The following is a 57283-nucleotide window of genomic DNA, read 5'->3' as shown; positions in this document are numbered from 1 at the left end:
GTTCACCCGGGTGAAGATGAAGATCGGCCGCGACCCGCCGGCCGACGTGCCGCGGGCGAGGGCGGCCCGCGAGGCGATCGGGCCGGCGGTGGAGCTGTTCGTGGACGCGAACGGCGCGTACGGCCGCAAGCTGGCGCTCGCCCAGGCCGAGGCGCTCGCGCCGCTCGGCGTCACCTGGTTCGAGGAGCCGGTCTCGTCCGACGACCTCGAGGGCCTGCGCCTCCTGCGCGACCGCGCCCCGGCGGGCCTGGACGTGGCGGCCGGCGAGTACGGCTACACGCCCTGGTACTTCCGCCGCATGCTGGCGGCCGGCGCGGTGGACGTGCTGCAGGCGGACGCCACCCGCTGCGGCGGCCCGACCGGCTTCCTCCGCGCCGCGGCGCTGTGCGACGCCTTCCAGCTGCCGCTCTCGGCGCACTGCGCGCCGCAGCTCCACGCCCACCTCTGCTGCGCGGCCGCCCGCGCCGTGCACGTCGAGTACTTCCACGACCACGCGCGCATCGAGGCGCTGCTCTTCGACGGCGCGCTCGCGCCCGAGCGCGGCGAGCTGCGGCCCGACCCGGGCCGGCCGGGGCTGGGCGTGGAGCTGAAGCGCTCGGAGCTGGAGCGGTACGAGATCACCTTCTGAAGGAGGAGCGCGCCCGTGAGAGTCCACCGCGAACAGGAGCCCGCCCGCCGCCCGCACGTCCCCGGGATCGGCCCGGCCGCCGAGCCGCTGGCGCGCCTGCGCCACGAGGAGGAGCCGCGCGGCGCGCGGCGCGCCTTCCCGCCGGCCGCGGCGCGCGCGCTCGCCGCCGACCTCCGCCGCCACGTCGAGGCCGAGGTGCGCTTCGACCCGGGCAGCCGGGCGCTCTACGCCACCGACGGCTCCAACTACCGCCAGGTGCCGATCGGCGTGGTGGTGCCGCGCTCGATCGACGAGGTGCCCGAGATCCTGGCCGCCTGCCGGCGGCACGGCGCGCCGGTGCTGGCGCGCGGCGGCGGCACGAGCCTCGCCGGGCAGTGCTGCAACGTGGCGGTGGTGATCGACTTCTCCAAGTACTGCCACCACATCCTGGAGCTCGATCCGGTCGCGCGGACCGCCTGGGTCGAGCCGGGCTTGGTGCTCGACGACCTGCGCCGGGCGGCCGAGCGGCACCACCTGACGTTCGGCCCCGACCCGTCCACGCACAACCACTGCACGCTCGGCGGCATGATCGGCAACAACTCGTGCGGCGTGCACTCGGTCATGGCCGGCCGCACCGCCGACAACGTGCTCGAGCTCGACGTCCTCACCTACGACGGGACGCGGCTCCGGGTGGGCGCCACCAGCGAGGAGGAGCTGGAGGAGATCGTGCGGGCCGGCGGGCGCCGCGGCGAGCTCTACGCCGGCCTGCGCGGCCTGCGCGACCGCTACGGCGAGCTGGTGCGGCGGCGCTTTCCCCACATCCCCCGCCGCGTCTCCGGCTACGCGCTCGACGAGCTGCTCCCCGAGAACGGCTTCCACGTGGCGCGCTCGCTGGTCGGCTCGGAGGGCACCTGCGCGATCGTGCTGCGCGCCAAGGTGCGCCTCGTCCCCAGCCCGCCCAGCCGCACGCTGGTGGTGCTGGGCTACCCGAGCGTCTACGAGGCGGGCGACCACATCCCGGAGATCCTGCGCCACGGCCCCATCGGCCTGGAGGGGCTCGACGACCGCCTGGTCGAGGACATGAAGAAGAAGCGGCTTCACCCCGAGCGGACGCAGATCCTCCCCGACGGCCGCGGCTGGTTGCTGGTGGAGTTCGGCGGCGCCACCCGCGAGGAGGCCGACGCGGCCGGCCGGCGCATGATGGAGGCGCTGCGCGGGCAGCCGGGCGCGCCGTCGATGAAGCTCTTCGACGACCCGGAGGAGGAGCACATCGCCTGGAAGGTGCGCGAGTCCGGCCTGGGCGCGACGGCGCGGGTGCCGGGGCAGAAGGACACCTGGGAGGGCTGGGAGGACTCGGCCGTCCCGGTGGACCAGCTCGGCGCGTACCTGCGGCAGCTCCGGAAGCTGTTCGAGAAGCACGGCTACGGCTGCGCGCTGTACGGCCACTTCGGGCAGGGCTGCGTCCACACCCGCATCGACTTCGACCTGACGAGCGCCGAGGGCGTCCGGAGGTACCGCGCCTTCGTCACCGAGGCCGCCCACCTCGTGGTCGCGCACGGCGGCTCGCTCTCCGGCGAGCACGGCGACGGCCAGTCGCGCGCCGAGCTCCTCCCCATCATGTTCGGCGACGAGCTGGTGGCGGCCTTCGCCCAGCTGAAGCGCCTGTGGGACCCGGCCTGGAAGCTCAACCCGGGCAAGGTGGTCGATCCCTACCGGCTGGACGAGAACCTGCGCCTCGGGCCGGGCTACCAGGAGCTGCGCCCCGCCACCTTCTTCCGCTTCCGGGAGGACGGCGGCAGCTTCGGCCGCGCCGCCGCGCGCTGCGTGGGGGTGGGGGAGTGCCGGCGCGAGCAGGGCGGGGTGATGTGCCCCTCCTACATGGTGACGCGCGAGGAGCGGCACTCCACCCGCGGCCGCGCCCACCTGCTGTTCGAGATGATGCAGGGCGAGCCGCTCCGCGGAGGCTGGCGCGACCCGCACGTGAAGGAGGCGCTCGACCTGTGCCTCGCGTGCAAGGGCTGCAAGTCCGACTGCCCGATGAACGTGGACATGGCGACGTACAAGGCGGAGTTCCTCGCCCACTACTGGCGCGGGCGGCTCCGCCCGCGGCACGCCTACGCCATGGGGCTCATCATGGTCTGGGCGCGCCTGGCCTCGCTCGCGCCGCGGCTCGTGAACCTCGTCACGCACGCGCCCGGCCTCGCCGGCCTGGCCAAGCTCGCCGGCGGCATCGCCGGCGCCCGCGAGGTGCCGCGCTTCGCGCCCTACACCTTCCGCCGGTGGTACGAGGCGACGAGGCGGGCGCGGCCGGCGCCGGCCCCCGGCGCGCGGCGCGCGGTCCTCTTCGTCGACACCTTCAACGACCACTTCCACCCCGAGGCGGCCATCGCCACGCTCGAGGCGCTGGAGGGCGCCGGCTACCAGGTGGAGCTCCCCTCCCGGCGCGTCTGCTGCGGCCGGCCGCTCTACGACTTCGGCATGCTCGACCGCGCCCGGGCGCAGCTCGTCGAGCTGCTCGAGGTGCTCACCCCCGCGGTCGAGCAGGGCCTCCCGGTGGTGGGCATCGAGCCCTCCTGCGTGGCGGTGCTGCGGGACGAGCTCCTGGGCCTCTTCCCGGACGATCCGCGCGCGAAGCGGCTCGCCGAGCACACGCTCATGCTGTCCGAGCTCATCGAGCGCGATCGGGAGCGCTTCCCGCTGCCGCGCCTCGAGGCCCGCGCCGTCTTCCAGGGCCACTGCCACCACCACGCGGTGATGGGCCTCGACGCGGAGCTGGCGGTCCTGAAGCGGATGGGGCTCCAGGTCGAGCGGCCCGACTCCGGCTGCTGCGGCATGGCGGGTTCGTTCGGCTTCGAGCGCGGCGAGCCGCACCGGGTGTCGCTGGCGGCCGGCGAGCGCGGGATCCTGCCCGCCGTGCGCGCGGCGCCGGAGGAGGCGCTCATCCTCGCCGACGGCTTCTCCTGCAAGGAGCAGATCGCGCAGGGCACCCGGCGGCGCGGCCTCCACCTCGCCGAGGTGCTGAAGCTCGCCCGCCAGGGCGGCGCGCCCGGGCCGCTGCCCGAGCGGCGGGTGGTGGGCCGGCTGCCGGCCCTGCCCTGGAGGGCGCGCGCGGCGCGCGGGGCGGTCCTCGCGCTCGTCGCGGTCGCCGTGGCGGGCGCGGCGCTCGCCGGAGCGCGAGGGCCCCGGCGGCGCTGAACCCGCGCGCCGGCGGCGCTACAGCGGCGTCGCGACCTGCTCGGCGGGCCGGATGAGGACCTTGGTGTAGCCCGGCTCGCGCCGGTCGAACTTCTGGTAGGCGTCCGGCGCGTCCGCCAGCGGGATGTGGCGCGAGACGATGAAGCTGGGCTTGGCGCGGCCGGCGATGATGAGGTCGCGCAGGACGAGGCTGTAGTGCTTCACCGGCGTCTGGCCCATGCCGAGCTGGACGCCCTTCTCCCACAGCTTGCCCCAGGGCAGCTGGTACTCCCCGTGCTTCGCCGCCTGGCCCTTGCCGCCCGGATCCTGGGGCAGGAAGACGCCGATGATGCCGAGCGCGCCGGTGGGGTTCACCACCTCGGCCAGCTGCTCGGTGACCGAGGTGTGGTCCTCCTGGCTCGGGTCCGCGAAGTCCTTCGCCTGGTACCCCACCGCGTCGATGCCGCACATGACGCCGGCCATCTTCTCCTCGCCGCGCCGCATCGCCCCGCGCACGAGCGGGTTCTGCAGCCGGAGGTTGCGGATCTGCTCCGCCGGCGGGCCCTTGCGGAAGTCCACCGCGATGGCGCCGATCTGCTCCGCCTTCTTCAGGCGCTCCGGGATGGCGTCCACCACGTACACCTCGGCCGCGCCGCGCAGCATGGCGCTGTAGGCGGCGAGGAGGCCGACCGGCCCCGCCCCGAAGACCGCCACCGTGGAGCCGGGCTGCACGTTCGCCATCTGCGCCGCGTGGTAGCCGGTGGGGAAGATGTCCGAGAGGAGCAGGAAGTCGTCCTCCAGCTCGTCCCCGGGCGTCCCCGGCAGCTTGATGCAGTTCGCCTCCCCCCAGGGGACGCGCAGGAGCTCCGCCTGGCCGCCCTTGTACGGCCCCATGCCGACGTAGCCGTACGCGGCGCCGGCGGCGTCGTCGTTGGCGACCAGGCAGGCGCTGGTGTAGCCGCGCGTGCAGTTGAAGCAGGTCCCGCACGAGACGTTGAAGGGCAGCACCACCCGGTCGCCCTTGCGGAGCTGCTGCACCGCGCTGCCCACCTCCTCGATCACCCCCATGTTCTCGTGCCCCATGACCACGCCCGGCTGGGCGGCGGTCCGGCCCTCGTACATGTGCAGGTCGCTGCCGCAGATCCCGGCGGTGGTGATGCGAACCACCACGTCGGTCGCGCGCTCGACGCGCGGATCTTGCACCTCGTCCACCGAGACCTTGCCCGGTCCCTTCCACACCACGGCTCGCATGTGTCCCTCCCTGGAAAGCCCAAGCCTGGGGATGCCGTGGCGCGCTGCAAAGAGCCGGGCGGACGTGCGTCCGCGGGCCGGCGGCGCGCGAGCCGCCGTCGCCCCGGCGCCCGGGCCCCCGCGCGCCGGCACCGTTTCTGCTAGATCCGCTCCGTCATGGCGCGCCCCCGCATCCTGGTCGTCGAGCCGCACGGCGCGGAGGCGCTGTGCGCCGTGCTCGCCCAGCACGGCTTCGACCCGTGCCAGGCGGCCGATCCGGGCGCGGCGCTGCTGGCGGTCCCCAGCCTGGCCCCGGACGCGCTGCTGGCGGCGGTGACCGGCCCGGCCGACGGGGTGCTGCTCGCGCGCGGCCTCGCCGAGCTGGGCTCGGACGCGGCGCTGGTGGTGATGGCCGACCCGGAGCAGCTGGGCGCCGCGGTGGCCGCGCTCCGCGCCGGGGCCGAGAGCTACCTCGTCCGGCCGGCCGGGGCGGCGCAGGCGGCGGTGCTGCTCTGGAAGGCGCTCGAGAAGCGGCGCCTGCGCGCCGACGCGGCGCGGCTCCGCGCCCAGCTCCGCCGCCGCCACGCCCTCGTCGGCAGCGCGCCCGAGCTCCAGCTCGTGCAGGAGGTGCTGCGGCGCGCGGCGCCCACCCGGGCGACGGTGCTGGTGCTGGGGGAGACCGGCACCGGGCGCGAGCTCGTGGCGCAGGCGCTCCACGACGCCTCGCCCCGCCGCGACCGCCCCTTCGTGCGCGTGAGCTGCGCGGCGCGCTCGCAGGTCCTGCTGGAGAGCGAGCTCTTCGGGCACGAGCCGGGCGCGTTCCCCGGGGCGGCGCTCCGGCGCGAGGGGTGCCTGGAGGCGGCGCACGGCGGGACCGTCTTCCTGCACGAGGTGGCGCACCTGCCGCTCGGGCTCCAGGTGAAGCTCCTGCGCGTGCTGCAGCAGGGGGAGCTGGAGCGCATGGGCAGCCGCGAGACGCTGCGGTGCGACGTGCGGGTGGTGGCGTCCTCCACCCGCGACCTGGCCGAGGCGGTGCGCGAGGGCCGCTTCCGCGACGACCTCTACTACCGGCTCAACGTGGTGGCGGTGACGCTCCCGCCGCTGCGCGAGCGCAAGGGCGACATCCCGGCGCTGGTCGAGGCGTTCCTGGCCCGGTCGGCGGCGGCGCGGGCGCGCGGCGTCACCGCCGTCTCGCCCGGCGCCCTCTCGGCGCTCTTCGCCCACGACTGGCCGGGCAACGTGCGCGAGCTGCAGGCGGTGGTCGAGCGCGGGGTGGCGCGGTGCGGGGGGCGGGAGCTCGCGCTCGAGGACCTCCCGCCGGCGCTGACGGGCGGCGGGGCGGGCGAGGCGAGCGCGCTCGTCCCCGGCGCCACCCTGTTCGAGATCGAGCGCGAGGCGATCCTGCGCACGCTCGACCGGATGGGAGGCTCCACCGTCCGCGCCGCCCAGGCGCTCGGGGTCAGCGTCCGGAAGATCCAGTACCGCCTGCGGGAGTACCGGCTCGGGCAGCACGAGCCGAGGCGGCGGGGCGCCAGCGCGCCGCCGTGGTGACCGCGGGCGCCGGGGCCTCCTGCGCCTCGCGGTCGAGCTGGAAGCAGCCCACCAGCTCGGCCAGCTCGGCCGACTGCGCCGACAGCTCCGCCGCCGCCGAGGAGGACTCCTCCGAGCTGGCGGCGTTCTGCTGGGTCACGTGATCCACCTGGGCGACCGCGCCGTTCACCCGCTCGATCCCGGCCGACTGCTCGCGGGCGCTGGCGGCCAGCTCGGCCACGATGCCGGTGACCTTCGTCACCGCCCCGCCGATCTCGCCGAGCTGGGCCGCGAGCTGCCCCGAGCGCGCCTCGCCCTCGCCGGCCTCCTTCACCGACTGGCGGATGAGGACCTCGGTCCTGGTGGCCGCCTCCTTCGAGCGCAGGGCGAGCGAGCGGACCTCCTCGGCCACCACCGCGAAGCCGCGGCCCGCCTCGCCGGCGCGGGCGGCCTCGACCGCCGCGTTCAGGGCGAGGAGGTTGGTCTGGAAGGCGATCTCGTTGATGTCCTTGATGATCTGCGAGGTGCTCTCCGCGGCCCCCCGGATCCTGCCCATCGCCTCGCTCATCTGGCCGATGGCGCTGGCGCCGGCCGCGGCCGAGGCCTCGGCGCGCTGCGCGAGCTCGCTCGCCCGGAGCGCGCTGCCGGCGGAGCTCTTGGTGGTCGTGGCCATGGCGGCGAGGCTGCTGCTCGCCTCGTTGAGCGAGCTCGCCTGCTCGGAGGCGCCGCGCGCGACCGCCTGGCTCGAGCCGGCGATCTCGGCCGCGGCCGAGGAGACCTGGCTCACCGCGTCCGCCACCTGCCCGATGGTGTCGTGCAGGGCCTGGGCGGTGACGTTCAGGGCCTCCTTGATCTTGGCGTGGTCGCCCCGGTACTCGCCCTGGACGCGGGCCCGCAGGTCGCGCTCCGAGAGGCGCTGCAGCACCGCCGTCGCCTCCTGGATGGGGGCGAGGACGGCGTCCAGCGCCGCGTTCACGCCCTGCACGATCCGCCGGAAGTCGCCCTGGTGCCGCGACACCTCGACCCGGCGCTCGAGGTCCCCGGCCACCGCCGCCTCGCCCAGCGCGCCCGCGTCGGCGACGAGCCGCCGGATCGCCAGCACCATGTCCTGCAAGGCGAGGCCGAGGCCGTCCTGCTCGGAGCGGGGCGCGACGTCCGAGGACATGTCGCCCTTCCCGACCGCGGTGGCCACCTGCGCCATCTGCCGCTCCGACTCCAGCACGGCGCCGAAGGCGGCGGTCAGCTTCCCGAGCTCGTCCTGGCTCGTCACCTCGATGGTGTGGCCCAGGTCGCCGACCCGCAGCGCCTCGGCCGCGGCCAGCAGGCGGCGCATCGGCTCGACCATCGAGCGGGCGATCACGATCGCCAGGGACCCCGTGAGCGCGATCGCGAGCAGCGACACGAGCACGAACAGCACCATCGTCCGGCGCGAGGCGCGCGCGACGTCCTGGGAGTGATCGCGCGCGGCGGTCGCCTCGCTCTCGAGGAGGGAGTCCAGGAGCTGCGAGATCTCCTGGTAGGAGCGCTCGGCGAGCGTCATGTACGTGTTCGCCATCCCCAGGTCGGTGGTGGCGATGTCGGCCACCCCGGCGCACTGCTTGCGGTACTCCGCCAGGAGCGGGAGCGCCTTCCGCGCGAGCGGCACCTGCGCGTGCTCGGCCTCCCGCGCGCCGGCCCACGCGGTCAGCTCCGAGGCGAGCGCGTCGATGTCCGTCAGCTGCTTCGCCGCCAGCGCCTCGGTGCCGCGGCTGTCGGTGCTGGAGCTCGCCAGGCTCGTCACCTTGTAGACGTTCGCGTGGATCCGGCCGAGCCGGGCCGAGAAGCGCGACGCGTCCTGCACCGCGTTGAAGTCCGCGAGCATCGAGCGCTGCGAGGCGACGCTCGAGAAGGCGAGGGCCGCGAGCACGACGAAGGCGACGACGCTGCCGGCGGGCGCCAGGAGCAGCTTCCGCTCCACGCCGAGATCTCGGATCCGCCGCATGGGTCCGCTCCTCGCGTTCCAGAGGCCGGAGTGGCCGGCGGGCGACGCCGCGCGCCGGCCGGCCGACCGATCACTTCGAGTAGGCGCCGCAGCCGATCCACAGCTCGTCGTCGATCTTCAGGACGTACGCGCTCTTCTGGTGGATCTTCTTCGTCTCGGGGTGGGACCACTTGTAGTCGACCCAGCCCGAGCCCTTGCCGGCGGCGGCCATGAGCTCGCGGATGACGTACTTCCCGTCGGTGTCCTGCATGTCGTAGAGGCTCTTCCCGACGAGCTTCTTGTTGGCGCCGTGCGCGACGACCTTCCCGGTGAAGTCGTAGGCGAAGATGTAGAGGTCGCGATCGAGGAGCGTGCCCTGCTTGTCCGCGGCGGCCGTGATCTCGGCCAGGCCGGCCGGCTTCCCGCTCTTCTTGATGAAGGCCGCGGCCTTCTCCACCAGCGCCTTGGCCTCCGGCTTCGTGCCGGGCTGCTCGGCGCGCGCGCTCCCGGCCACGAGGAGGAGGGAGGCGGCGAAGGTGAGCGCGAGGCGGGTGGCGGATCGTCCAGGCATGGGCGGGCTCCTCGAGGCGAACGGCCGCGCGAGGTGCGCGGCGGTGCGATGCCCTGCGACAGCGGGTCGCATTGACCAAGCGTTCATTTCAAGCAACGGGCCAGCCGCCCGCCCGCCATCCGGGCTGGCGTCCTCGCGCTGGCACAGCTCGTTTGCCCTCCGGGCGGCCGAGGGCTGGCGGGGGTCTTTGCCGACTCGGGTGGTCGCAGCTCCGCCCGGGCGTCCGGCGCGTGCCGCCCGCGCGGGCGCTCCCTACCTTTGGAGCATGGCCGATCGCGATCTGGCGTTCGAGAACGTCCTCTCCGGTGGCAGGGCCGAGAAGCGAACGGCCCTGATCGTGTTCCCCGCCGTCGTCATCCTGGCGCTCCTCATCGGGTTCGCCGCCGTCTCCATCTCCCGCACCTCGGCCCTGACCACCGAGGTGCAGAACGCGAAGAACCAGCTCGCGGAGGCGAACAAGGTGGTCGAGGAGCGCGACGCGCAGCTCCGCGACGCGCGCGCCGACATCGCGGTCCTGTCGACGCCCGGCCAAGGGGCGGCCGTCCTCGCCGCGGTGAAGAAGGAGAACGGCGCGAGCGGCGTGGCGCGCATTCACCCCGAGCGCCACGCGCTCGCCGTCTACGCCTACAACCTCGCGGCCGCGCCCGAGGGTCAGGAGTACCGCGTCATCGTCTCCGATCCCGAGCGGCGCGAGACCTTGCTCGGCGCGCTCACCCCCGACGACCGCGGCGCGGCGGCGCTGCTCGTGCGGGACGTGCCGGAGGGCGCGTCCGCGGTCGAGGTGGCCCTCGTGCCGAAGGCCGCGGCGGGGCAGGGGCAGGGGCAGGGGCCTGGCGCGAAGGGCGGCGCGGGCGGGCCGACCGCCGGCGCGGCGGCTCCCGCGGCGGCGCCCGCGCAGCGGCAGCCGATCCTGGCCGGCACCCTGCCGAAGCCGGGCGAGGCGGGGGTGGTCGCCGCGAGCGCCGAGGCGGGGCCCAGGGTGCAGGCGCGATCGGCGGGCGGCAGCGCGCGCCGGGGGCGCTGAGCCGCGCGCCGGAGCTCCGGCCGGCCCCTGCTCGCGTGCCTGGATTTCGTGCGACGGCTGCCCGGAGTTCGGGCACGCGGCGGCGCGCCGCCCGCTATTGACGGTGCGCGCCGCCGTGGTGGAAACTGACCCTTCCATGTCGGAAGGTGAGCAGCGCTCCCGGGCCTGGCCGGCCGGGTGTCCCTGCGCCCCGCGCAGCGGGGCGACGCAGGTCGAAGGTCCTTCTCAGCGAGCCAGCGAGATGGAGCGGGCGAGGTTCGCCCACGGCTCTCTCGTGCCGGCGCGCGCCGGGAAGGCCTAGAGCTTTTTCTCCACGCAGCCGAGGAAGGTGCGATGAGCGAGCACGGCTATCCCGAGCGCCAGGGCCTGTACGATCCGCAGCAGGAGCACGACGCCTGCGGCTTCGGCTTCGTCTGCGACATCCAGGGCCGAAAGTCGCACGACATCGTCCAGAAGGCGCTGACCGTGCTCGTGAACCTCGAGCACCGCGGCGCGGCGGGCTCGGAGAAGAACTCGGGCGACGGCGCCGGGCTCCTCTGCCAGCTGCCGCACCGGTTCCTCGAGGGCGCCGCCGCCGCCGCCGGCGTGAAGCTGCCGGCGCCCGGGCGGTACGCGGTGGGCATGGTCTACCTGCCGCAGCAGGAGGCGAGCCGCCGCGCCTGCGAGAAGCTGGTGGAGCAGGTGGTCGCGGAGGAGGGCCAGACGGTCCTGGGGTGGCGCGACGTCCCCACCGACAACGGCAGCCTCGGGCCGACCGCGCGCGCGAGCCAGCCCGCCATCCGGCAGCTCTTCGTGGGGCGCGGCGACGGCTGCCGCGACGAGGCCGCCTTCGAGCGCAAGCTGTACGTCATCCGCCGGCTGGTGGAGAAGGGCGTCTCGCGCTCGGCGCTCCCGCAGCGCGGGCAATTCTACCTGCCGTCGCTCTCCTGCCGGACCGTCGTCTACAAGGGGATGCTGAACGCCGGGCAGCTCGTCTCGTTCTACCCGGACCTCGCCGACCCGGCCTTCGAGTCGGCCATCGCGATGGTCCACTCGCGCTTCTCGACCAACACCTTCCCCAGCTGGTCGCGCGCCCACCCGTACCGCTACATCTCGCACAACGGCGAGATCAACACGCTCCGCGGCAACATCAACTGGATGCACGCGCGGCAGTCGATGATGCAGTCGTCGCTCTTCGGCGACGACCTCAAGAAGATCCTGACCATCATCGACCTGGAGGGCTCCGACTCGGCGATGTTCGACAACGTGCTCGAGCTGCTCCACCTCTCGGGCCGCTCGCTGCCGCACGCCATGATGATGATGGTGCCGGAGCCCTACAGCCGGCACGAGTCGATGTCGCCGGAGAAGAAGGCCTTCTACGAGTTCCACTCCTGCCTCATGGAGCCGTGGGACGGGCCGGCGTCCATCGCCTTCACCGACGGGACGCTGGTGGGCGCCACCCTCGACCGCAACGGCCTCCGGCCGGCGCGCTACTACGTGACCAAGGACGACCTGGTCGTCATGGCGAGCGAGGTGGGCGTGCTCGACCTCCCGCCCGAGCGCGTCCTCAAGAAGGGCCGGCTCCAGCCGGGCCGCATGTTCCTCGTCGACACGGCCGAGAAGCGGATCGTCTCGGACGAGGAGCTGAAGCAGCGCATCGCGCGCGAGCAGCCCTACGCGAAGTGGCTCGAGCAGCACCTGGTGAAGCTCGACGACCTGCCCGCCCCCACGAACGTCATCGAGCCGGATCACGAGACGGTGCTCCGGCGGCAGGAGGCGTTCGGCTACACGGCCGAGGACGTGCGCCTGCTCGTGAACCCGATGGCGGAGAGCGGCACCGAGCCCATCGGCTCCATGGGCAACGACGCGCCGCTGGCGGTGCTGTCGCAGAAGCCGCAGGTCCTCTCCAGCTACTTCAAGCAGCTCTTCGCGCAGGTGACGAACCCGCCGGTCGACGCCATCCGCGAGGAGATCATCATGGCGGTGGAGACCAGCATCGGCCCGGAGGGCAACCTCCTCGAGCCGACGCCGGCCTCGTGCCACCAGCTCTCGCTCCCCACCCCCGTCCTGCGCAACGCGGAGCTGGAGAAGATCCGCGCCCTCGACGGCAAGGCGGGCGCGCACGGCTTCAACAGCATCACCCTGCCCATGCTGTTCAAGGTGAAGGACGGCGGCGCCGGGCTGCGCAAGTCCATCGAGGACCTGCGCTGGTCCACCTCGGAGGCGATCGCCGAGGGGCGCAACCTCATCATCCTCTCCGATCGCGGCCACGACGAGGACCACGCCCCCATCCCGGCGCTCCTGGCGGTGGCGGCGGTGCAGCACCACCTCCTGCGCGAGGGGACCCGCACCCGCGTCAGCCTGGTGCTCGAGACCGGCGAGCCGCGCGAGGTGCACCACTTCGCGCTGCTCATCGGCTACGGCGCCAGCGCGGTGAACCCCTACCTGGCGTTCGAGACCATCCACGACCAGGTGAAGCTGGGGATGATCAAGGGCCCCCCCGAGGCGGCCGAGAAGAAGTACGTGAAGGCCGTCAACAAGGGCATCGTCAAGGTCATCTCGAAGATGGGCATCTCGACCATCCAGAGCTACCACGGCGCCCAGGTCTTCGAGGCCATCGGCCTGAACCAGGACTTCATCGACGAGTACTTCACCTGGACGCCGACCCGCATCGGCGGGGTGGGCATCGACGTGGTGGCGCGCGAGGTGAAGATGCGCCACGACCGCGCCTTCCCGCCCAAGCGGCCCATCGTCCACAAGCAGCTCGGCACCGGCGGCCAGTACCAGTACCGACAGGACGGCGAGCAGCACCTTTTCAACCCGCTCACCATCCACAAGCTCCAGTACGCCTGCCGCACCGGCAACTACAACCTGTTCAAGGAGTACACGAAGCTCGTCGACGACACGGCGCGCGACCTCTGCACCCTGCGCGGCCTGATGGAGCTCGTGCCGCCGGCGCGGTCGGTCCCGCTCGAGGAGGTGGAGCCGGTCGAGGCCATCGTGAAGCGCTTCAAGACCGGCGCCATGAGCTACGGCTCGATCTCGAAGGAGGCGCACGAGGCGCTCGCCGTCGCCATGAACCGGCTGGGCGGCAAGTCGAACACCGGCGAGGGCGGCGAGGACCCGGAGCGCTACCAGCCGCTCCCGAACGGCGACTCCAGGAACTCGGCCATCAAGCAGGTGGCGAGCGGGCGCTTCGGGGTGACGAGCCACTACCTCACCCAGGCGCGCGAGCTGCAGATCAAGATGGCGCAGGGCGCCAAGCCCGGCGAGGGCGGGCAGCTCCCCGGCACCAAGGTGTACCCGTGGATCGCGAAGACGCGCCACGCCACCCCGGGCGTGGGGCTCATCTCGCCGCCGCCGCACCACGACATCTACTCGATCGAGGACCTGGCGCAGCTCATCCACGACCTCAAGAACTCGAACCACGGCGCGCGCGTCAGCGTGAAGCTGGTGGCCGAGGTGGGGGTCGGGACCATCGCCGCCGGCGTCGCCAAGGCGCACGCGGACGTGGTGCTCATCGCCGGCCACGACGGCGGCACCGGCGCCTCGCCGCTCACCTCCATCAAGCACGCCGGCATCCCCTGGGAGCTCGGGCTGGCCGAGACCCACCAGGTGCTGGTCATGAACAACCTCCGCTCGCGCATCGCGGTGGAGGTGGACGGCCAGCTCAAGACCGGCCGCGACGTGGTCATCGGCGCGCTGCTCGGCGCCGAGGAGTTCGGCTTCGCCACCGCGCCGCTCGTCGTGCTGGGCTGCGTGATGATGCGCGCCTGCCACCTCAACACCTGCCCGGTGGGCGTCGCCACCCAGGACCCCGAGCTGCGCAAGCGCTTCACCGGGGATCCGGCGCACGTGGTGAGCTTCATGCGGTTCATCGCCCAGGAGGTGCGCGAGTACATGGCGCTCCTCGGCTACCGCACCCTCGACGAGATGGTCGGGCGCTCGGAGCGGCTCGAGATGCGCCGCGCGGTGGAGCACTGGAAGGCGCGCAACCTCGACTTCAGCCGCATCCTCTTCAAGCCCACCGTCCCCAAGCACTTCGGCCGGACCTGCCAGATCCCGCAGGACCACGGGCTCGACGAGGCGCTCGACGCGACCACGCTCCTCGAGCTGGCGCGGCCGGCGCTGGAGGGGAAGAAGCCGGTCAAGGCGACGCTCCCCATCCGCAACACGAACCGGGTGGTCGGCACGATGCTCGGCTCCGAGGTGACGCGGCGCTTCGGCCCGGAGGGCCTGCCCGAGGACACCATCCAGCTCCAGTTCCAGGGCTCGGCGGGCCAGAGCTTCGGCGCCTTCATCCCGCGCGGCCTCACGCTGACCCTGGAGGGCGACGCGAACGACTACCTCGGCAAGGGCCTCTCCGGCGGCAAGCTGGTGGTGTACCCGCCGCGCGCCGCCACCTTCGTGCCCGAGGAGAACGTGCTGGTGGGCAACGTGGCCCTCTACGGCGCCACCGGGGGCGAGGCGTACATCCGCGGCGTGGCCGGCGAGCGCTTCTGCGTGCGCAACTCGGGCGCGCAGGCGGTGGTCGAGGGCGTGGGCGACCACGGCTGCGAGTACATGACGGGTGGCCGGGTGGTGGTGCTCGGCCCGACCGGCCGGAACTTCGCGGCCGGCATGTCGGGCGGCGTCGCCTACGTGCTCGATCAGGGCGGCGCCTTCGCCAAGGTGTGCAACCGCGAGCTGGTCTCGCTGGCGCCGCTCGAGGACGAGGAGGAGATCGCGCTCGTGCGCCGGCTGGTCGAGCGGCACGTGCAGTACACCGAGAGCGGCCTCGGCATGCGGGTGCTCGACGCCTGGAAGGAGAGCGTCGGGCGCTTCGTGAAGGTCATGCCGAACGACTACCGGCGCGTGCTGGAGGCGCAGGCGCGCATGCTGAAGCGCGGGCTCTCGCCCGACGAGGCGGCGATGGCGGCCTTCGAAGAGAACGCGCGCGACGCGATGCGGGTGGGTGGGAACTAGCCATGGGCAAGCCGACCGGATTCCTGGAGTACGACCGCGAGCCGTCGCACGTGCGCCCGCCGCTCGAGCGCGCCAAGGACTGGAGCGAGGAGCACCCGCCCTACGCCGAGGAGACGATGCGGCAGCAGGGTGCGCGCTGCATGGACTGCGGCGTGCCCTTCTGCCACACCGGCCAGCTCATCGCCGGCATGGCGGCGGGCTGCCCGGTGAACAACCTCATCCCGGAGTGGAACGACCTCGTCTACCGGGGCCAGTGGCAGGAGGCGATCATCCGCCTCCACAAGACCAACAACTTCCCCGAGTTCACCGGGCGCGTCTGCCCGGCGCCCTGCGAGGGCTCCTGCACGCTCGGCATCAACGCGCCGCCGGTCACCATCAAGAACATCGAGCGCGAGATCGTCGACCGCGCCTTCGCGCAGGGCTGGGTGAAGGCCCAGCCGCCGCTGGCGCGCACCGGCAAGCGGGTGGCGGTGGTGGGCTCGGGCCCGGCCGGCCTGGCCGCGGCCGCCCAGCTCAACAAGGCGGGCCACGCGGTGACCGTCTACGAGCGCGCCGACCGGGTGGGCGGGCTGCTCATGTACGGCATCCCCAACATGAAGCTCGACAAGGGCGTGGTCGAGCGGCGCGTGCGCCTCATGGCGGAGGAGGGCGTGAAGTTCGTCACCGGCGTCGAGGTGGGCAAGGACCTCGCCCCCGGGCGCCTCCTCACCGACTTCGACGCGGTGGTGCTCACCACCGGCGCCACCCAGGCGCGCGACCTGAAGCTCGAGGGCCGGCAGCTCGGGGGCATCCACCTGGCGATGGACTTCCTGCACCAGAACACGAAGTCCCTGCTCGACTCCGGCCACCGCGACGGGAAGTACCTCTCGGCCAAGGACAAGCACGTGGTCGTCATCGGCGGCGGGGACACCGGCACCGACTGCGTCGGCACCGCGCTGCGCCACGGGGCGCGGAGCGTCACGCAGCTCGAGATCATGCCGCGCCCGCCCGACCAGCGCGCCGCCGACAACCCGTGGCCGCAGTGGCCCAAGGTCTACAAGCTCGACTACGGGCAGGAGGAGGCGAAGGCGCTCTGGGGCGAGGATCCCCGCCAGTACGCCGTCTCCAGCAAGCGCTTCCTCGGCGACGAGGCGGGCCGGGTGACCGGCATCGAGCTCGTCAGCGTGGACTGGCTGCACGGCCAGGACGGGCGCCCGGTGGGCCCGCGCGAGGTGGAGGGCTCGAAGCGGGTCATCCCCGCCGACCTGGTGCTGCTCGCGCTCGGCTTCCTCGGCCCGGAGAAGGGCCTGGTCGGCGAGCTCGGCCTCAAGCTCGAGGAGCGCGGCGCCACCTGGACCGTCGCGACCGACGCCGAGAAGATGACGAGCGTCCCCGGCGTCTTCGCCGCCGGCGACTGCTCCCGCGGCCAGTCCCTGGTTGTGTGGGCGATCCACGAGGGCCGCAAGGCGGCGCGGGGCGTGGACAAGTACCTGATGTACGGGGAGACGGTGCTGCCGTAGCCCGCCCGGCCTCGCGCGCCGCAGCGCCGCAGCGTAGACGGGGCGGCCCCAGCCGGGCGCGTGCGCGCCGGGTCCGATCTCCGGACGATGGGCCGCATGATCGCGGCGCGGGAGGAGGGCCGGGACGGGCTGTGCGGGATCTGCCCGGCCGGGTGCCCGATCCGCGCCGTGGTGGCGGGCGATCGGCTCGTGCGCGTCGAGCCGGCCCCGGACGCGCCGGCCGGCCTGTTCTGCACCATCGGGAGCCGCTCGCCCGACGTCGTCCACGACCCGGACCGCGTCGCGACGCCGCTGCGGCGCCGCGGCCCCAAGGGCACCCTCGCCTTCGAGCCCGTCGGGTGGGACGAGGCGATGGACGGGCTGGCCCGGCGCCTGCTGCGCCTGCGCGAGGAGCACGGCCCGGAGGCGGTCGCGATCTACACCGGACGCGGCAGCTTCGACCAGGCGCTGTGCGACATCTACCAGCCGGCCGGCGTGACGGTGTCGTCCGCCTCGAGCGTGCTGTTCCCGTTCGGCTCGCCGAACACGCTGGGCGTCGGCGCGCTCTGCTACGTCGCGTTCGCGATGATCGCGCCCCACGTCACGCTCGGCGAGATGCTGGTGGGGATGGAGAGCGACCTCGAGCGCGCCGAGCTCGTCGTGCTGTGGGGCGCGAACCCCGCCACCGACTCGCCCCCGCGGGCGCACCACCAGGTGCTCCAGGCGCGCCGGAATGGCGCCGAGGTGATCGCCATCGATCCCCGCCGCGGCGAGACGGCCGTGGCGGCGGGCGCGGAGTGGATCCCGATCCGCCCCGGCACGGACGGCGCGCTGGCGCTGGGGCTCATCGAGGTGCTCCTCTCCGAGGAGCTCCACGACGACCGCTTCGCGCGCGACTTCACGGTCGGATTCGACGACCTGCGCCGGCTGGTGCAGCACTTCCGGCCCGAGGTGGTGGAGGGGATCACCGGCGTGCCGGCGGCGACGGTCCGCCGGCTGGCGCGCCGGATCGCCGCCGCCCGCGGCGCGGCGCCGGTCACGTACACCGGCCTCGAGTACTCCGGGAACGGCGTGCAGGCGCTCCGGGCGCAGCTCGTGCTCTGGGCCCTGGCCGGTCAGCTCGACGTGCCGGGCGGGCTCCTCCTGCGCATGAAGCAGGGGCTGTTCCCGCAGAACCGGACCCGGCTCCAGCCGAACCCGGACGTCGGCAAGGCGCTCGGGCGGGACCGGTTCCCGCTGTACACGCATTACCGGGGCGAGTCGCACGCGATCGCGCTGCCGCCCGCCGTCCTCGACGGCGACCCGTACCGGATCCGGGCGCTGCTGGTCCTGGGCGGCTCCCTCGTCACCGCCTGGCCCGATCCCGCGCTCTGGCGGCGGACGCTGGGCGGGCTCGAGCTCCTCGTCTGCATCGACCGCTACCTGACCGCTGACGCTGCCTGGGCGGACCTGGTCCTGCCCGCGACGACCGGGTACGAGAACCTCTCGTACCTGCGGAGCGGCCCGGCGTTCCGCCTCCGCGAGCGCCTGGTCCCGCCGGTCGGCGAGGCGCGCAGCGACGCCGTGATCCTGGGGGAGCTGGCGCGCCGGCTCGGGTACGGCCACCTCTACCCGCAGACCGAGGAGGAGGTGGTCCGGCACGCCCTCGAGGGGAGCGGCTTCACCCTGGAGGACGTGCGCCGGGCCGGCGGCACGGTGCGCGTCCCAGCGCCGGGCATGGAGTACCGCAAGTGGGAGAAGGGGCTCCTCCGCCCGGACGGGCGCCCCGGCTTCGACACGCCGAGCGGCAAGCTCGAGATCGCTTCCTCGATCCTGGCCGAGCACGGTTACGATCCGCTCCCGAGCTACGGGGAGCCGCCGGAGAGCCCGCAGAGCCGCCCCGACCTGGCGCGCCGCTTCCCGCTCGTGCTCGGCTCCGGCACGCGCACGCGCTTCGACTTCCGCAGCCAGCACCATGGCGTGCGGGGCCTGGCCGAGCGGCAGCCGGAGCCGCTGGTGACGATGCACCCGGCCGATGCGGCCGCGCGCGGGATCGCCGACGGCGACCCCGCTGTCATCGAGACCGCGCGCGGCGCGGCCGCATTCCGGGCGCGGCTCGACGACGGGATCGCCGCCGGCTGCGTGGACGCGTGCATGGGCGGGGGCGGTCCGCTCGGGCCCGCGGCGTGGCGCGCCTGCAACGTCAACGTCCTCACCGATCCCGGGCAGGTGGACCCGATCTCGGGCTTCCCCGTGTACAAGGCGCTGCTGTGCCAGGTGCGCCGCGCCGAGGGGTCTCGCCGCAGCGCGCCCGCCCCCGGCGGCCCGCCCGCCCTCGAGCCCGCCCTCGAGCCGGCGCCCGCACCCCGCCCGCTCTACCTCGATCACAACGCGACCACCCCGCTCGACCCCGAGGTGCTGGAGGCGATGCTCCCCTTCCTGCGCGACGAGCACGGGAACCCGTCGAGCCTTCACGGCCCCGGGGCCCGCGCCCGGGCCGCGCTCGACGCCGCGCGGCGCACGGTGGCGAGCGCGCTCGGGTGCACGGCGCGGCGCGTCGTCTTCACCGGGTCGGGCACCGAGGCGGACAACCTCGCCGTGCGCGGCGCCGCCTGGGCGCTCCGGGCGCGCGGCCGGCACGTCGTGACGACGGCCATCGAGCACCCGGCGGTGCTCGAGGCGTGCGCGGCGCTGGAGGAGCTCGGGTTCGAGGTCGCGCGCCTGGCGGTCGACGGCGAAGGCCGCGTGGAGCCCGCGAGGCTGGCCGCCGCGCTCCGCCCGGACACGGTGCTCGTGAGCGTCATGATGGCGAACAACGAGTTCGGGACGGTCGAGCCCATCGCGGCGCTGGCGTCCGTCGCGCACCGCGCGGGCGCGCTGGTGCACGTCGACGCGGTGCAGGCGCTCGGCAAGCTCGCCATCGACGTGGGCCCGCTCGGCGTCGACCTCCTCTCCGTCTCGGCGCACAAGATCCACGGGCCGAAGGGTGTGGGCGCGCTGTACGTCCGGGAAGGCGTCCCGCTCGCGCCGCTCGTCCGCGGGGGCGGGCAGGAGCGCGGCCTGCGCTCCGGGACCGAGAACGTGGCGGGCATCGTCGGGTTCGCGAAGGCCTGCGAGCTGGCCGTCCGCCGGCTGCGCGCCGGGGAGCCGGCGCGGTTGAGCGCGCTGGTCGAACGGCTGGAGGTGGGGCTGCGCGCGCTGGTGCCCGGGCTGCGGCGGGTGGGGAGCGCCGACGGCCTGCCCGGGACGCTCTGCGTCGTCCTGCCCGGCGTGCGGGGCGAGTCGCTCGTCCTCGACCTGGCCCGGCGCGGCGTGGCGCTCTCGTCCGGCTCGGCGTGCAAGTCGGGGCACCCCGATCCCTCGCACGCGCTCCTGGCCCTCGGGCTCAGCGCCGCCGAGGCGCACGGCGCCGTCCGGTTCTCGCTGGGCGCCGGGAACGACGCCGCGGACGTCGACGAGGCGCTCTCCCGGATCGCCGCCGCGCTCCGCGAGGCGCGCGAGGCGGTGCGCTTCGTCCCCTGCCGTTGACTGTTGCTCGGACCACGTGCAGTCGCCTCGCCGAGGCGCCGAGCCCTCGAGCGCAGGTCGATGAAACCGCTTGCGCGCGATCGACGATCGTGGTCTTCGTGCGCCCGTTCATGCCGGACCATTCCAAGACGACCCCTCCTGACGACGCTGACGACGCCGGCAGCTCCGGTGAGCAGGCCGAGGCGAGGCCCGGGACCATCTGGCGTCGCCCCGCTCCACGGACCGAGGTGGACGTCACGCTGGAGCTCACGTTGAGCAAAAGCGCGGGAGAGACCACCTCGCGCGACCTCCGGCCCCCGGCAAAGTGGCCGCCGGGGGCGTCCCCGTCCGAGAAGAAGTAGACGCCGCCGCGCGTGGCGGATCGGCTTAGACTGCGCCGGAAGCGCCGAAGCCGGCGCCCGCGCGCATGCGACTCGACCGCTCCAGCTGGCAGGACCCGCGCACGCGCCGCCGCCTGGTCGTGGCGGCCATCCTCGTCGCCGGCTGGACCCTTGCGGCCGCGCTGTACGTGACCACGCCTCCGGTCGTCGAGGACCCGGAGATCTACGAGATGGAGCACTCGAAGAAGGCGCTGCGCGACCTCGAGCGCATCGGGGGGAAGGCGGCGGTCTTCACGAGCGAGCTCAACGCCTGGGTGGCGAGCCGCTGGGAGGGCAAGGCGCGCGCCTACACCGTCGCGTGGCTCACGGTGCTGGTGGCGGGCGGGTACGCCCTCCTGCAGCGCGCGGGGAGCGGCGGGAGCCGCGACGCGCGAGGGCGCGCCGGGTAAGGGCTTCGGGAGCGCTCTGTGCCTCGCGGTGGCGCTCACCGGGCCGGCGCCGGGGCGATGAGCTGCTGGCGCTGCGCGGGCGGCGAGGGCCGCTCGCGGTACATCTTCTTCAGGGCTGCGGCGGTGTCGCGAAGCCGATCCCCGGCGGCCAGCCAGCCGCCGCGCGCGACGATGGCCACGCCGAACCCCAGGACGGCGGCGAGCAGGAGCGCGAGGAGGAACTGCGTCCGCGTCACAGCGGCCTCCTGCTTTCATCGTCCACATGGCGTGTGCTTCGCGCCAGGGGAGGGGCCCCTCCGGCGCCCGGGCGCATCTCACGCGCGGCCGGGCAGGCGGGCGCGCGCCGTGCCCCGGGGCCCCCGCCCACCGCCCGTGAGGCGGTGCTCCCTTGGGAGCACTCCACGTCGCGCCTGGACGAGCCGCCTGGCCGGCATCTACGGTGAAGCCTCACGGACGGCGAGGACGCGATGGCGCGCGCGGCGGCGATCGTGGTCGGCGGAGCGGTCGCGAAGGGGGCCTTCGCCGCCGGCGCGCTGGCGGAGCTCACGCGGAGGCTCCAGCGCGAGCGCACCCCGATCCGCGCGCTGGTGGGGACGAGCTCGGGTGCGCTCAACGCGACGATGGTCGCGGCCGGCGTCCGCGCCGGAGATCCCGCCGGCGCGGCGGACCGGCTCGCCGTGCTGTGGGAGCAGAAGGTGGACGTCTGGCACGTGTTCGAGCCGGAGCCCGGGAGCTGGTGGCACGGTCGCGGCCTCTCGGGCACCGAGCGCATCGTGGAGCTGCTGGCGTCGGAGTGCCCCCAGCGCGCGCAGGGGAGCGCGGCGCCGGAGGTGGCGCTCCGCCTGGTGGTGGCGCCGCTCGCGGGCACCCTCGCCGCGGCCGGCGGGACCTCGTTCGAGCACGTCGAGCGCTTCGCGGGGGCGGACCTCGACTCCGCCAGCGGGCGGCGGCGCATCTTCCAGGCCGCGGCCGCCTCCGCCGCCTTCCCGTTCGCCTTCCAGCCGGTGCCGCTCGACGGCGCCGGGCCCTGCGTCGACGGCGGCCTGGTGAACAACACGCCCATCGGCGAGGCGCTCGATCAGGATCGCGAGGTCGAGGCGATCTACGTGATCTCGGCCGAGCCGGCGGACCTGACGCTCGCTCCCTCCGCGGCCGCCGCGCTCGGCGGGAGCGCGCTGCTGCTGCGGCTGGTCGAGCTGCTGATCGACGAGCGGCTCACCCGCGACCTCGCGGAGGCGCGGGCGGTGAACGCCTGGCTTGCGGTGCTGGACCGCCTCGAGCGCCAGGGGGCGCTCTCCAGCGCGGCGCGCGCCGACATCGTCCAGGCGCTCTACCCGGGCCGGGAGCCCGGCGCGGTGCGTCCGGTCGAGCTGGTCGAGATCCGGCCGCCGGCCCTGCTGGCGGGGAACGCGTTCAAGGGGTTCTTCCGCCGCGAGCTTCGCCGCGCCTACGTCGAGCAGGGCCGGGCCGCTGCCAGGGCTCGGCTCGACGAGGCGCCGGGGGCGTGAGCCCCGAGCGACCCGCCGAGGCCCGGGATGGGCCGTAAGCGGGCGTTCTCCGGACGCGACCTGGCGGGGGATTGCGTCCGACGCGGGAGAGCGTACGATCAGCTCGAAGTGTTCGACACCAGGAGGTCGAGATAGCAGAACCGTTGCGGAGCTCGACATAGCGCAGTCTCCACCGGCGCCAGCCGGACCGGTGCTCGCCCAAGAGCACCCCAGGTCGAACCGAGACGAGGCCCCCACGACGGGCCTCTTCTCATGTCCGCGACGGCGCGTGCGCCGCTCAGCCGGCCCGCAGAGCTCCCGTACGATCGTCTGCCGCTCCCCCGGTGAAGGCCGCCAGGTCGCGCCGGAGCGCGCGACACAGGAACAGCAGGCTGAGGTGGCCCCGCGGGTAGAGGTGCGGGGCGACGCCCCAGCGCTCCGACAGCTCGCGCGCGCCGGCGAGGGGCGCGATCCCGTCGTGCAGCCCGGCCGCCACGAACAGCCGCGCCGCGGTGGGCGCCCGGCCCGCGGGATCGAGCGGCGCGAGCGCCTCGGCGAGCGCGGCGTCGCCGGGCCACGGCCCGCCCCCCGCGGCGCGCTCCGCCAGCCGGCGGTACCGGCGGCCGATCCCGGTCTGGCTCAGCACGAGCGCCAGCTTGGGCGGGCCGACCAGCGCCGCGAACGCGAGCCGCTCCGGCGCGGTCGCCGCCAGCGCGCCGGCGAGCGCGCCCAGCGACAGCCCGACCAGCCCGACCGGTCCGCGGCGCGCGGCCAGGGCGGCGCAGACGCGGAGCTCCAGCACGAGCTGCTCGAACACCTCGCGCTGGCGCTGCGCGTCGAGGCTCACGAACCCCTCGCCGCTGCGCGCGCCCGGGCGCGTGCGCTCGAGGTGGTGCGGCGGGCAGACCAGCCACGGCTCCCATCCGGCGCGCGCGAGCAGGGCCACGTAACCGCGGACGAGCCGCGGGCTCCGGATCTTCCACGGCGGCACGAGCAGGACGGTCCCGCGCCGCGGGCCGACCGCCGGCGTCACGTGCACCGACAGGCGATCGCCCGCGCCGGCCGGCCGGGGCGAGGGCGCCGACCAGGACCGCCCGGGCGCCGGCTCGGCCGGCAACGCCGGCAGCGGCGCGAAGCAGCGCAGCGGCTCGGGGGCGGCCAGCCGGCAGGGCTCGGGCGCGCGACGGACGAGGTCCTCGCTCCACACGGCGAGCGCGTCGATCGCGCGGTGCAGGAGGGCGGGCGCCATGTGGTTGCATGATGGGGTCTGTGGCGTCCGTCGGCCACGCCTGTGCCGGGAGGGCACGCGCGCCGCGGCGTCCAACCCCGCGTCCCGCCTGAATACCCCGGCAGGCACGCCCGTCGCATCGTGGAGCGCTGCTCACGAACGGAGGAGCCCCCATGCTGCTCGCCCCGCTGGTCCTCGCCGCCGCCCTCGGGCAGGCCTGCCCCGCGCCCGACTCCCGCTACGGGCCGCCGCCGTGCGCGGCCGCCAACGTGCCGGGGTGCCTCCCCGGCTACCGCCGCCAGGTGGACCGCTTCGGCCACGTGACCTACGCGTGCGACCCGGCGTACGGGTGGGGCGCCGAGCCCGCGCCCGCTCCGGCCCCGCCGCCCGGCCCTGGCCCCGACGCCTACGCCGCGCCCGCGCCCGCGCCCGCCCCGGCCTATCCCCCCGAGCCGGCGTACGAGCCGGCCTGGCGCGGCCGCGGCGAGCCCCGGCACCAGGTCGCGCTGGTGCTCATGCCCGGCACCGCCACGCTCGACCGCGGCACCACGAGCGACGGCGCCGGCGGCGTGGCGATGGAGCTCAGGGGCGTCCGGGGCGGCGCCCGGCTCCGGCTCGGGTTCGAGTACACGCGCTGGACGCGCGTGGCGGAGGCCGCGCTCAAGTTCGACTTCAACGAGGGGGGCCTCGTGCGGCCCTTCCTCGCCCTGGGGGTGGGCGCCGCCCGCTTCGAGCGGATCGACCTCGACCGTGCCTGGCACCCCACCGGCAGCGTGTCGGGGGGCGTCGACCTCTACCTCGCCCGCGACTTCTTCCTGACCGCCGAGCTGAAGCAGCGCGCCTTCACCCAGGACACCGACCACGGCCTGGAGGTCTCGAGCCTCCACCAGACCAGCTTCTTCGTGGGGGCCGGGTTCTACTTCTAGCGGCGCGCCGCCCGTCCCCCTCAGTGCGCGTGTGCCCGCCGCGGCAGGCGGAGGTGAGCCCATCGCTCGCCCGGCCCCGCCGCGGCGGTCCCCGGCCGGCGCGCCACCACCGGCAGGATGGCCGCCGCCAGCAGCATGAAGCCGATGTAGGGGAGGGCGCCCGCGAACGAGCCGGTGTGGTCCTTCACGAAGGCCACGAAGATGGGCCCCACGATCCCGCCGACGCCCCAGGCGAGCAGGATCCACCCGTAGTTGACGCCCATGTACTTCGTCCCGAAGTAGTCGGCGGTGAACGACGGCATGGTCCCGAAGCCGCCCCCGTAGCAGAGCAGGACGACCGCGAACAGCGTCGCCACGAGCGGCAAGGCGTGGATGCCGCCCACGAAGAAGAAGATGAGCACCTGGCTGCCGTAGATGAGGATGTAGGCCCAGTTCCGGCCGATGCGGTCGGAGATGGCTCCCCAGAAGAAGCGCCCGACGCCGTTGAACACCGCGATGAAGCCGTACACGGAGAGCGCGACCGCCGGGCGGGCCCCGGTGAGCTCGCGCATGATCGGGACGGCGTTCGAGATGAAGAGGATGCCAGCGGTGACGTTGAGGAAGAGCATGAACCAGAGCATCCAGAACTGCGGCGTCCGCATGGCCTCGGACGGCGGGTAGTCGCGGCCGGTGGCGGCCGCCGCGGCCACCGCGCCCGGGCGGGCGTAGCCGGCGGGCGGGTTCCTCACCTGCGCCGCGCAGAGCCCCCCGAGCACCGCGAAGACGATCCCCGGGATCAGGAACGCGTTCATGACCGCGTCGACGCCGGCGGGCGACAGGTGAGCCGCGGCGGGGCCGCCGCCCCGGCCGGCGAGGATGCCCGCCGCCTCCCGCGAGGCGGCGGCGAACGACGGGATCGCCTTCATGATGTTGCTGAAGAAGAAGGCCCCCAGCCCGAACCCCATCACCACCATGCCGCTGCCGAGCCCGCGCCGGTCCGGGAACCACTTCGTCACGGCGGCGACCGGCGTGATGTAGCCGAGGCCGAGCCCGAGCCCGCCGATGACGCCGTAGGTGAGGTAGAGCCACCACGCGCCGAGGTGGGCGGTGCCGAGGCCGGCCAGGATGTTGCCGATCCCCCACACCACCACGCCCGTGACGGCGACGGCGCGCGGCCCGGAGCGGTCTTGCCAGCGCCCGCCCAGGATCGCGCCCACGCCCAGGAAGAAGATGGCGAGCGCGAAGGCCCAGGTGGTGGTGGTGTTGGACCAGCCGAACGCCGCGATGAGCGGCTGGGTGTAGATGCTCCACGAGTAGACGGTGCCGAGGCAGATCATCGCGATGGTGCCGGCGACCGCGATCGCCCATCGATTGCTGGTCATGACATTTCGCGAGCGCCGAGCTTCGCTAGCCGCCGATGCCCATCATCGGCCGGAGCTTCACGAGCCCGGCGCTCGCCTCCTCCATGTGGTGCCGCGGCGCCTTGTGAGCCAGCGCCTGGCGGATGGAAACCTCGAGGGCCTCGTCGCTCGCGCCCCCGCGCAGCAGCGCGCCGAGCGGCACCTGGGCCTCGCCGCCCAGGCACACCTGGAAGCCGCCGTCGGCGGCCACGCGCGCGCGGTTGCAGCGCTCGCAGAAGTTCTCGGTCATGGCGCCGATGAAGCCGACGTGCCGCGCCGCCGCGCCGGCGCCGCGCTCCCGCATGTAGTGGGCCGGCCCCCAGCCGCGCTTCTCGCACGGCTCGAGCGCCACGCCCTGCGCCGCGAGCAGCGCCTTCACGCGCGCGGTCGGGACCGGCGTACCCTGCGCGAACGGCATGAGCTCGATGAAGCGCGGCGACGCCCCGCGCGCCCAGGCGTAGCGGACGAGGTCGCCCAGCTCGTCCTCGTTCACCCCGCCCAGCACCACCGTGTTGAGCTTGAGGTGCGGGAAGCCCTCGGCGGCGGCAGCGTCCACGCCGGCCAGCACGTCCGCCAGGCGCGCGCCGCGCCCCGAGATGGCGCCGAGCCGCTCCGGCCGGAGGGTGTCGAGCGACACGTTGAGCGCGCCCACGCCCGCGGCGCGCAGCGGCCGGGCCAGCTCCGCGAGGCGGTGCCCGTTGGTCGTGAGCGCCACCTCCTCCACCCCGAGCGTGGCGCCGACGTCGCCGGCGATGGCGACGAGGTCCTTGCGCAGCGTGGGCTCGCCGCCCGTGAGGCGCACCCGGCGCACGCCGAGCCGCGCGAACACCCCCACCAGGCGGGCGAGCTCGGGGCGGGTGAGGACGGAGGAGGGCTCCTCGTACTCCGACGGCGAGCAGTAGTTGCATCGGAAGTTGCAGCGGTCGGTGAGCGACAGCCGCAGGTAGGCGATGAGGCGCCCTTGCGCGTCCTGCAGGGGCGGGATGGAAAGCGTCTCAGGGGTGCTCTTCACGTGGTGCGGCCTCCGTCTCCCTGCCCGCTCCCACCCCGCGCAAAGCGGGGTGGGAAGCGCCCGCCCGATCCCTCTCCGTAAGCTCGGCGGCGCCCCCGCGCCCGGCCCTCTGCTGCTCGGAGGTGGCGAGCGGGTCGCGCGCGGACGCCCGCCCCGCCTGCAGGATCGCGAACCGCAGCGTGAGCGCGCCCAGCGTGCCGAGCAGGCCGGCCGTCCGCCGCAGCGGCGAGCCGCGCCGGGAGAGCGCCGTCGCCGCGAGCCCGGCCGCCGAGAGCACCTGGGCGGTCCGCCACAGCGCCCCCGAGGCGCCGCGGCGGAGCGGACGCGCGACGCGCGGCACGCGCCGGGCCTCGTAGGCGAACACCTCGCCGAGCGCCAGCTCGAGGGTCTTCCCGAGCAGGGAGAACCGGTGCACCACGTCGTCGCCGGTGCCCCCGGGCGGCCACAGCTCGAGGAGCGAGGCGGCGCCGGCGGCCCCGGACGCGCCGAACAGGACCGGCAGCGCGTTGCGCGTCCCGTGCCAGATCGGCACGGCCGTGTTGGCGATGAGCACGCCGGTGTACGTGCAGAGCGGCAGGCCCATCACCCCCGCGCCGAAGGCCGCGGCGTCGGAGACCGTCCGCTGCCAGGGCCGCCGCGCCGGCCAGAGGTGCGGCAGGGTCGAGGCGGCGCAGCAGGCGCCGAAGGCGGAGAGGAACCAGGTCCCCATGTTCATGGGCGAGGTGGGGCGGAAGACGCGCAGCATGTCGAGGAAGCGCGCGGGCCGGCCCAGATCGGCGATGAGCAGGACCGCCGAGGCGCCCGCGCCGGCCGTCGCGATGAGGCGGCACCGCCCGATGAGCCGGTGCTCGACGCCGGGGTGACGCTGGCGGACCGGGCCGGGGCTGCCGCGCCAGCCCGCGAGCTGGGCGGCCGCCCCCAGCGCCGCCGCCGCCCCCGCCACCCCGCCCACGTAGAAGTAGGCCGGGACGTACCAGCGCCACACCGGCTCCTTCAGGAGCGGCAGGCCGTAGTAGCTCCGGCCCCGGTCGGCCTCGTAGGCGAGCGAGGGCACCTCGTCCGAGCGTGGCGCGGCAGGGGAAGGCGCGAGGTCCTTCACGCGCTGGTGGGAGCCCTCGCCGAGGAGCGCGCCCAGCTCGGGATCGACGTTCCTGCCGTCGTGCGGACGGTCGTCCGGAAGGTGCCTCGCGCGCATCTCAGGTCCTCCTCGCGCCGGCGACGGCGCCCAGGCAGAGCGCCGCCAGCCCGACCACGCTCGCCGCCATGGCGTACCAGGCGCGGGTGATGTGCTTCGTCGGGACGACGGGATCGGGCGGCAGGTTGTAGGCCTCCGGCTCGTCGCACAGCAGGAAGAACGCGTGCAGCCCCTCGGTGCCCGGCTGCGCGAGGGCGCTCTCGCCGTAGAGGCGCGCCTCGGCGACCCCGCGCGCGAGGAGCTGCTCGACGCGCTTCGCGCCGCGCGCCCGCAGCTCGCCCAGCTCCCCGAACTGGATCGAGGCGGTCGGGCACGCCTTGGCGCAGGCCGGCACCATCCCGTCCTTGAGCCGGTCGTAGCAGAGGGTGCACTTCCAGGCGCGCCCGTCGTCCTCGCGCCGGGCGATGACCCCGAACGGGCAGGCCGAGACGCAGTAGCCGCAGCCGTTGCAGACGTCGGGCTGCACGTAGACCGAGCCGAACTCGGTCCGGACGATCGAGCCGGTGGGGCACGCCTCCAGGCAGCCGGCGCGCTCGCAGTGCTTGCAGACGTCCGACATCATGAGCCAGGAGAAGTTCGAGAGCGCCCGCTGGGTCGGGCCGAGCGGTACCGGCGACTCGATGTGCGACGGCGCCACGAAGTCCGCCAGCAGGCTGGTGGTGCCGGGCTGGCCGGCGGGCCTGAGCGGCGCGAACGCCATCGTCCCCGCCTCGGTGCCGTCGCGCGGGGTCCCCTGGCCCGGGAGCCGGGTGGTCCGCTCGACGAAGGCCACGTGCCGCCAGGTGGAGGCGCCGAGCTGGCCGGTGTTGTCGTAGCTCATCCCGGTGAAGAGGAAGCCGTCGTCGGGGAGCTGGTTCCACTGCTTGCACGCGACCTCGCACGCCTTGCAGCCGATGCAGAGCGTGGTGTCGGTGAAGAAGCCCATCTGCTTGCGCGCCGGGGCGGCGCCGTGCTCGGGCGCGAGCGCGCGCGAGCCGCCCGGGACGCCGTAGTCGGTCTGGAGGTTCACGGGCATCGCTCACCTCCTCGGATAGGCCGGCGGTTCGCGCTGGGTCGCGTGGAGGCCCGGCCGGTCGCGGGGCGCCTCGCCCGCGGGCGGCTCCGGCAGGCGCAGCTCGAGCCCGTCGGTGACGGAGCGGCGCCCGAAGCCGTGCCGGCCGGCCCGGATGTTCCCCGTGAGCGCCTTCGACTCCTGGATCGAGACGTTCGGGTCGGCCACGAACCCGATGAGCTCGTTCGCCGGATCGCCCCGCACCCGCCCGACATAGCTCCAGTGGTAGGGGAGCCCGATGGTGTGGACCCAGCGCCCGCGCACCTTGAGCGGCTTCAGCCGATCCGTCACCAGCACCCGCGACTCGATCTCGCCGCGGGCGGTGGTGATCGTCGCCCAGCCGCCGTTCCTGAGCCCCTTCTCCTCCGCCAGCTCCCGCGACACCTCGCAGAACATGGAGGGTTGCAGCTCGGAGAGCCAGGAGAGCCAGCGGCTCATGCCGCCGGCGGTGTGGTGCTCGGTGAGGCGGTAGGTGGTGAGCAGGTACGGGAAGCGCGGATCGCCGTAGGCGCGGTGGTACGGGTTCTCGCGCCGGTGCCACTCCAGCCGCGCCGGGTTGCACTGCTGGGCGTAGAGCGGGTTCTCGACCACCGACTCCTCCGGCTCGTAGTGGGTGGGGAAGGGGCCGTCCATGAGGCCGGAGGGCGCGAAGAGCCAGCCCTTGCCGTCGGCCTGCATGATGAAGGGGTCGTTGCCCCCCAGGCTGGCGGTGCCGACGGTGCCGGGCTCGGGCCGGTAGGACGGGGGCCGGTCCGCGATGAAGTCCGGCACGTCGTGGCCGGTCCACCGCCGCTTCGCCTCGTCCCACCAGACGTAGCGCTTGCGCTCCGACCAGGGCCGGCCCTCGAGGTCCGCCGAGGCGCGGTTGTACATGAGCCGCCGGTTCATGGGCCAGGCCCAGCCCCACTCCGGCGCGACCCACGTCTGCTCCGCCTGGGGCCGGCGGCGGGCGGTCTGGTTCACGCTGTCCGCGTAGCACCCGGAGTAGATCCAGCACCCGCAGGCGGTCGAGCCGTCGTCGGTGAGCTTGGCGAACCCGGGCACGGGCTTCCGGTCCGCGACCGTGTACCCGTTCACCTCGAAGAGCACCCGCTCCGCGTCCGGCTCGCGGAGCGGTCCGACCTCGCCGTAGTCCCAGGTGAGGAGCTGGAGCGCCCGGTCCTTCGGGTCGGTCGAGCCGGCGTAGCGCCGCTTGAGGAGGCGCCCGAGGTCATAGACGAACTGGAGGTCGCTCCGGCAGTCGCCGGGCGGCTCGATCGCCTTGTGGTGCCACTGCAGCATGCGCTGGGTGTTGGTGAAGGAGCCGCTCTTCTCGGTGTGGGCCGCGGCCGGGAAGAAGAACACCTCGGTCTGGATGTCCTCGGTGCGCACCTCGCCGCGGTCGATCTCGGGGGCGTTCCGCCAGAACTCGGCCGTCTCGGTGAGCGCGAAGTCGCGCACCACCAGCCAGTCGAGCTTGCGCAGCCCCTCGCGGTGGAGCGCGCCGTGCATCGAGCCGACGGTGGGGTTCTCGCCGACGACGAAGTAGCCCTTCACCTTGCCGTCGGCCATCTCGGAGACGGTGGTCATGTGCGAGTGGTTGCCGGTGAGCCGCGGCAACAGGTCGAACAGGTAGTCGTTCTCCTTCGTCGCCGCGTCCCCGAACCACGCCTTCTGCAGGGAGACGATGTACTTCGGGAACTCGCTCCACCAGCCGGTGGCGGAGCGGTTGTTCTCGATGTAGCGCGCCAGCGCGCCCTGGTCCGGGAGGACGGCGTGCGGCATGGGCAGGTAGCCGGGGAGGAGGTCGAACAGCGTCGGGATGTCGGTCGAGCCCTGGATGGAGGCGTGGCCGCGCAGCGCCATCACGCCGCCGCCGGGCCGGCCCATGTTGCCGAGCAGGAGCTGGATGATGGCGGCGGTGCGGATGTACTGGACGCCGACGGTGTGCTGCGTCCAGCCCACCGCGTACACGAAGGCGCCGGTCCGCTCGCGCCCCGAGTTCTTGCACAGCGTCTCGGCCACCTGCAGGAACAGCGCCTTCGGGACGCCGCAGGTCTCCTCGACCAGCTCCGGCGTGTAGCGCGCGTAGTGCTTCTTGAGGAGCTGGAACACGCACCGGGGGTGCTGCAGGGTGGGATCCTGGTGGCGCTTCGTCATGCCCGACGCGTCGGCCGGGGCGCCGCCCGAGCCGGGCTGGTCGGGGTGGGCGTGCTTGTGGCCCGCGGCCGGGATCACCCCCTCGACGCCCTCGTAGCTCCAGCTGTCCCACTCGTACTTGTTGGTCTTCGCGTCGAAGCCGCTGAAGAAGCCCTCCTGCCCCGGGTCCTCCGGGTCGCGGAAGCGCTCGTCGATGATCGTGGCCGCGTTGGTGTACTCGGTCACGTACTCCTTGAACCAGCGGTCGCCCTCGAGGATGTAGCGGATGATCCCGCCCAGGAAGGCGATGTCGCTCCCGGCGCGGATGGGGACGTGCAGGTCCGCCACCGCGCTCGTCCGGGTGAAGCGCGGGTCGACGTGGATGACGGTGGCCCCGCGGTTCTTCGCCTCCATCACCCAGCGGAAGGCCACCGGGTGGCACTCCGCCATGTTGGAGCCCTGGATCACGACCACGTCCGAGTTCTGCAGGTCGCCCGGGAACGTCGTCGCGCCGCCGCGGCCGAAGGAGATCCCCAGACCGGGGACCGTGGAGCTGTGTCAGATCCGCGCCTGGTTCTCCACCTGGATGATGCCGAGCGCGGTGTAGAGCTTCTTGAGGAGGTAGTTCTCCTCGTTGTCGAGCGTGGCGCCGCCGAGGTGGGCGATGCCGAGCGTGTGCCTGGCGAGCTGGCCATGCTCCTTGGCCGCCGGGTCGGTCACGCGCTCGGTCCAGGTGGCCTCGCGCGTCCGCTGCACGCGCTCCGCCACCAGCTCCATCGCCTGCTCGAGCGAGAGCACCTCCCAGTCCGTGGCGCCGGGCCGGCGGTGGAGGACCCGCTTCTCGCGGTGCGACCCGGTCACGAGCTGGAAGGTGGCCGCGCCCTTCGGGCACAGGCAGCCCTGCGAGACCGGGGAGTCGGTGTCGCCCTCGATGTCGATGATCCGCTCGTCCTTCACGTACACGAGCTGGCCGCAGCCCACCGCGCAGTAGGGGCAGACCGAGCGCGCCACCCGGTCCGCGGAGGCGGTGCGCGGCGCGAGCTGGCGGGTCCGCTCGGACCAGGCGCTCGCTCCGAGGCCGATCGCATCGCGGTGCGCCAGCTGACGGGCGACGGGCCAGCTCGAGAGGACGGGGAGCTTTGCCACGAGGGATCCCTTCGTTGGAGGTGTCCCTGCGAATGTGGGGTCCTCGCGGCCCGGCCGGCAACGGCCCGGATCCCCGCCGCGCGCGGCTGCACCCGAGGTGCGCGCGGGAGGGCGGGAGGGCGGGTGAGCGGGGGGGCGGGGGGGCGGGTGGACCGCGAGCGTCAGCCGGCGAGCGACTCCAGCTCGACCTGCTTCGCCTCCCAGTCCGCGTACAGCGCCGCGAGCTCGTCCTTCGCCGCCGCGAGGGCCTCGACGTGCGGGCGCGCCCGGGCGAAGTCCTGGTACAGCGCGGGATCGGCGAGCGCGGCCTCGGCCGTCTTCTGGGCGGCCTCCAGCTCCGCGATGCGGCGCTCCAGGGCGGCGATGGCCTGACGCAGGGGCCGCTCGCGCGCGTAGCGGGCGTTGCGCGCCTCGGCCTCCAGGCGGCGGCGGTCGCGGTCGTTGACCGGCGCGGCCTTCGCGTCCAGGCGCGCCTCGGCGCCCCGCGCCGGGCCCTCGGCGCGCTGCTCCTCGAGCTGCCGCTGGTGGTAGAGCCAGTCGTCGAGGTTCCCGGGCTGGTCGAGGATCGCCCCGTCCTTCACCTCCCAGATCCGGGTGGCGAGGCCGTTCAGGAAGCTGCGGTTGTGCGAGACGAACAGCATCGTGCCGTCGTAGCCGCGCAAGGCCTCGATGAGCGCCTCGGACGAGGTGAGGTCGAGGTGGTTGGTCGGCTCGTCGAGGAGCAGCAGGTTCGAGCGCAGCAGTAGGATGCGCGCCAGCGCCACCCGCGCCCGCTCCCCGCCCGAGAGCACGCCGATGGGCTTCTCGACGTCGCTGCCGGAGAAGAGGAAGCCGCCCGCCACGCCGCGGACGTACGCCTCCCCCTGGTCCGGCACCACGTCCCACAGCGTGTCGAGGATGGTCTTCCGCGGGTCGAGCGCGCCGAAGCCGCGCGAGGCGTCCCCGGGGGCGGCCTCGAAATGGTGTTGGGCGTAGTACCCCGGCACCACCGAGTGCCCGAGCTTCACCTCGCCCGCGTCCGCGGCGAGCTCGCCCGCGACGAGCCGCAGGAGCGTCGTCTTGCCGGCCCCGTTCGGCCCGATGATGCCGACGCGCTCGCCGCGCAGCACCTGGCCGGAGAGGCCGCGGTAGACGATCCGGTCGCCGAAGGCCTTCGCCACGCCCTCGAGCCGCACCACCTCCTTGCCGGAGCGGGGCGCCTCGGCGAAGCGGAAGGAGAGGGTGGCCCGCTCCTCCAGGACCTGCACCTCCTCCATCTTGTCGAGCATCTTCTGGCGGCTCTGCGCCTGCCGCGCCTTGGTGGCCTTGGCGCCGAAGCGGTCGATGAAGCCCTGCAGCTCGGCCCGGCGCGCCTCCTGCCGCCGCGCCGCCGCCCCGAGCCGCTCCTCCTCCTCGGCGCGCAGCCGCCGGTAGTCGTCGTAGTTCCCGGCGTAGCCGCGCAGCCCCTCCGGCTCGAGCGCCAGCACCCGCCCGATCTGGCGGTTCAGGAACTCGCGGTCGTGGCTGATGAGGAGGAGCGCCTTCTGCGAGCCGCGCAGGAAGGCGTCGAACCAGGTGAGGGTGGGGATGTCGAGGTGGTTGGTCGGCTCGTCCAGGAGGAGCAGGTCGGGGTCCTGCAGGAGCAGCCCGGCCAGCGCGGCCCGCATCTTCCAGCCGCCGGAGAGCGCCGCCGAGTCGCGCTCGAGCTCGGCCGGCGCGAAGCCGAGGCCGGTCAGGATGCGCTCGGCGCGGTGTCGCCCGAAGCGCTCCTCGAAGTGGTCGAGCTCGGCGTGCAGATCGGCGAGCGCCTGGGAGAGCTCGAGCTGCTCCTCCGGCTGGCGCTCCTCGCGCAGCGCCGCCTCGGTGGCGGCGAGCTGTGCCTCCACCGCGCCGCGTCCCGGGACCGAGGCGAGGACCACCTCGACCAGCGGGCCGGAGGGGAGGGCCGCCACGTCCTGGGGCAGGTAGCCGGCGCGCCCGCCGCGGCGCCAGGCGAGGGTGCCGGCGTCGGGCGAGATCTCGCCGGCGAGGATGCGCAGCAGCGAGGACTTGCCGGTGCCGTTGGCGCCGACCAGCCCGATCCGGTCGCGCGGGCCGATCGCGAAGCCGGCCTCGTGGAGGAGGACCTTGGGTCCGTAGGCGAGCGCGAGGCCGCTGGCGGTGAGGAGGGACATCGCGGGCGGGGGTGGCTCTTAACCTTTCTTCACGTGGGGAACAAGCACCGGCCACCCGGCGAGGCCAGGATGAAGCCTCGAAAGGAGAAGCACCCATGATGAAGAAGCTCGCCTCCGTCCTCGCCGTGGCCGCCCTGGGCCTCGGCGCCCTCACCCTCACCGCCTTCCGCCACCACCGCGATCCCGCGCAGATGGAGCAGATGCTGACGAAGCGCGTCGACAAGATGCTGGACGAGGTGAAGGCCACCCCCGACCAGCGCCAGCAGATCCTCGCCATCAAGGACAAGCTCGTCGCCGACGGGAAGGCGCTCCGGGCGAGCCACGCCGACACCCGCCAGAAGCTCCTCGCGCTCTGGAACGCCGACCAGCCCGACGCGGCCCAGGTGCACGCGCTGGTGGACGGCCGCGCCGACGCGATGAAGGGCTTCGCCGACGAGGTGGCGGACGCCATGCTGCAGGTGCACGGCATCCTCACCCCGGCGCAGCGCGCCCAGGTCGGCGCGCACCTCCAGGAGCACCTCCAGCAGCACCCCGGCTCGCACTAGAATCGCCCCGTGACCACCTCCACGGACACCCCGCTCCTCACCGCGCTCCTCGTCGAGGACGACGCGAGGCTGGCCGCGCTGACGCGCGACTACCTCGCGTCGCACGAGGTGGTGGTGACGATCGCCGCCGACGGCCGGCAGGGGCTGGCCGAGGCGCTGGCGCGCCGGTACGACGTCGTCCTGCTCGACCTCATGCTCCCGGGGAAGAACGGCCTCGACGTCTGCCGCGAGCTGCGCGCCCGCTCCGACGTCCCGGTCATCGTCCTCACCGCCCGCGGCGAGGAGGCGGACCGGGTGCTCGGGCTCGAGCTCGGCGCGGACGACTACCTCGCGAAGCCCTTCTCGCCGCGCGAGCTCCTGGCGCGCATCCGGGCGGTGGTGCGCCGGGCGCGCGGCCAGGCGGGGCCGTCCCTGGAGGTGGTGCGGGTCGGCGCGCTGGTGGTCGATCCGGCGGCGCGGCGCGCCACGCGCGACGGCCAGGAGCTCCAGCTCACCGCCTACGAGTTCGCGCTCCTCAAGGCGCTGGCGGAGCGCGCCGGGCGCGTGCTCACCCGCGAGCAGCTCATGGAGCTCGCCAAGGGGAGCGCCGAGGAGTCGTTCGACCGCTCGGTGGACGTCCACGTCTCGCGACTGCGCCACAAGCTCGGCGACGACCCCAAGCGGCCGCGGCTGCTCAAGACGGTCCGCGGCCTCGGCTACCTGCTCGCTGCCGAGGGCGAGTAGGTGAACGCGCGCCTCCCGTTCCGCCTCTTCTGGCGGGTCTACCTGAACGGCCTCCTCCTGCTCGTGCTGGTGGCGCTGGCGGTGGCGGGCGTCGCCGAGGCGCTCGGGCGCGAGCCCGCCGGCCGGAGCCCGGAGCGGTTCGCCGCCTACGCGGCGGCGCGGGTGAGCGAGCTGAGGTCGGAGCCGGCCGCCCTGGACCGCGAGCTGCGGCGGCTCCACGAGGCGTTCGGCGCGCGCATGACGTACTACCGCGGCGAGCTGGCGGTGGCCGCCTCCGACGAGGAGCGGCTCGAGCCGCTCGGGCCGGACCAGCGGCCTCGCCTGGCGCAGGGCGCCTTCAAGGTGCCCGGCCGGCGCTTCACGATGGCGGCGCCGGTCCCCGGCGAGCCGGGCGCTTACCTCATCCTCACCGGGCACGTCCCGCAGCACTCGCTCCTGCGCGGCGCCTCCTTCCTGACGGCGGTGCTGCTCGCGCTCGCGCTCGCGTCCATCCCGCTGGCGCGGGCCATCGCCTCCCCGCTGGAGCGGCTCGGCCGCGCCGTGCGCGCCTTCGGCGCGGGCGATCTCGGGGCGCGCGCGCGCCTCGCCGCGGGCGGCGAGGTGGGCGAGGTGGCGCAGGCGTTCGACCACATGGCGGACCGGATGCAGGCGCTGGTGCGGAGCGAGAAGGAGCTGCTCGCCAACGTCTCGCACGAGCTGCGCACGCCGCTCGCCCGTATCCGCGTCGCGCTGGAGATGGCCGAGGAGGGGGACCTCGCGCGCTCGCGCCGCTACCTGGGCGAGATCGGCGCCGACCTGGCCGAGCTGTCGCGGCTCGTGGACGACGTCCTCACCGCGGCGCGCCTCGAGCTGGCCGAGGACCGCGGGGCGAGCGCGGAGCTGCCGCTGCGGCGCGAGCGCGCCGACTCCCGGGACCTCGTGCTCCGCGCCGCCGAGCGCTTCCAGGCGGCGCACCCGGGCCGCGCGCTGGCGCTCGAGGTGGAGGAAACGCTGCCGGAGGTCCTGGCGGACCCAGCCCTCCTGCGGCGCGTGCTCGACAACCTGCTCGACAACGCCGGGAAGTACTCGGACGCGGACCGCCCCATCGTCCTCTCGGCGCGCCAGCGCGACGGCGCGCTCGAGGTGGAGGTGCGCGACCGCGGGATCGGGATCGACGCGGCCGACCTGCCGCGGCTCTTCACCCCGTTCTTCCGGACCGACCGGAGCCGCGCGCGGGGCACCGGCGGGGTGGGGCTGGGCCTCGCGCTCGCGAAGCGGGTGGTCGAGGCGCACGGCGGCCGCATCGCCGTCGAGAGCGTGCCCGGCGTGGGCACCGCGGTGCGGTTCAGCGTCCCCCGGGCGGCAGCCAGTTGACGTCGCGGACCCGCACCGCCTGACGGACGGGCACCCAGCCGCGCAGCCACGAGGCAGCGAGCAGCATCGAGAGCGCCACGAGGGCGAAGAGCCCGAGGTAGAGGCGGAGGAGGCGCGGCTCGGCGTGGGTGGCGGCGGTCACGTGGTCCTCCCGTTGCAGCTTACGAGCCACGCTGTGCACGGTCGGGTCGGACAGCAAGCGCCTGGCGGAAGGGACTTCCGGCGCGCGCTCGCCGGCGCTCGGGACGCGGGACTCGAGCGAACGAGGTGCGGCGGCGGCACGATGTGACCGGGGCGCCACACCGCGCGCTCGCCGCCCCGGCGAACGGGGCGCCGCGCCACGACCCACCTCGCGAGGGTGTGGAGCGGCGCCGCGGCCGGCGCTCACCCGCCGCCGTCGCCGTCCGGTCCGAGCGCGTACTTGCGCAGCTTGTCGTGGAGCGTGACGCGCGAGATGCCCAGCGCGCGCGCGGCCTCGGCGCGCCGGCCGCCGGCCTCGCGCAGCGCGTCCACCAGGAGGCCGCGCTCGTAGGCCTCGACCCGCTGCTTGAGCCCGAGCGGCGGGGCCGCGGGCGCGCCGCCGCCGGCCGCCGGGACGAGCGCGAGGTCGAGCTCGCCCTCGGGCGAGAGCGCGACCAGGCTCTCCAGCGCGTGCTCCAGCTCCCGGACGTTGCCCGGCCAGGGGTGGGCGGCGAGCCGCGCCAGGAGCTCCGGCCCGGGCGGCGGGCACTGGACTCCGAAGCGGGCCGAGAACAGGGCGAGGAAGTGGCGCGCCAGGAGCGGGATGTCCTCCGGCCGCTCGCGCAGGGGAGGCAGGTGGAGCTTCACGACGTCGAGCCGGTAGAGCAGATCCTCCCGGAACGCCCCCCGCGCCACCTGGGCGCGGAGGTCGCGGTGGGTGGCGGCCAGCACCCGCACGTCCACCCGGCGCGCGCGGTCCTCGCCCACCGCGCGCACCTCGCCGTCCTGCAGCACGCGGAGGAGCTTCGCCTGCGCCGCGGGGGCGAGGTCGCCGATCTCGTCCAGGAGCAGGGTGCCGCCGTCCGCCTCGCCGAACAGGCCGGCCCGCGCCCGCACCGCCCCGGTGAAGGCGCCGCGGGCGTGCCCGAACAGCTCCGCCTCGGCCAGCTCCGGGCTGAGCGCGGCGCAGTTGAAGCGGACGAGCGGCCGATCGGCGCGCCGCGACGCGCGCCAGAGCGCCTCCGCCACCCGCTCCTTGCCGGTGCCGCTCTCGCCCTCGATGAGCACGGTCACGTCGCGCGGGCCGACCCGCGCCACCAGCTCCGCCAGCCGCGCCATGGCCGGCGAGGCGAAGACCAGCGAGCCGGACAGCGCCAGCGCCCCGGTGAGCCGCGCGTTCTCCTCCACCAGGTGGGCGGCCTCGAGCGCCCGCCGCACGACCGCCAGGAGCTCGTCGTTCTCGAACGGCTTGCGGAAGTAGTCCCAGGCGCCCGCCTTCATGGCCTCCACCGCCTGCCGCTCCGAGCCGTGGGCGGTGACGACCACCACCCGCGGCGGGGGGGAGCGCGCGGCCAGCCGGCGCGTCAGCTCGAGGCCGTCGAGCCCCGGCATGCGCAGGTCGGTCACCACGAGCGGGAAGGGCGAGGCCTCGAAGCGCGCCAGCGCCTCGGCCCCGTCGGCCGCCTCCTCGACCTCGATCCCCTCGCCGCTCAGGATCTCGCGCAGCGTGTAGCGCAGGCCGGGATCGTCGTCGACCACCAGGACGCGGGGGGTCACGCGAGGGCCTCGCGCGCGGCCGGCGCGGGCGCGGGCAGGCGCAGCACCGCCGCGCACCCGCCGCCCTCGCGCGGCGCGAGCTCCACCTCGCCGCCGTGCTGGCGCGCCAGCGCGCGGGCGATGGTGAGCCCGAGCCCCGAGCCGCGCGCCTTGGAGGTGATGCCCGGCTCGAAGGCGCGGCCCGAGAGGGCGGGGTCGAGCCCGGGGCCGCGGTCGAGGACGTGGAGGCTCACCGCCCCGTCCGCGGGCGGCAGGACCCACAGCTCGATGGCCGCGCCGGCCGGGCTCGCCTCGAGCGCGTTCTGGAGGAGGTTGATGAGGATCTGCTTCACCTTGCGCTCGTCGCAGCGCGCCTCGGCCTGGCCGCCGCGCACCTCGATCCGGACCCCGCGCTGCCGCGCCAGGCCCTCGTGCAGCGCGGCCACGTCCTCGGCGAGCAGGGCGAGGTCGACGGCGCGCTCCGCGAGCGGGACGAGCGGGCGCGAGAAGTTGAGGAACTCCTCCAGCACCCCCTGCATGCGATCGACCTCGCGCCGCAGCACCGCCAGCCGCTCGGCGGGCTTTCCCGGGGCGGCCCCGTCGGCGAGGAGGGCCGCCAGCCCCTTCACCGAGGCGAGCGGGTTCTTGAGCTCGTGGGCGATCTCGGCCGAGAGCGCGGTGAGCTCCTCGGCGCGCTCGGCGTGGGCCCGCAGGGACTCCTCGCGCGCGCGGAGCGCCTCGCGCAGCATCCCGTCGAAGACGCCGCGCACCGCGCGCCCGGCGCGGGAGGCGAGCGCGAGCACGAGCGAGAGGACGGTGGCGCTGGCGAGGAGGTGCGCGTCCACGTGCCCGGCCCGGGGGCCGCCGCCGAAGAGCGCGAGGTTGAGCCCCGGGAAGCGCCGGGAGAGCTCGAGCCCGGCGAGCGCCCACACCGCCGCGACCTGCGTCGCCACCAGGGCGCGCCCGGCGCCGGGCGAGGCGAAGAGGCCGATCATCACCGCCAGCGGGACGAAGGTGTAGGTGAAGGGGCTCTCCAGCGCGCCGGTCGCGAACGCGAGCGCCACCTGCCCCACCACCGCCGCCAGGAGGTTCACCGTGACCGCGCCCCGCGAGAGCCCGCTGCGCCGGAACCGCAGCGTCTCCGCGGCGAAGAGCCCCGCCAGCGGGACCAGCACCGCGAACAGGAAGGCCGCGCGCCAGCGCGCGGGCTCCGCCACGGCGAGCGCGCCCGCCAGCGCCAGCGCCGCCGGGACGAACGCGATCAGGCGGATGTCGGCCATGCGGCCGAACAGCCGCGACAGCTCCTGGCGCTGGATGTCCTCGAACCCCTGCGGCAAGGGCCGGCCCTCCCCGGGCTCCAGCATAGCGCGCATGGCTCAGCTCCGGCCGGTCGCACGATCGACGGCGGCCAGCGCCAGGCCGAGGCGCGCCCGCGCCTGGGCCAGCCCGACCTCGGACTGGAACAGCCGGTCGTTCGCGTCGAGGACGTCGAGCGAGCTCGCCACGCCCCCGGCGAAGCCGCGCCGGGCGGTGGCGGCCGCCTCCCCGGCGAGGCGCGCCTGCTCCTCGGCCAGGGCGAGCCGCTCCACCGCCAGGCCCACGTCCCGCGCGGCGTCGTCCACCTCCTGCGCGATGGCGACCCGCTGCGCCGCGAGCGCCGCGCTCGCCTCGGCGAGGCGCCCCTCCGCCTGGCGCGCCTTCCCGTACCGGAGCCCGCCGTCGTAGAGCGGCCAGGTGAGGTCGACCGTGACGCGCCAGCCCTCCTCCTTGCCGGTCGGGTAGGGGACGGTCTGGGCGAAGGCGCTGGCCGAGGCCGAGAGCTGGGGCAGCAGCCGCAGTCGCGCCGAGGCGCGGTCGTGCTCGGCCGCCTCGACCTGCGCCGCCAGCGCGCGCACCTCGGGCCGGTGCCCCTCCGCCTCCTCCGCCAGCGCGCGCGGGTCGAGGGCGGCGGGGGGACGCGCCGCCGGGACCGCGATCCGCACCGGCTCGGCCCGCCCCAGGAGGACGCCCGCGGCCAGCTCGGCGCGGGCGCGGTCGGCGCGCGCGCGGGCCAGGTCGCTCCGCCGCTTCACCGCCTCGGTGCGCGCCTGCAGCACCGCCAGCGGCACCCCGGTGCCCGCCGCCAGCGCGCGCTCGGCGAGGCGCGTCTGGTCGTCGGCGCTCCCCACGGCCCGCTCGCTCGCGGCCACCACCTCGTCTCCCGCCGCTGCGCTCCAGGCCGCCTGGACCAGCGCCGCCCGGAGCTCCAGGCGCGCCGCCTCGGCGCTCTCGCCGGCGGCCCGCTCGGCGCTCCGGGCGGCGGCGACGTCGGCCCAGGCGCTCGGGGCGACGAGCGGGACGCGCAGGGTGCCGTTCGCGCCGAACGCCTCGCGGGGCTGGATGACGAGGTCCGGCGGGGCGGGGGCGCCGGGTTGCAGGGCCGAGAGCAGCCGCCCGATGGGCGCGGTCGCGGCGTCGCTGTTGCGGACGTAGCTCCCCGAGGCGGTGAGGGTGGGCAGCGCCGCCGCCAGCGCCTGCCGCGCGAGGCCGGCCGCCTGCTCGCGGCGCTGGCGCGCCTGCTCGAGCGAGGGGCTCTGGTGCTCGAGCTCCGCCAGCGCGTCCTCGAGCGAGAGCGCACGGGGCGGCGCGGGCGCGTCGGCGAGGGCGACGGTGCCGAGCAGAGCGGCGGCGGAGCCGAGCAGGGCGGCGCGGAGCGAGGTCATGGCGAGAGGGCGGAGAGCAAGGACGGTGCCGACCCACGGCGGCAGCGATGGCGCTGGCTTCGCGGGCTCGTACCGCGCGGGGCCGTTCGGAAACCCGAACACGTCGTCGGATCTCCTGGCGGCCCCCCCGGGGCGGCGCCGCGGAAAGGCGAGCAACTTCGCGCCGGGCGTCCGGCACGTCCCTTGCGAAGAGCGCCGGCATGCGGCGGATCGCGCTCGTCGTCGTCTCCCTCGTCGTCGTCCTCTCGGCGGTCCTCGCCTGGCGCCTGCACCTCCAGGCGGCGGAGGCGCGCGCGCCGGCAGGCGGCTCGGGCGAGATCGAAGGCACCCACGTCGACCTCGCCTCGCGCGTCGGCGCGCGCATCCTGGAGCAGCGGGTGCGGAAGGGCGTGGCGGTGAAGCGAGGCGACCTGCTCGTCGCCCTCGACTGCGCCGACCCGGCGGCGGCGCTCGCCGAGGCGGAGGCACGGCTCGCCGCGGCGCGGGCGCAGGCGGCCGCGGCCGGCACCTCGGTCGAGGCCTCGCGGCGGCAGCGCGAGGCGGCGGTGGCGGGGCAGCTCGCGGCGCGGGCGCAGGCCGAGGCGCTGGCGGCGCAGCGCGACGCGGCGCAGCGGCAGGCCGGCCGCCTCGAGGCGCTCGGGGCGGACGTCCCGACCTCGAGCCGCGACCAGACGCGCGCCAGCGCCGAGGGGCTCGAGGGGCAGACGCGCGCCGCGCTGGCGCAGGCGCGCGCCACCGAGCAGCAGGCGGCGGCGGCGGTGGTCGCCATCCGGGCCTCCGGCGCGCAGGCGGTCGCGGCGGAGGCCCAGCTCAAGGCGGCCGAGGCGACCGCCTCCCGGGCGCGGCTCCTCGTGGACGAGTGCCAGGTGCGCGCCCCTCGCGACGCGGTGGTGGACGACCTGCCGCACGAGCCGGGCGAGCTCGTGCAGGCCGGCCAGCTCCTGGTGCGCCTCGTCGAGCTGACCGAGGTGAAGGCCACCTTCTACCTGCCGAACGCGGAGCTCGCGGCCGCGCGCCTCGGCGGCCGCGCCACCGTGGTGGCGGACGCCTGGCCCGGAGAGCGGTTCGAGGGCGTGGTCCGCACCGTGGCGCTCCAGGCCGAGTTCACGCCGCGCAACATCCAGACCAGGACCGACCGCGACCGGCTCGTCTACCCGGTGGAGGTGTACGTGCAGAACCCGCAGGGGAAGCTCCGGCCCGGCATGCCGGTGCAGGTCTTCCTCCCGGCGGGGGACCGCTCGTGACGGCCGCGCCCGCGGCCGCGCTGGAGGCGCGCGGGCTCGCGAAGCGCTTCGGCGCGACCGAGGCGCTGCGGGGGCTCTCCTTCGCGGTGGCGCCGGGCGAGCTGTACGGGCTCGTGGGGCCGGACGGCGCGGGCAAGACCACGGCCCTCCGCGCGCTGGCCGGGCTGCTGGCGCTCGACGCGGGCGAGGCGCGCGTGCTCGGGAAGGACCCGCGCCGGGGCGGCGCCGAGGTGCGCGAGGCGCTCGGGCTCATGCCGCAGCAGTACAGCCTCTACCGCGACCTCACCGTGGCGGAGAACCTGCGCTTCTTCTCGCGGCTGTACGTCCTGCCGCGGCGGACGTTCGAGGAGCGGGCGGCCCGGCTCCTCGCCATCACCCGGCTCGATCGCTTCACCGGCCGCCGGGCCGACGCGCTCTCGGGCGGCATGTACAAGAAGCTGGCGCTGGCGTGTGCGCTCCTGCACGAGCCCCGGGTGCTGCTCCTCGACGAGCCCACGAACGGCGTCGACCCGGTCTCCCGCCGCGAGCTGTGGGCGCTCCTCCACCAGTTCGTCGAGGGCGGGATGACGGTCCTCGTCTCGACGCCCTACATGGACGAGGCGGAGCGGTGCAGCCGGGTGGGGCTCGTCCACGCCGGGAGGCTCCTGCTGGAGGGGGCGCCGCGGGCGCTCCTCGACGGGCTGGAGGAGGAGGCGTACGAGGTCGCGGGCGGCGATCGCGAGGCGGTGGAGGCGGCGCTGGCGGCGCGGCCGGAGGTGCGCGCCGCCTCGCCCGCCGGCTCCCGGCTGCGCATCGACGTCGCGCCGGGAGGGGCGGGGCCGGTGCAGGCCGCGCTGGCGCCGCTCGGGGCCGGGCTGCGCCGGGTGACGCCCGCCTTCGAGGACCTCTTCCTGTCGCGGCTCCGGCGGGAGGGCGCCGCGTGAGCGGCCCGGAGCCGAGCATCGTCGCGGCCGGGCTCACCCGCCGCTTCGGCGCGTTCACGGCCGTGGACCGGGTGAGCTTCGAGGTGCCGCGGGGGGAGATCTTCGGCTACCTGGGCGCGAACGGCGCGGGGAAGTCGACCACCATCCGCATGCTGACGGGGCTCCTCGCCCCGACCGCCGGCGAGGCGCGCGTGGCGGGCCACGACGTCGGCCGGGCGCCCGACGCGGTGAAGGCCGCCATCGGCTACATGTCGCAGAAGTTCTCGCTCTACCTCGATCTCCCGGTGCGGGAGAACCTGCTCTTCTTCGGCGGCGCGTACGGCCTCTCCGGGGGCGGGCTGCGCGACCGCGCGGACGAGGTGCTGCGGCTCACGGACCTCCGCGCCCTGGAGAGCGCGGTGACGGGCTCCCTCCCGGGCGGCGTCCGCCAGCGCCTGGCGCTCGGCTGCGCCATCCTGCACCGGCCCGAGGTGCTCTTCCTCGACGAGCCCACCGCCGGGGTGGACCCGGTGGCGCGCCGCGCCTTCTGGCGGCTCATCCGCGAGCTCTCCCGCGCGGGCACCACCATCTTCGTCACCACCCACTACCTCGACGAGGCCGAGTACTGCCGGCGGATCGGCCTCATGGTCGACGGGCGGCTGGTGGCGCTCGACACGCCGGGCGCGCTCAAGCGCACCTGGGTGCCGGGGCGGGTGCTGCTGGTACGCGGCCGCGGCCTGGCGCGGGCGGCGGGCGCCCTGCGCGGGCAGGGCGGGATCCTCGGGGTGGAGCCGTTCGGCGCCGGGCTGCACGTGCGCGTCGAGCCCGCGGCCTGGGACGCGCCGCGGGTGGCCGCGGCCCTCTCCAGCGCCGGCGCCGCCGAGGTGCAGCTCGAGGAGGGGGAGGCCTCGCTGGAGGACGTCTTCCTGGCGGTGGTGGGGCAGGGCGCCGGCGCCGAGCCGGCGGGGGCGGCGCCGTGACCGAGCGCCCGCGACGCTTCGCCGTCCGCGTGGGGGCCATGGCGGCGAAGGAGGTCCTCCACATCCAGCGCGACCCGCGCACGCTCTACCTGGCGCTGGTGATGCCGGTGGTGCTGGTGCTCCTCTTCGGCTACGGCGTCTCCTTCGACCTCGATCGCATCCCGCTCGCCGTCGCCGACGCGGACCGCAGCGAGGCCTCGCGCGCCCTCGTCGACGCCTTCGCGCGCGCGAACGAGTTCGAGGTCGTGCGCGAGGCCGGGCCCGAGGAGGTGGAGCGGCTCTTCCGGCGCGGCGCGGCCCAGGCGGCGCTGGTCATCCGGCCCAGGTACGGGCGCGATCTGGCGCGCGGCGACGCGGGCCGGGCCGAGCTCCTCGTCGACGGCGCCGACGCCAGCACCGCGAACCAGATCCTGCAGAAGGCGGACGCCATCGCCGCCGCCGAGAGCCTGCGCCTCGCCCCGCGCGGAGGGGCCGCCGCCGTCCGCCCCCTCGAGGCGCGCACCTTCACGCGCTACAACCCCGAGGCGCGCTCCGCGCTGTTCCTCGTCCCGGGACTCACCGCCTACCTCATGGCCATCGGGGCGGTCCTCCTCACCGCGCTCACCGTGGCGGGCGAGTGGGAGCGCGGCTCGATGGAGCAGCTCTTCGCCTCGCCGGTGGGGCGCTTCGACATCATCCTGGGGAAGCTGCTGCCCTACCTGGCGCTCGGCCTGGTGCAGCTGCTCCTGGTGGTGGCGGTGGGCGCGACCGCCTTCGACGTGCCGATCCGCGGGAGCCTCCTCCTGCTCTTCGCGCTCGGCCTCGTCTTCCTGGTGGGCATGCTGGGGCAGGGGCTGCTCATCTCGGTCCTGGCAAAGAACCAGCTCGTGGCGACGCAGGCCGGGGTGCTCTCGTCCTTGCTCCCCTCGCTCCTCCTGTCCGGGGCGCTCTTCCCCATCGAGAACATGCCGCGCCTGCTGCAGGCCATCTCGCGGGTGGTGCCGGCGCGCTACCTCGTGCACGGGCTGCGCGGCGTGCTCCTCAAGGGGAGCGGGGTGGGCCTCGTCTGGCAGGACCTCGCGGCGATGGCGCTCTTCGCGGCGGCCATCCTGGCCCTCGCCACGGCGCGGTTCCAGCGGAGGGTGGCGTGACGCCCGCGCGCGCCGGCGGCCGCGGCACCGCCCTCGTCCAGTACCGGGCGGTGGTGCGCAAGGAGGCCCTGCAGACGCTGCGCGACCGGCGCATCATGTTCATGCTGGTCGCCGCGCCGCTCATCCAGACCATCCTCTTCGGCTTCGCGGTCGACTTCGACGTCGACCACGTGCCGGCGGCGGTGGCCGACCTCGACCGCAGCGCGGAGAGCCGGGAGGAGCTGCGCCGCCTGCTGGCGGACGGCACGCTGCGCCGCGTCGAGGACGCCGCGAGCGGCGTCGAGGCGGATCGGCTCATCGACCAGGACCGCGCCGCCGCGGCGGTGGTCATCCCGCCAGGGTTCGGCGGCGATCTCGCGGCGGGCCGGGCCGCGCGGCTGCAGGTGGTGATCGACGGCACGGATCCCATCCGGGCGGGCGCGACCCTCAGCGCGGCGGGGCGCTTCTTCGCCGGGCGCGCGCAGGCGCTGGCGAAGGAGCGCCTCGCGGCGCGAGGTCAGGCGGCGCTCCCCGAGCTGTCGGTGTCGCCGCGCGTGCTCTACAACCCGCGCCTGAAGACGGCCGTCTACATGGTGCCCGGCATCCTGGCCATGCTGCTCGTCATCGTGACCACCATCGTGACCGCCATGGGCCTGTCGCGCGAGCGCGAGATGGGGACGCTGGAGCAGGTGCTCGTCACCCCGGTGAAGCCGCTCGTCCTGCTCCTCGGGAAGATGACGCCGTTCGTGTTCATCGGGCTGTTCGACGTGCTCCTGGTCGTGACCGCCATGACCTGGATCTTCGCGGTGCCGCTGCGCGGGCCGCTCGCGGCGCTGGGGTTCGGCACGGTCCTCTACCTCTGCTCGACGCTGGGGGTGGGCCTCTTCATCTCCACCGTCTCCGCCAACCAGCAGCAGAGCTTCCTGGGCGGGTTCCTCTTCGTCCTCCCGGCGGTGCTCCTCTCCGGGATCATGACGCCCATCCGCGCCATGCCGGCCTGGCTGCAGGCCGGCACCTGGCTCAACCCGCTCCGCTTCTACGCCGAGCTGGTGCGCGGGGTGCTCCTGCGCGGCGCCGGCTTCGCCGACCTCGCTCCGCAGCTCGCCGCGCTGGCGGTGTACGGCGTGGCGACGCTCGGGCTCGCGACCCTGCGCTTCCGGCGCCGGCTGGGCTAGCGCCGCCGATATCGTCGCCCTGCCGCGCGGCACCTTGCCCCGGGCCGGGCGGGCGCCGCCGAGCGTACCCTGCGTCCATGGCGCACCGCGCGCTCCTCGCCCTCCTCGCCGCCGCCGGGCTGGCCGGCCCCGTCCCGGGGGAGGCGCTCTGCCCCGCCGAGGCGCCGGTGCTGGAGCCCGCCGGCGGCCTGGCGCCGCTCACGCGCCTCCGCGACGCCTTCGCGCAGCGCGCCGCGCGCGCGGGCGCTCCGCTCCGCGCGGTGCCGGCGCTCCGGGAGGCGACCGGCCCGCGGCTCCTCGCCTGGAACGCGGCCACCGGCGAGGTGGAGGTCCCGCGCTGGGAGGAGCTGCCGGAGGCGGAGCGCTCCCTGCTGGCGCGGATGGCGGGCTCCCCCGCGCGCGCCCCGGGGCTGTTCGCCTGGCTCTACCGCTGGTTCTACCTGCCGCGGGCGCTGTCGGAGGCGCTCCTCGCCGGGCGCGGCGGGCTCGCCCTCCCGGACGCGCGCCTGGCGGACGATCTCGGCGTGGCCTTCCTGGCCGCCGAGCCGATGGGGCCGGAGCGGCTCGCGCGGCTGCGCGCGCTGGTGGACGAGGCGCTCGGGCGGCTGGCGACGGAGCTCGGCGATCCGGCGGCGGCGGCGCGCCGCGACGAGCTCGGGCGCCTGCGAGAGGCGCTGGCGCGCCGCGGCGAGCGCAGCTTCGAGGCGCTCCTCGCGCTGCGCGCCGCGCCGCCCGGCGCGGGCGGCCCCTAGCGCTCCCCGGCTCGGGTCACGGCGCCGCGGCGCCGCGCGCGGGCTGGGGCTCGCCGCCGGCGAGCTCGGCCAGCTCGGCCTGGAGCAGCCACTCGTCCGGGAACCGGCGTGCGGCGCGCGCCAGCTCCGCCACCGCCGCCGCTCCGGCACGGCCGCCCTCGCGCAGGGCGCGGACGGCGCGGTAGAGCCCGGCCAGCTCGGGCGCGAGCGCACCGGCGCGGTGGGCGCGTGCGCGCGCCTCGCCGTCCTCGTCCCTCACCGGGGCGCCGAAGTGCCAGTCCCAGACCCCGGGATCCCCCGGGCCCCCCGCCACCGAGGGGACGGCGGGGCTGGCGAGGAGGAGCGCGCGCGAGGGGACGGGCAGCTCCCGCCCGCCCAGCGTCGCGCGCAGCTCGCTCGCCACGCCCTCCGCGATCCGGCCGGAGAGGGCCAGGCCGGTCGCGAAGGAGAGGCAGAAGGAGCCCTGGGCCGGGACCCGCGCGCCGCCGAAGGCCAGCACCGCGGGCAGCGGCCCGGGGGCGCCGAGCGCCTTGCCCTCGCGCGACAGCAGCGTCGGCCCGCGCACCACCGCCAGCGCGGTGGCGAGCTCCGGGCCGGCCGGGCGTGGGCCCTCCACGAGCTCCTCCACCACCCCCGTCACCGCCGTCCCGTCGGCGAGGACGAGGTGGTTCACCGTCCGCGCCCGCCGCGCCTCGCGCAGGCCGAGGTCGCCGCCGCGCCGGAAGGAGAGGGTCCGGGCGAGATCGCCCACCACCTCGGACAGCTGCGCCAGCTCCTCGGCCACGAAGAGCTGCGGCTGCATGCGCGTGATGTCGTAGTCCACCTCGGCGGCGTCGGCGGAGAGGGGCCGCTTCTCGACCTCGGGCGAGAAGCAGTGGGTGCTCTCGCCGATGGAGCTGAGCAGCCCGGCGCCGTAGATGCGCGGCGCGGAGAGGCTCCCGACCAGCCCGTACTCCGCGGTCCACCAGTAGAGGCGCGAGGCGCGGGTCGCCTCGGAGACGTAGCGGCGCGCGGCGGTCGCCTCGGCCAGGCGGCGATCGGCGGCCGCCACCTCCTCCGGCGAGGCGGCGGGGTCCTCCTTCACGATGGAGAGGGCCCGGATCGCCTCGTACACCTCCTGGTCCTCGGCGGAGGCGATGGCCCGGAAGCCGATCTCGCCCGCCCGCTGCAGGAAGGCGGCGTAGTCGGCGTCGGCCAGGATGGGGGCGTGGCCGGCGCTCTCGTGCACGATGTCCGGGGCCGGGGTGTACTCGAGGTGCTCGTGGGTGCGGATGTCGCCGGCGATGGCGAGCACCCGCATCGCCTGCAGCTCGGTGAAGACCGCCGGCGGGATGAAGCCGCGCACGCTCACCGCCGCCCAGCCGAGCTGAGCGAGCTTGTCATTCATCTCGTCCATGCTCGGGATGCGCTCGGTCCCGATCCCCGTCGCCTCGAGCCCGCGCAGGTAGGCGGGGTGGGCGCGCGTGGCGAGGTGGCGGACGAGGCGCCGCAGGACGCAGCGCCACACCGCCTGGTCGCGGGGCGTGTAGGCCTCGTAGTCCTGTGGCACCACGTAGCGCCGGAGGTGAGGGGGCAACCGCAGCAGGGCGCGTTCGCTGGGGGTGAGGACGGCCGACAAGGCGCAACCTCCGCGGCGGCTGGGAGATCCGCTCGTACCGAAAATAGGGATCGCCGGCGCGGGCGCCGCGCCCCAGACGAGCCGACGCGCCGCGTCAGCGGAGGACGCCCCGGGCCTTCCCGACCTTCGTGAACGCATCGACCGCGCGCGCCACGTCCGCCGGCTCGTGCGCCGCCGAGAGCTGGACGCGGATGCGCGCCTGGCCCTGGGGCACGACGGGGTAGCTGAAGCCGACGACGTAGACGCCCTGGGCGAGCAGATCCCGCGCGAACTCGGCCGCGAGCCGCGCCTCGCCCAGCATGATGGGCACGATGGGGTGGAACCCCGGCTTCACCGCGAACCCAGCCTGCGTCAGCGCCTCCCGGAAGACGCGCGCGTTCTCCATGAGCTTGTCGCGGAGCGCCGTCGACCCCTCGAGGAGCCGGACCGCCGCGAGGCTACCGCCCGCGATGGCCGGCGCGAGCGCGTTCGAGAAGAGGTAGGGGCGCGCCCGCTGCCGCAGCAGCTCGACGACCTCGCGCCGCGCCGCCACGAACCCGCCGGCCGCCCCTCCCAGCGCCTTGCCGAGCGTGGAGGTGAGGAGGTCGACCTGGCCCTGCACCCCGAAGTGCTCCGGGGTCCCGCGGCCGGTCCGGCCGACGAAGCCGGACGCGTGGGAGTCGTCGACGAGCACGAGCGCCCCGTGCCGGTGCGCCAGCTCGCAGATGCGGTCCAGCGGGGCCAGGTGGCCGTCCATCGAGAAGACGCCGTCCGTGGCCACCACCACCAGCCGCGCCCCGCCTGCCCGCGCCTCCCCGAGGCGCGCCTCGAGCTCGGCCACGTCGCCCGAGGCGTAGCGGTAGCGCCTGGCCTTGCAGAGGCGGATGCCGTCGATGAGCGAGGCGTGGTTGAGCGCGTCGGAGACGATGGCGTCCTCCTCGCCGAGGAGCGCCTCGAACACCCCGCCGTTGGCGTCGAAGCAGGAGCCGAAGAGGATGGCCGCCTCGAAGCCGAAGAAGCGCGCCAGCGCCTCCTCCAGCTCGAGGTGGAGGTCCTGCGTCCCGCAGATGAACCGCACCGAGGAGAGGCCGAACCCGCGGGCTTCGAGCGCGCGGCGCGCCCCCTCCAGCACCGCCGGGTGCGACGAGAGCCCGAGGTAGTTGTTGGCGCAGAAGTTCAGCACCTCGCGGCCCTCGACGCGCACGCGGCCGCCCTGCGGCGACGCGAGGGCGTGCTCCTGCTTGAAGGTGCCGGCGGCGCGGATCGCTTCGAGCTGCTGCTGGAACAGGCGCTGGGCGTCGGAGGTCATGGGGGTCCTGGCCGGCGGACGGGGACGAGGGCGGGCGTCGGGCGGGGCCGGGCACCCGTCCGCGGCGGCGCTAGCTTAGCCCCGGGGCGCCGCGGAGGCGCGCGCTTCTTCGGTGCGGCGGCGTGGTACGAAGAAGCGCCATGACGACGTCCGCGCCCCTCGCCCCGCCTGCCCTGCGCGCCGCCGCCCGGCGGGCCTCCGCGCTGCCCGGGCCGGCGCTCCTCGCCGAGTGCGAGGAGACCTTCTTCACCGCCGGGGGACCCGGCGGGCAGCACCGGAACAAGACGGAGAGCGGCGTGCGCCTCACGCACCGCGGCACGGGCGTGACCGTCACCGCCACGGAGCGGCGCAGCCAGGCCCAGAACCGCGGCGCGGCGCTGGAGCGGCTGCGCGAGCGACTGGCGGCGATGGGTCACGAGCCGAAGCGGCGGCGCCCGACCCGCGCCACGCGCGGGTCGCAGGAGCGCCGGCTCGCCGCGAAGAGGCTCACCGGCCAGCGCAAGGCCGAGCGCCGGCGGGGCGACGACTAGACGACCAGACGACCAGACGAGGCTAGGCCGCGGCGATGGCGGCGGGGACCGCCTCCACCAGGCCGGCGTCCGTCAGCCGGTCGATGGCGGCCTTCACCTCGGCCGGGCTGGTGCCGCAGTCCTCGAGGGTCCGCGCGATGTCGGCGATGCTGCGCTTGCCGCCGCGCAGCTCGCCCAGCACCACCCCGTCGCTCGGCTGGAGCTGGAGCGGCTCCGACCAGGCGCGCTGCGCGGCGTCCAGGGCGGTGCGGCCCTGGGCGCGGGCGGCGTGGAGGGCGTCGCGGTAGGTGCTCTCGGCGACCACGCCGCGCTCGGACAGCATGAACTTCTGGCCGCGGGGCCAGCGCTTGCCCGCTCGGGGCTTCAGGCTCTCCAGCATCGGGGGCACTCATGGACCTAAGCGGAGGCGCTGTCAACTCGCCCGTGCGGGCGGGCGCCCGCCAGGACCCGCTTGCGGCGGAGGTGCGGGATTGCCGGGGCGGGCGGGGCGATCTCACCTTCGACCATGCCGCGCGCCGTGCTGTTTGACATCGATGGGACGCTGGTCGACTCGGTGGACCTCCACGCGCGGGCGTGGCAGGAGGCGCTCGCCCGCTACGGCAAGGAGGTGCCGTACGACGAGATCCGCAGCCAGATCGGCAAGGGCGGTGACCAGCTCCTGCCGGTCTTCCTGAACGACGAGGAGCTGGAGCGGTTCGGGGACGACCTGGCCGAGTACCGGACCGGGCTGTACCAGCGCCAGTACCTCCCCTGGGCGAAGCCGTTCCCCGGAGCGCGGGAGCTGCTGGCGCGCCTCAAGCAGGGCGGGGAGCTGGTGGGGCTCGCCTCCTCCTGCAAGCGGATGGAGCTCGGGTACTACCTGCGCATGCTGGGCGGCGCGAGCCTCATCGACGCCGCCACCACCGCCGAGGACGCCGAGCAGACGAAGCCTCACCCCGACATCTTCCTGGCCTGCCTCGATCGGCTGGCGATGGACCCGGACCAGGCGGTCGCGGTCGGCGACAGCCCGTACGACGCGCAGGCGGCGGCCCGCGCCGGCGTGCACACGGTCGGGCTCCTCTCGGGAGGCTTCGAGCAGCGCACGCTGGAGGAGGCGGGCTGCGTGGCGATCTACCAGGACTGCGCGGACCTCCTCGCGCGCCTCCCGGCCACCCCGCTCGCGCCGGAGCCGGCGAGCGAGCACCGGCGCTAGGGCGTCACTCGCCCAGGAACTCCGCCACCACCCGCAGGCGCGGGACGTGGCCGCAGATGATGCGGGCCGCCGAGAGGAGCGGGACCGCCAGGAAGAGCCCGACCGGTCCCCAGATCCAGAACCAGAACAGCGAGCCCAGGAAGATGACGATCGAGCTCAGCCGGAGCTGCTTGCCGAGGAAGAGCGGGTCGACGACGTTCCCCTGCAGCGCGACGATGCCGGTGTAGATGGCGGCCACCACCAGCACGTGCTGCACGTCGCCGTACTGCAGCAGCGCCATGCCGGTGGGGAGGACGAGCCCGGCAGCGGGGCCGACGTACGGGATGAAGTGGAGGAGCCCGGTGGTGAGCCCCCAGATGGCGGCGTGCTCGAGCCCGTAGAGCGCGTAGATGCCCCAGGTGACGAGGCCGAGCGCGGTGTTGATGGCCACCCGGTTCACCATGTACTGCTCGAGGTCGTGGTGCACCTCGGCGATGGCGCTCACCGCCCGCTCCCGCGCCTGCGCGTCGCGCGAGAGGGCCGTCAGCAGCTTCTGGCGGAACCGCGGGCCCTCGGCCAGGGCGAAGTAGAGCGTGAACACGGCGATGGTGGCCTCGCCAGCGAGCGCCAGCGCGCCCTGCGCGGTGCCGAGGAGGAGCACGCCCCACGGCACCGACTCCTGGACCTTCACGCCGCCGGGCGGGGGCTTCACCATCGCCTCGCCCTGCCGCTGGAGGTGGGCGACGCGGCGCACGATGCCCTGCACCGCCTCGCGGAGCTTGTCCTCGTACTGCGGCAGCTCCGCCCAGAAGGCCGAGAAGCTGCCGTAGAGCAGCGCGAAGATCCCGGCCACCACCGCGGTGGCGAGCAGGGTCCCGGCCGCCGCGGCCGCCCAGCGCGGCAGGTGGCGGCGCTCGAGCCAGCTCACCACCGGGTGGACGGTGAAGGCGAGGAAGATGGCCAGCACGGCGGGCATGAGGAACTCGCGCGCGAGCCACAGGAACGCCAGCACGGCCGCAGTCGCCAGGAGCGCGAGCGAGCGCTCGGTGATCCGGGAGTTGCGCTGGACCACGGTGTCGAGGCGGGACCTCACCGTCCGAACCTTGGCCACGCTGGCGAGGGGTCGCCACGCCGCCCCTGGGACCGGTGGCGCGGAGGCGCTCCGTCCGCCAAGAAGCCCGCATGGAGCCGAGACCGCCGCGCGCCTCGCCGGGCTGGGGGAAGGCGCGCGTGCTCGCCGTCGGACACTCCACCCGGTCCCTCGAGGAGCTCCTGGCGCTCCTCCGCTCGTGCGGCGTGGTCACGCTCGCGGACATCCGCACCATCCCCCGCTCGCGCCGCAACCCCCAGTTCGCGCGGGAGGCGCTCGAGCCGGCGCTCGCCGCGGCCGGCATCCGCTACGCGCACCTGGCGCGCCTCGGGGGGCTGCGGCACGCGCGCAAGGACTCGCCGAACGGCGCCTGGCGGAACGCCAGCTTCCGGGGCTACGCCGACTACATGCAGACGGGCGACTTCGAGGAGGGCCTCATGGAGCTCCGGGCGCTGGCGCGGGAGGGGCCGGTGGCGGTCCTGTGCGCGGAGGCGGTCCCGTGGCGCTGCCACCGCTCGCTGCTCGCCGACGCGCTCTTCGCGCGGGGCGTGGTGGTGGAGCACATCGTCGGGCGGGGCCGCACCCGCCCGCATCGCCTCACGCCGTTCGCGCAGCGGGTCGGCCGGAAGGTGCTCTACCCGCCGCCGCCGGAGTCCGCCGCGCCCGGCGCCGGCGGTGCAGCACGGTGAGGAGCCCCGCTCAGGGTGGGCAGGAGCGCGCGCCGGAGCCGGGGTTTGCCCCGCGCGCGGCGCCGGGGCACACTCCGTCGCCCATGCGAACCCCGCTCCGGCCGGTCGCCCTCGCCGTGCTCGCCGCGTGCCTCGCGGCGCCCCACCCCGCCGCAGCCGGCGAGCGCGTCGAGCAGCTCGTGGCCCGGGTGCTCGACGCCTACGGCGGGCGGGCGGCGCTGGAGCGGGCGCGGATCGTGCGCCAGGAGGGGACGGTCACCTCGCTCATGCACCCCGGCGCGGGGCACCTCGTCCGGCTGCTGCAGCGCCCCGCCAGCCTCCGCGTCGAGATCGCCTACCCCGGCGCCCCGGTCGAGGTGCGGGTGGTGCACGGCGGCCACGGCGATCGCGGCGGCGTGGAGGTGACCGGGACGCCCGCGCACGCCGCGATGGTGCTGCAGGCCGCGCGGCTGGCGCTCCCGCTGGCGCTCGCCGAGCCGGGCGCGCGGGTGGCCGACCGGGGCGAGCTGGAGCGCGACGACCGGCGGGTGCGAGCGCTGGCGCTGGCGCTCCCGGGCGGGCTCGAGGTCGTGGCGGAGATCGACCCCGCCAGCGGCCGCATCCTCCGCTCGACCGGCGCCGTGCCGGTGCCCGGCGCGGGCGGGCGGATCGAGTTCGCCACCGTGTACTCGGAGTGGAAGCGGGTGGGCGGGGTGCTCTTCGCGTTCCACGAGGAGAACTGGGCGCGCGGCCGGCACACCGGCGACACCTCGCTCCAGAAGGTGGAGCTGCTCCGCGAGCCCCCGCCCGGCGCCTTCGACGAGGGGCTGTAGCGGCCCCCTCCCCGGCTTGGGCGCGCGCGGCGGCGCCGCGGCGGTCATGGTGGACGCCGTGACCGTCTACGTGGTCTCCGACCTCCACCTCGACGAGGACGACGGCTCCCGGCTCTTCCGCGACGACGTCCAGGGAGCGCCGCTCGCCGCGCTCTGCCGGCGCGCCGTCGAGGAGCGGGCCGAGCTCGTCCTGCTCGGCGACTCCTTCGACCTCACCTCGATGATGCCGCCGCCCCGCGGGCTCCCGCGCTTCGCGCGGGCGATGCGCGTCCCGCTGCAGCCGCCGCCGCCGCGCACCCTCGGCGACCTCCTCCAGGCGATCCGGCGCAGCAACCCCGAGAGCATGACGGCGCTGGCGCGGGTGGCGCAGGCGGGCGCGCTCACGCTCGTGCCCGGCAACCACGACCACCTGCTCGCGGATCGCCGCGCCGCGGAGCCGCTCGCTTCCGTCGGGCTCGGCGCCGCCCGGGTGGAGCGCTCCCCGGTGCGCGCGCTCGCCGGCCGTACGGTCGTCCTGCAGCACGGCCACGCCTTCGACCCCAGCAACGCGCGGCCGGGCGGGGAAGGCGAGGTCATGACGCGCGTGCTGCACCAGGCGCTCGTCCCGTACCTGCAGCACCACGGGGCGCGCCGGCACGTCCGCATGAGCGCCGACCGGATCATCGCGCTCCGGCCAGAGGAGATCGTCGTCCCCGTCCTGCAGCGCTGGCTCGAGCCAGCGGACTTCGACCGGCTGTTCCGCGCGCTGGTGCGGCTCCTCGCCGACAACGGCGCGGTGCCGCGCCCGGTGGCCTGGATCCGCCGCGCGCTGTCGGCGGAGCGGGTGCGCAAGCGCATCCTCGAGCAGGACGCGCTGTGGCAGCGCGCCGGCCGCGCCGCGCTGGCGGCGGTGGCCGGGAAGCGCCGGTTGCCGCACGGCGCGCCGGAGCCGGACGTGCTGGTGCTCGGCCACACCCACGTCCTCGACTGGGCGGTGCTGGAGGGCCGCCGCCGCCGGCCGGACCGGCTCTACGTCAACCTCGGCACCTGGACGCAGCGCGCCTACGACGCGTCGAGCCCGCCCGACGCGAGCCTGCCCGTCCTGCGCCTGGGCGGCGAGCGGGGGCGGCTCGCCGCGACGCTGCACGACCTGGCCGGGGGCGAGGCGGAGCTGCAGCGGTTCGAGCTCGAGGCGCCCCGTCAGAACTCGTAGGAGACGCCGGCCCGCCCCTCGAGGAACCAGCGGTACTCGTCCGACGCGGGCAGGGTGGCGCTGACGACCGGGACCTGCCGCGCCAGCGCGCCCGCCTCGGCGAAGATGCTCACGCCGAACAGCCCGAACGACAGGCCGAGCGCGCCGCCGTAGCCTGGATTGGTGGGGCCGTGGATGAGGTTCTGCACCACCACGATGCCGCGCAGGTAGAGCGGGAAGAGCGGCGGCGACACGACCACCATCGGGCGCAGCTCGAGGTCGAAGCGCGAGTTCTGCACGTCGGCCAGGTTGGCGGCGAGGCCCAGCTCGAGCTTCACGAGGCCCGCGAAGCCGTAGCCCGGCGCGAGCATGATGTTGACCGGCGTCCGCTCCACGCTCGGGTTGAGCTGGGCGCCCACGCCGACGGAGCCCTCCAGCAGCGGGCCGGCGGCGGCGGGGCGGGGCAGGAGCACGAGCCCCAGGGCGGCGACGGCGGCGAGCGAGAGCTTGCGCATCATGACCTCCGGTGGAGAAGCTCCGGGCGACAGCCCGGCGGGCGAGCTTACGACGGCTCGCTCGGACGGCGCATGGGGGTCGTTCACCCACAGCGCACCACCTCCTCCGGCCGGGAGCGTGAGCGCTTGCGAGATCGGACGGGGTTGCGCGGCCCCTCCCTCTCCCCGCTTCCGGTGGCCCCCGTCCTCTCCCCCTCGCCCCGCGGAGCGGGGAGAGGGCCGGGGAGAGGGGCCACCCGACACCTGTAGAGCTCGCAGCATCGAGCGACCGCTTCGGTGATGGCGGCCGGGCTCGGGCAGGGAGGGGCGCGGCAGGCGGGCAGGCGGATCCGCGGTGGCAAGCGCCGCCGAACCCGGGGCGTCGAGCGCGAGGCGTGCCTGCGCGTCCGCGGCGGCGAGGCGTGGCCCGGCTTACGTGGACGAAGGGGCGCGGGTGCGGGAACGCGGCAGCCGGGGAGCTGATTGGAAGCGGTGAGGCGGCCCCGCGATCGGGTCTACTGCGCGTGCGGCGCCGTTGACTGTCCGTGTCAGACCTCCGTGCGATGATCTCTCCCATGGACGCGGCACCCGACCTCGCTGCGCGCTCGCCCTCCGAGGCCTGGAGGACGCGCTTCGCGCCGCCGGCCGTCGAGCCCGCGCCGCTCACCGGGCGCGAGCTCGACGCCTGGTTCCGCGGCGGCGAGCCGGAGGCCGACGCCTGCGAGGCGCT

General features: G+C 75.2%; 44 protein-coding genes (1 of these 44 cut by a window edge). 24 read left to right on the top strand and 20 right to left on the bottom strand.

Annotated elements, in window-relative coordinates:
• Both HWY08_RS18970 and HWY08_RS18965 read left to right on the top strand, forming a co-directional pair.
• Nucleotides 1-628: the 3' portion of an enolase C-terminal domain-like protein gene (locus HWY08_RS18970; protein ID WP_176068161.1), read on the top strand. 482 nt of this gene lie to the left of the window's left edge; only the last 628 of its 1110 coding nucleotides appear in the window; the start codon falls outside the window, past its left edge; its stop codon occupies nucleotides 626-628.
• A 15-nt stretch (nucleotides 629-643) separates the two neighbouring features.
• The gene (locus HWY08_RS18965; RefSeq protein WP_209005190.1) at nucleotides 644-3802 is read left to right on the top strand and encodes an FAD-binding and (Fe-S)-binding domain-containing protein; all 3159 of its coding nucleotides are present in this window, start codon (nucleotides 644-646) and stop codon (nucleotides 3800-3802) included.
• Between the two features lie 18 nt (nucleotides 3803-3820).
• Here the strand turns inward: HWY08_RS18965 and HWY08_RS18960 are convergent, their stop codons facing one another.
• On the bottom strand, nucleotides 3821-5032 hold the full coding sequence (locus HWY08_RS18960; protein WP_176068159.1) for a glutathione-independent formaldehyde dehydrogenase: 1212 nt from the start codon (nucleotides 5030-5032) through the stop codon (nucleotides 3821-3823).
• A 156-nt stretch (nucleotides 5033-5188) separates the two neighbouring features.
• Here HWY08_RS18960 and HWY08_RS18955 point away from each other — a divergent pair, with 156 nt between their 5' ends.
• A complete protein-coding gene (locus tag HWY08_RS18955; protein ID WP_176068157.1) occupies nucleotides 5189-6562 on the top strand; it encodes a sigma 54-interacting transcriptional regulator in 1374 nt (457 codons plus the stop codon).
• On the opposite strand, the gene HWY08_RS18950 is transcribed toward HWY08_RS18955, so the two are convergent.
• Nucleotides 6471-8522 (bottom strand): methyl-accepting chemotaxis protein, encoded by a 2052-nt coding sequence (locus tag HWY08_RS18950; RefSeq protein ID WP_176068155.1) that lies wholly within the window; start codon nucleotides 8520-8522, stop codon nucleotides 6471-6473. The two genes, HWY08_RS18955 and HWY08_RS18950, sit on opposite strands and share 92 nt — an antisense overlap.
• 70 nt (nucleotides 8523-8592) lie before the next feature.
• Nucleotides 8593-9072 (bottom strand): cache domain-containing protein, encoded by a 480-nt coding sequence (locus HWY08_RS18945; RefSeq protein ID WP_176068153.1) that lies wholly within the window; start codon nucleotides 9070-9072, stop codon nucleotides 8593-8595.
• A gap of 265 nt (nucleotides 9073-9337) precedes the next feature.
• On the opposite strand from HWY08_RS18945, the gene HWY08_RS18940 reads away from it, so the two are divergent.
• The 5 genes from HWY08_RS18940 to HWY08_RS18920 all read left to right on the top strand — a co-directional run bounded on the left by HWY08_RS18940 (nucleotide 9338) and on the right by HWY08_RS18920 (nucleotide 20794).
• A complete protein-coding gene (locus HWY08_RS18940; RefSeq protein ID WP_176068151.1) occupies nucleotides 9338-10096 on the top strand; it encodes a hypothetical protein in 759 nt (252 codons plus the stop codon).
• A 333-nt stretch (nucleotides 10097-10429) separates the two neighbouring features.
• On the top strand, nucleotides 10430-15040 hold the full coding sequence (gene gltB / locus HWY08_RS18935) for a glutamate synthase large subunit (RefSeq protein ID WP_176068149.1): 4611 nt from the start codon (nucleotides 10430-10432) through the stop codon (nucleotides 15038-15040).
• A gap of 2 nt (nucleotides 15041-15042) precedes the next feature.
• Nucleotides 15043-16539: a glutamate synthase subunit beta gene (locus HWY08_RS18930; RefSeq protein WP_176068147.1), complete on the top strand. Its 1497-nt coding sequence runs from the start codon at nucleotides 15043-15045 to the stop codon at nucleotides 16537-16539.
• A 96-nt stretch (nucleotides 16540-16635) separates the two neighbouring features.
• Nucleotides 16636-20025 (top strand): aminotransferase class V-fold PLP-dependent enzyme, encoded by a 3390-nt coding sequence (locus HWY08_RS18925; RefSeq protein ID WP_176068145.1) that lies wholly within the window; start codon nucleotides 16636-16638, stop codon nucleotides 20023-20025.
• A gap of 406 nt (nucleotides 20026-20431) precedes the next feature.
• On the top strand, nucleotides 20432-20794 hold the full coding sequence (locus HWY08_RS18920; RefSeq protein WP_176068143.1) for a hypothetical protein: 363 nt from the start codon (nucleotides 20432-20434) through the stop codon (nucleotides 20792-20794).
• A 35-nt stretch (nucleotides 20795-20829) separates the two neighbouring features.
• Here the strand turns inward: HWY08_RS18920 and HWY08_RS18915 are convergent, their stop codons facing one another.
• A complete protein-coding gene (locus HWY08_RS18915) occupies nucleotides 20830-21030 on the bottom strand; it encodes a hypothetical protein (RefSeq protein ID WP_176068141.1) in 201 nt (66 codons plus the stop codon).
• Between the two features lie 231 nt (nucleotides 21031-21261).
• On the opposite strand from HWY08_RS18915, the gene HWY08_RS18910 reads away from it, so the two are divergent.
• Nucleotides 21262-22302, top strand: a complete 1041-nt coding sequence (locus HWY08_RS18910) for a patatin-like phospholipase family protein (RefSeq protein WP_176068140.1) — start codon at nucleotides 21262-21264, stop codon at nucleotides 22300-22302.
• 277 nt (nucleotides 22303-22579) lie between these two features.
• Here HWY08_RS18910 and HWY08_RS18905 read toward each other — a convergent pair whose 3' ends face one another.
• Nucleotides 22580-23530: a hypothetical protein gene (locus HWY08_RS18905; protein ID WP_176068138.1), complete on the bottom strand. Its 951-nt coding sequence runs from the start codon at nucleotides 23528-23530 to the stop codon at nucleotides 22580-22582.
• 152 nt (nucleotides 23531-23682) lie between these two features.
• On the opposite strand from HWY08_RS18905, the gene HWY08_RS18900 reads away from it, so the two are divergent.
• Entirely contained in the window at nucleotides 23683-24435 is a 753-nt protein-coding gene (locus HWY08_RS18900) for a hypothetical protein (protein WP_176068136.1), read from the top strand.
• Nucleotides 24436-24455: 20 nt separating this feature from the next.
• Here HWY08_RS18900 and HWY08_RS18895 read toward each other — a convergent pair whose 3' ends face one another.
• From HWY08_RS18895 to HWY08_RS18865, 6 genes are all read right to left on the bottom strand, one after another.
• Nucleotides 24456-25796, bottom strand: coding sequence for an OFA family MFS transporter (locus HWY08_RS18895; RefSeq protein WP_176068134.1), 1341 nt, complete (start codon nucleotides 25794-25796; stop codon nucleotides 24456-24458).
• A 25-nt stretch (nucleotides 25797-25821) separates the two neighbouring features.
• Nucleotides 25822-26826 (bottom strand): GTP 3',8-cyclase MoaA, encoded by a 1005-nt coding sequence (moaA, locus tag HWY08_RS18890; RefSeq protein ID WP_176068132.1) that lies wholly within the window; start codon nucleotides 26824-26826, stop codon nucleotides 25822-25824.
• Nucleotides 26810-28021 carry an NrfD/PsrC family molybdoenzyme membrane anchor subunit gene (gene nrfD, locus HWY08_RS18885; protein WP_176068130.1) on the bottom strand — a complete coding sequence of 404 codons (1212 nt, stop codon included), beginning with the start codon at nucleotides 28019-28021 and terminating at the stop codon, nucleotides 26810-26812. Before nrfD ends, moaA begins: the two co-directional genes overlap by 17 nt.
• A 1-nt stretch (nucleotide 28022) precedes the next feature.
• Nucleotides 28023-28946, bottom strand: a complete 924-nt coding sequence (locus HWY08_RS18880; RefSeq protein ID WP_176068309.1) for a 4Fe-4S dicluster domain-containing protein — start codon at nucleotides 28944-28946, stop codon at nucleotides 28023-28025.
• A 93-nt stretch (nucleotides 28947-29039) separates the two neighbouring features.
• Complete coding sequence (gene fdh, locus HWY08_RS18875; protein ID WP_209005189.1) at nucleotides 29040-32336, bottom strand: formate dehydrogenase; 3297 nt, start codon at nucleotides 32334-32336, stop codon at nucleotides 29040-29042.
• Between the two features lie 161 nt (nucleotides 32337-32497).
• Nucleotides 32498-34489: an ABC-F family ATP-binding cassette domain-containing protein gene (locus HWY08_RS18865; protein ID WP_176068126.1), complete on the bottom strand. Its 1992-nt coding sequence runs from the start codon at nucleotides 34487-34489 to the stop codon at nucleotides 32498-32500.
• Between the two features lie 95 nt (nucleotides 34490-34584).
• Between HWY08_RS18865 and HWY08_RS18860 the strand changes: the two genes are divergently transcribed.
• The 3 genes from HWY08_RS18860 to HWY08_RS18850 are packed head-to-tail and all read left to right on the top strand — an operon-like array spanning nucleotide 34585 to nucleotide 37110.
• On the top strand, nucleotides 34585-35034 hold the full coding sequence (locus tag HWY08_RS18860) for a Spy/CpxP family protein refolding chaperone (protein WP_235969708.1): 450 nt from the start codon (nucleotides 34585-34587) through the stop codon (nucleotides 35032-35034).
• A 9-nt stretch (nucleotides 35035-35043) separates the two neighbouring features.
• Nucleotides 35044-35757, top strand: coding sequence for a response regulator (locus HWY08_RS18855; protein WP_176068124.1), 714 nt, complete (start codon nucleotides 35044-35046; stop codon nucleotides 35755-35757).
• The gene (locus HWY08_RS18850) at nucleotides 35758-37110 is read left to right on the top strand and encodes a sensor histidine kinase (protein WP_176068123.1); all 1353 of its coding nucleotides are present in this window, start codon (nucleotides 35758-35760) and stop codon (nucleotides 37108-37110) included.
• On the opposite strand, the gene HWY08_RS18845 is transcribed toward HWY08_RS18850, so the two are convergent.
• From HWY08_RS18845 to HWY08_RS18830, 4 genes are all read right to left on the bottom strand, one after another.
• Nucleotides 37082-37252, bottom strand: a complete 171-nt coding sequence (locus tag HWY08_RS18845) for a hypothetical protein (RefSeq protein WP_176068121.1) — start codon at nucleotides 37250-37252, stop codon at nucleotides 37082-37084. The genes HWY08_RS18850 and HWY08_RS18845 overlap by 29 nt on opposite strands.
• A gap of 242 nt (nucleotides 37253-37494) precedes the next feature.
• Entirely contained in the window at nucleotides 37495-38847 is a 1353-nt protein-coding gene (locus tag HWY08_RS18840) for a sigma-54-dependent transcriptional regulator (RefSeq protein WP_176068119.1), read from the bottom strand.
• Complete coding sequence (locus tag HWY08_RS18835) at nucleotides 38844-40199, bottom strand: sensor histidine kinase (RefSeq protein WP_176068117.1); 1356 nt, start codon at nucleotides 40197-40199, stop codon at nucleotides 38844-38846. The genes HWY08_RS18840 and HWY08_RS18835 overlap by 4 nt, the downstream gene beginning before the upstream one ends.
• Nucleotides 40200-40202: 3 nt before the next feature.
• The gene (locus HWY08_RS18830; RefSeq protein WP_176068115.1) at nucleotides 40203-41528 is read right to left on the bottom strand and encodes a TolC family protein; all 1326 of its coding nucleotides are present in this window, start codon (nucleotides 41526-41528) and stop codon (nucleotides 40203-40205) included.
• A gap of 200 nt (nucleotides 41529-41728) precedes the next feature.
• On the opposite strand from HWY08_RS18830, the gene HWY08_RS18825 reads away from it, so the two are divergent.
• From HWY08_RS18825 to HWY08_RS18800, 6 genes are all read left to right on the top strand, one after another.
• The gene (locus HWY08_RS18825) at nucleotides 41729-42772 is read left to right on the top strand and encodes an HlyD family secretion protein (protein WP_176068113.1); all 1044 of its coding nucleotides are present in this window, start codon (nucleotides 41729-41731) and stop codon (nucleotides 42770-42772) included.
• Nucleotides 42769-43695: an ABC transporter ATP-binding protein gene (locus tag HWY08_RS18820; protein WP_176068112.1), complete on the top strand. Its 927-nt coding sequence runs from the start codon at nucleotides 42769-42771 to the stop codon at nucleotides 43693-43695. Before HWY08_RS18825 ends, HWY08_RS18820 begins: the two co-directional genes overlap by 4 nt.
• A complete protein-coding gene (locus HWY08_RS18815; protein ID WP_176068110.1) occupies nucleotides 43692-44654 on the top strand; it encodes an ABC transporter ATP-binding protein in 963 nt (320 codons plus the stop codon). The genes HWY08_RS18820 and HWY08_RS18815 overlap by 4 nt, the downstream gene beginning before the upstream one ends.
• Nucleotides 44651-45784 (top strand): ABC transporter permease, encoded by a 1134-nt coding sequence (locus HWY08_RS18810; protein WP_235969707.1) that lies wholly within the window; start codon nucleotides 44651-44653, stop codon nucleotides 45782-45784. The genes HWY08_RS18815 and HWY08_RS18810 overlap by 4 nt, the downstream gene beginning before the upstream one ends.
• On the top strand, nucleotides 45781-46938 hold the full coding sequence (locus HWY08_RS18805) for an ABC transporter permease (RefSeq protein ID WP_176068108.1): 1158 nt from the start codon (nucleotides 45781-45783) through the stop codon (nucleotides 46936-46938). The genes HWY08_RS18810 and HWY08_RS18805 overlap by 4 nt, the downstream gene beginning before the upstream one ends.
• Before the next feature lie 77 nt (nucleotides 46939-47015).
• On the top strand, nucleotides 47016-47690 hold the full coding sequence (locus tag HWY08_RS18800) for a hypothetical protein (protein ID WP_176068106.1): 675 nt from the start codon (nucleotides 47016-47018) through the stop codon (nucleotides 47688-47690).
• Between the two features lie 16 nt (nucleotides 47691-47706).
• On the opposite strand, the gene HWY08_RS18795 is transcribed toward HWY08_RS18800, so the two are convergent.
• On the bottom strand, nucleotides 47707-49308 hold the full coding sequence (locus HWY08_RS18795) for an aromatic amino acid hydroxylase (RefSeq protein WP_235969706.1): 1602 nt from the start codon (nucleotides 49306-49308) through the stop codon (nucleotides 47707-47709).
• Nucleotides 49309-49402: 94 nt separating this feature from the next.
• Nucleotides 49403-50596, bottom strand: a complete 1194-nt coding sequence (gene kbl / locus HWY08_RS18790; RefSeq protein ID WP_176068103.1) for a glycine C-acetyltransferase — start codon at nucleotides 50594-50596, stop codon at nucleotides 49403-49405.
• 140 nt (nucleotides 50597-50736) lie between these two features.
• Between kbl and HWY08_RS18785 the strand changes: the two genes are divergently transcribed.
• Nucleotides 50737-51126 (top strand): peptide chain release factor family protein, encoded by a 390-nt coding sequence (locus HWY08_RS18785; protein ID WP_176068101.1) that lies wholly within the window; start codon nucleotides 50737-50739, stop codon nucleotides 51124-51126.
• 22 nt (nucleotides 51127-51148) lie between these two features.
• Here HWY08_RS18785 and HWY08_RS18780 read toward each other — a convergent pair whose 3' ends face one another.
• Nucleotides 51149-51505 (bottom strand): helix-turn-helix domain-containing protein, encoded by a 357-nt coding sequence (locus HWY08_RS18780; RefSeq protein WP_176068099.1) that lies wholly within the window; start codon nucleotides 51503-51505, stop codon nucleotides 51149-51151.
• Between the two features lie 138 nt (nucleotides 51506-51643).
• Between HWY08_RS18780 and HWY08_RS18775 the strand changes: the two genes are divergently transcribed.
• On the top strand, nucleotides 51644-52318 hold the full coding sequence (locus HWY08_RS18775; RefSeq protein ID WP_235969705.1) for an HAD family hydrolase: 675 nt from the start codon (nucleotides 51644-51646) through the stop codon (nucleotides 52316-52318).
• 4 nt (nucleotides 52319-52322) lie between these two features.
• On the opposite strand, the gene HWY08_RS18770 is transcribed toward HWY08_RS18775, so the two are convergent.
• Entirely contained in the window at nucleotides 52323-53390 is a 1068-nt protein-coding gene (locus HWY08_RS18770; protein WP_176068094.1) for an AI-2E family transporter, read from the bottom strand.
• Between the two features lie 89 nt (nucleotides 53391-53479).
• Between HWY08_RS18770 and HWY08_RS18765 the strand changes: the two genes are divergently transcribed.
• The 3 genes from HWY08_RS18765 to HWY08_RS18755 all read left to right on the top strand — a co-directional run bounded on the left by HWY08_RS18765 (nucleotide 53480) and on the right by HWY08_RS18755 (nucleotide 56080).
• Nucleotides 53480-54076 carry a DUF488 domain-containing protein gene (locus HWY08_RS18765; protein WP_176068092.1) on the top strand — a complete coding sequence of 199 codons (597 nt, stop codon included), beginning with the start codon at nucleotides 53480-53482 and terminating at the stop codon, nucleotides 54074-54076.
• An 83-nt stretch (nucleotides 54077-54159) separates the two neighbouring features.
• Nucleotides 54160-54888, top strand: coding sequence for a hypothetical protein (locus HWY08_RS18760; RefSeq protein WP_176068090.1), 729 nt, complete (start codon nucleotides 54160-54162; stop codon nucleotides 54886-54888).
• A gap of 16 nt (nucleotides 54889-54904) precedes the next feature.
• A complete protein-coding gene (locus HWY08_RS18755; protein WP_176068088.1) occupies nucleotides 54905-56080 on the top strand; it encodes a metallophosphoesterase family protein in 1176 nt (391 codons plus the stop codon).
• Here the strand turns inward: HWY08_RS18755 and HWY08_RS18750 are convergent.
• Nucleotides 56068-56574 (bottom strand): hypothetical protein, encoded by a 507-nt coding sequence (locus HWY08_RS18750; RefSeq protein WP_176068086.1) that lies wholly within the window; start codon nucleotides 56572-56574, stop codon nucleotides 56068-56070. The genes HWY08_RS18755 and HWY08_RS18750 overlap by 13 nt on opposite strands.
• Nucleotides 56575-57283 lie beyond the last annotated feature (709 nt).

This window comes from Anaeromyxobacter diazotrophicus (assembly GCF_013340205.1).
Classification (GTDB): Bacteria; Myxococcota; Myxococcia; order Myxococcales; family Anaeromyxobacteraceae; genus Anaeromyxobacter_A; species Anaeromyxobacter_A diazotrophicus.
This window is presented reverse-complemented; position numbering and strand designations above follow the sequence as displayed.

What these genes read in the sequence shown, in the direction of transcription:
- HWY08_RS18910 (WP_176068140.1), top strand. Translation starts at nt 21,262, where the DNA reads ATGGCGCGCGCGGCGGCGATCGTGGTCGGCGGAGCGGTCGCGAAGGGG.
- HWY08_RS18785 (WP_176068101.1), top strand. Translation starts at nt 50,737, where the DNA reads ATGACGACGTCCGCGCCCCTCGCCCCGCCTGCCCTGCGCGCCGCCGCC.
- HWY08_RS18825 (WP_176068113.1), top strand. Translation starts at nt 41,729, where the DNA reads ATGCGGCGGATCGCGCTCGTCGTCGTCTCCCTCGTCGTCGTCCTCTCG.
- HWY08_RS18830 (WP_176068115.1), bottom strand. Translation starts at nt 41,528, where the DNA reads ATGACCTCGCTCCGCGCCGCCCTGCTCGGCTCCGCCGCCGCTCTGCTC.
- HWY08_RS18955 (WP_176068157.1), top strand. Translation starts at nt 5,189, where the DNA reads ATGGCGCGCCCCCGCATCCTGGTCGTCGAGCCGCACGGCGCGGAGGCG.
- HWY08_RS18860 (WP_235969708.1), top strand. Translation starts at nt 34,585, where the DNA reads ATGATGAAGAAGCTCGCCTCCGTCCTCGCCGTGGCCGCCCTGGGCCTC.
- HWY08_RS18800 (WP_176068106.1), top strand. Translation starts at nt 47,016, where the DNA reads ATGGCGCACCGCGCGCTCCTCGCCCTCCTCGCCGCCGCCGGGCTGGCC.
- HWY08_RS18880 (WP_176068309.1), bottom strand. Translation starts at nt 28,946, where the DNA reads ATGGGCTTCTTCACCGACACCACGCTCTGCATCGGCTGCAAGGCGTGC.
- HWY08_RS18920 (WP_176068143.1), top strand. Translation starts at nt 20,432, where the DNA reads ATGCGACTCGACCGCTCCAGCTGGCAGGACCCGCGCACGCGCCGCCGC.
- nrfD (WP_176068130.1), bottom strand. Translation starts at nt 28,021, where the DNA reads ATGCGCGCGAGGCACCTTCCGGACGACCGTCCGCACGACGGCAGGAAC.
- gltB (WP_176068149.1), top strand. Translation starts at nt 10,430, where the DNA reads ATGAGCGAGCACGGCTATCCCGAGCGCCAGGGCCTGTACGATCCGCAG.
- HWY08_RS18940 (WP_176068151.1), top strand. Translation starts at nt 9,338, where the DNA reads ATGGCCGATCGCGATCTGGCGTTCGAGAACGTCCTCTCCGGTGGCAGG.
- HWY08_RS18865 (WP_176068126.1), bottom strand. Translation starts at nt 34,489, where the DNA reads ATGTCCCTCCTCACCGCCAGCGGCCTCGCGCTCGCCTACGGACCCAAG.
- HWY08_RS18900 (WP_176068136.1), top strand. Translation starts at nt 23,683, where the DNA reads ATGCTGCTCGCCCCGCTGGTCCTCGCCGCCGCCCTCGGGCAGGCCTGC.
- HWY08_RS18835 (WP_176068117.1), bottom strand. Translation starts at nt 40,199, where the DNA reads ATGCGCGCTATGCTGGAGCCCGGGGAGGGCCGGCCCTTGCCGCAGGGG.
- HWY08_RS18760 (WP_176068090.1), top strand. Translation starts at nt 54,160, where the DNA reads ATGCGAACCCCGCTCCGGCCGGTCGCCCTCGCCGTGCTCGCCGCGTGC.
- HWY08_RS18930 (WP_176068147.1), top strand. Translation starts at nt 15,043, where the DNA reads ATGGGCAAGCCGACCGGATTCCTGGAGTACGACCGCGAGCCGTCGCAC.
- HWY08_RS18750 (WP_176068086.1), bottom strand. Translation starts at nt 56,574, where the DNA reads ATGCGCAAGCTCTCGCTCGCCGCCGTCGCCGCCCTGGGGCTCGTGCTC.
- HWY08_RS18925 (WP_176068145.1), top strand. Translation starts at nt 16,636, where the DNA reads ATGATCGCGGCGCGGGAGGAGGGCCGGGACGGGCTGTGCGGGATCTGC.
- kbl (WP_176068103.1), bottom strand. Translation starts at nt 50,596, where the DNA reads ATGACCTCCGACGCCCAGCGCCTGTTCCAGCAGCAGCTCGAAGCGATC.
- HWY08_RS18780 (WP_176068099.1), bottom strand. Translation starts at nt 51,505, where the DNA reads ATGCTGGAGAGCCTGAAGCCCCGAGCGGGCAAGCGCTGGCCCCGCGGC.
- HWY08_RS18960 (WP_176068159.1), bottom strand. Translation starts at nt 5,032, where the DNA reads ATGCGAGCCGTGGTGTGGAAGGGACCGGGCAAGGTCTCGGTGGACGAG.
- HWY08_RS18895 (WP_176068134.1), bottom strand. Translation starts at nt 25,796, where the DNA reads ATGACCAGCAATCGATGGGCGATCGCGGTCGCCGGCACCATCGCGATG.
- HWY08_RS18945 (WP_176068153.1), bottom strand. Translation starts at nt 9,072, where the DNA reads ATGCCTGGACGATCCGCCACCCGCCTCGCGCTCACCTTCGCCGCCTCC.
- HWY08_RS18905 (WP_176068138.1), bottom strand. Translation starts at nt 23,530, where the DNA reads ATGGCGCCCGCCCTCCTGCACCGCGCGATCGACGCGCTCGCCGTGTGG.
- HWY08_RS18950 (WP_176068155.1), bottom strand. Translation starts at nt 8,522, where the DNA reads ATGCGGCGGATCCGAGATCTCGGCGTGGAGCGGAAGCTGCTCCTGGCG.
- HWY08_RS18765 (WP_176068092.1), top strand. Translation starts at nt 53,480, where the DNA reads ATGGAGCCGAGACCGCCGCGCGCCTCGCCGGGCTGGGGGAAGGCGCGC.